The following is a 45,674-nucleotide window of genomic DNA, read 5'->3' on the forward strand; positions in this document are numbered from 1 at the left end:
TCTGCCCCCACTACTAATTTTGTCCTAATTTGTTGCTGTTCGCCTTCGACTTTTACTGATATTGTCGCGCCAGAGTGTTGATAATCGACTGCTATCACTTCTGCCGGACGCAACCAGCTAACGTTAGAACAGTTGGCGATAAATTCTTGCAAAGCTTTTAAGACAACGTGATGTTCGGCAACGTATCCTAGATATTCCGTCCCTAAATCGCTGGTGTGAAATTTGACTATGCCGGGATAATCGGCATCAGACAAGCGAATGTGACAAAATTTACCAATATAAGGAAATATCTCTTTCCAAACGCCGATTCCCTCAAAAACTCGACCAGAAAGCACGGAAAGCGCGTAAGCTTGTCTCCTTGCGGCTGCGACTTTAAAAGGTTGCGCTTCGATTAAGAGGATTTTGAGCTTAGAATCTTTTAAAGCGGCAGCTAGCGTTGCTCCGACAATTCCTCCGCCAACGATCGCCAAATCGCAATCAAAATTTAAATCGAGGCTCTCCCTTAAATGACTTTGCCGTTCTAACGTCATTTTTTAACGATTTTTTTAGAAAATAAACAAAAATTCATTCTTCTTTGATTGTAAGTTTCTTTGCCTACTTTTTTCAACAGGCAGCACCCAATGCTCAATTGAGACAGATATGTATTTGAGGCACTCTGGCAGCTACCAAGAACGATTGTAGACACCGAATTTAAGCATTGCGATCGCGTAGCGTGTCGAAGGCAATTTTGCAGATAATAAAGTTAATCTCCTGGTAGCAACCAGGGGATATATAAAAACTTTTGCACCTAACAGGAGTTTACCAAAATGTCGAATACACCGATACAAATCACGACCGACCTCAGTAAAGCGCTCGAACAAATTAATCAGAAACTAGATAAGATAGATGAAAAGTTCGAGGCGAAGTTTGACAAGATAGACGAACGTCTTAACAAGCTGGAAATAGGACAAACTCGTACAGAAGAAAAATTGTCTGGGCAAATTAATGCTGTAGACGAAAGATTGAGCGGGCAAATTAATGCTGTAGACGAAAAATTGAGCGGTCAAATTAATACGCTTGATGAAAAAGTTAGTGGGCTGAGCAAGCGGATTGATAGCGTAGATTTTATTAATCGTGGGGTATTTGTAGCTTTAATCATTGCTATCCTTGGCGGATTTGCAAAAATATTTGGATTTATTGGGAGACCTTAGACCGAGAAATCAATAACCAACTAGAACTCAAAAGTTGTTCTAACTGTTAAGACGACAAGATCGCTATTGACAAGATCGCTATTATTGTTATTGTGGTTAGGGGCTGTAATCCAAATTAAACCAGGAGTAATCGAAAGATTGTCTCTTATCTGATGTCGGTAAAAAGTTTCTACGTGCAGCGACGTGTCTGGATCGTTTCTTCTACCATTAATAAGAAAACCACTCGTACCAGTTAATTTGGGTTCTTGACCGACGATAACGCCGAGGAGATTTCCTTCTTTGCCGAGATCGGGGAAAACGAGAGTGAGAGCATAGTTCCAAACATCAGCTTTACCGAGATCGATCGCGGTTGCATTGGTCAATCCTACCCAACCTCCAATGGCAAATTTGGGAGCAAGTCGCCAAGACGCTTCTAAACTATAGGAGTTACCGACTACTGGGCGATCGAGATCGAGTTGAGACCTCAGACTACCCGTTCCTGTTTTTAGGTTTGAATCATTATAAGAGTGAATGTAAAGTAACCCTAGCTTGAAATTTTCGGTCGGTTCAAACTCTAGCTTGGCAGAAGCACTATAGTTACCATTAAATAAGCCCTCTCCCGCTTCGCTACTTTCTGCCTTCCCATTGTAATATCCCAAACTCAGGGTTAATTCATCGCTCAATTCATATTCCAGTCCGATCCCGCCACTTTCAACCAGTCTGTAGATGGGATTCTGGCAACCAAAACGAGAAATCGAACCCGTCCCCCTGTCACGAAAAAATGGATTGGTCGCACCGACATCATCGCCTTCAGGCGCAATCAAGAGGTTAACGCGATCGCTGATGGGAAATTGATAAGATAAATTACTTAGTTCAATCCGATTATCTGAGTCGGTATCGAATCCCAAGCGCCCTTCATTGGTAAGATTCTCTACGTAGGAAAATTGTTTGACGTTGCCACTTCTAAGCGTAATTCTCAATTTATCTTCGCCTGTGAAACTGGCTCTCAAGCTAAGCTGAGTGCGTTGTTGCAAAGCTAGGTTATTGTTTGTGCCACCTCCAAAATCATCGCTAATGGCAAGAATGACTTCACCCGTTAGATTGGCGGTGGGGGAAAATTGACGGTTTTCCAGTTGGGCAACGCGAGTTTCAAGGGAGTAGACACGAAGATTTAACATCCCTAGTTCTGCCGAAAATTCTGTTTGCAGTCTTTTGGCAATAACTAAATCTTCGCGATCGATTTTCTGTGTTTTTATATGTTGTTGGAGAGAAGTCAGAAAAGTATTCAACGTCGTAGCGAATTCGTAGCGAGATATTGCTCGATTTCCCTGAAATGTTTTACTGGGATAACCAGTGAGAATAGGGTAACGTTGAATTAAAGATTGCAGTTCTTGAAATGCCCAATCAGTCGGTTTTACGTCCGATAGTTGAGAAACAGACGGAACCCGATCCATTGGTTTGTCCACTAGGGAATCAATGGGAAGCGATCGCGTCTGTTGAGAAGAAAGTTCTGTTAAAATTGGCTCAGTTGTAAAGACTAAAGAATCGGCGAGCTGAAAAAGAGCTAGAAATAACATTTTTTCTTGAGTTAAATGAAATTAGTCTGGCGATAGCTATTAATAGCAAGCGAACTTGGCAAATTCTTATTAGAAACATATAAAAAAGGGACAGCTTTTGCAAAGTGTCCCCAGCAACTTAATATTTTAACCAGCTTTAAACTCTAGATGAATCTAAAGATATTACCATTGAATCATCTCATCCTTGAGACGATCCTCAATAAATTCTTTGTCTGTAAACTATCGTTTAATGCTTTAGCGAGGCTAAATCTTTTGGCCGTTCTGGGGTTGAAGATAGAGCGATCTGGGTTAAAACCTGATTTTTTGAAGGTTGAAGGTGCTTGCGAGCATAGCGATCGCACAGATAGCGATTCAGTACTTTTTCCCAAGAAAAGAGACGTTCTTTTAAGGATTGGTAGTCTAATCCAAATAGGTTACTGAGTCTTTTGCTAATGGGTTTGACAATGGTGTTTTTGCGTCGCCAACCTAACTTCTTATATTTATTTTTGAAGTAGCCATCTTCGGCTAAATTCCATTTTTCTTTCATGTAATTTAAACTTTTTAGTGTCCAATCATCGCTCCAACGCAACATAAAGAAGTGCATATCCGTCCACTCTAAAAACTTTCCAGGAACATAAGTGGCGATACTGGTTGGCTCAAAATAAATCTTACCGCCAGCTTGAGAGACTAGCATACAAAAATCTAAATGTTCTTTAGTGTTGAAAAATCCTTCGTCAAATTTGCCGACGCGATCGAAAATTTCTCTACGAACTAGCATCAAGTGAAACTCAGTTAATTCGGTTTCAGTTCGTTGCAATTGGTCGTAAACTTCAGGAACTTGTTGACCTTGGCGATACATTTTCTCGCGTATATGTCTTTTGCCGTAGATATCGGTGACGATGTGGGATTCTCCTCCGGCAAAGTGAATTCTCTGATGTAAGGGCAGCTTTTCGCACATTAAGGGACCAACGACGGCAGCATCAGTTTCTTCGGCACAATTCACTAAAGCTTCTAACCATCCTGGAGTGACGATGACATCATTATCGAAAAAGACGACATATTTGGTGTCAACGTAATTTAAACCGATATTGCGGGCGTGGTTGGGGGAGAGATAATAATCTGTCCTTATCAGTTGAAAATTCTTTTCCTGCGCCATTTTTTCGAGGTAGCGGCGGATTTTTGCAGGGGAATTCCCATCGACGTAAACTAATTTGAAGGGATATTGCGTCTGTTCGTAGATGCTTTCTAAGGATTGCTGGGTGTAGCTAAAGCGTTCGCGAGGGACGACAACGATAGTTACTTGGGGTTGTTGCATGGTTGATATCTCCTTTTGTTTGTAAAATTTGGTTTGTTTGATCTGACGCACAGGAGGCACTCTATATGCGCCCGCAGGTGGCGCATATAGAGTGCCGTCGCGCAAAGGCGCAGAGGGAGGAAGGGGAGAGGTTTTTGCTGAAGGCAAGAGGTTTTGATAGATTTGGACGAGTTCGTCGTTGAGTTTTTCCATGTCGTATTTTTCTTCGACGCGGCGACGACCTAAAGAACCCATTTGCTCCCAGAGTTGGGGGTGTTCGATGAGGTATGCTAGTTTTTGGGCGATCGCGTCTGCATCTTTTTCTGATACGAGGAAACCGGAAACGCCATCTTCTACGAGTTCGGGAATGCCGCCGTGGTAGGTGCTGATGACGGGCAACCCCATCGCCATTGCTTCTTTTAAGGTGTTGACGGGTGCATCTTGATTGCCATCGGCAGATGTGACGCTGGGGGCAAGGAAAATATGACAGGTGTCGAGAATTTCAATAATTTCTTGTTGTTGTTTCCAACCTAAGAGTTTAATTAGGTGAGTGAGGTTGAGTTGTTGAATTAGCTTCTCGAAATCCTGTTTTAAAGGGCCGTCGCCAATGATGTTAAATTCAATATCGGGATAAGTTTGAGCGAGTTTTGCGATCGCGCGAATGCAATATTCGATTCCTTTTTTTTCTACCAGGCGACCTGTCGTGGCGATGCGAATGCAACCGTCAGCAGGAAAATAACGAGGTTTGAAGGCAAATTTCCGACAGTCGATCCCCGAACCGTGGACGACAATTTTCTGGGGATTGCAGCCTAATTGAATCGCTTTTTGGCGGAAAAATTCGCAGTTTGCTAAGAAAAAGTCTCCTTCGGCAAAGAGTTGGTCGTAAACCTTTTCGCCCTTTTCTTGCACGTAGCGACTGATATCGATGCCGCGAAAGGTTACGATTAGTTTTCCTGGTAGAATTCCTAAGTCTCGAAATAGCAGCCCCATCGCGCTGAGAGTGCCAAACTGACAGTGAATAATGTCGTATTCCTCGCGTTCTAGGAAAAGCATGGCGCGATAAAGCCATTTTAAAGACAAAACTTCGTGGTTATATTTGAATAGTTTTGGGATTTGTAGAAGGGATAAAGATCCTCGATGCAGATTTTTTAGGAGTAACCTTAATCCTTTGAGATATCTGTGCAAAAGATTTTCAGGTCGAGTGGGAGGATAATAGGTGCGATCGAACAGGTTGTATTGTTCTACGAGGGGATGAATTTTCGATAGATTATCGGGTTTGCCATTGAGAGGGTAAATGTGAACTTCGTGTCCGCGATCGAGCAAACCGATAATTTGATTGAGGATAAAGGGTTCGGATACAACCGGAAAGCGCCAAACTAGGAATGCAATTTTCATTGTTAGTTAGTAGTTAGGAGTTGGGAAGTAGGGGCAGGTTTAACGGTAAAAACGACCTATCTTGTTATCTAGCAACTAGCATCGAACCTGCCCGTACAGAAATATCAATATTCATCGCCCGGAGAATGGGTGGGTGTTCTGAGTCAGGATAGTGTAAGATACTGATGGTTCCTGGATGTAGGTGCAAGCGCCAGAGTCGATCGCGATTCATTCCTAATACTTGCCCTAGAAAGCTTTGAATAACGCGATCGCGTGCTACGATCGATCCAGTCAGCGATCGACTGGAATTCATCTTATTTCTGACGTTAATTGCTTGTTGCCACAGTTGAGGAAAGTCTTCTCGCAATACCTGTAACTGTACGGTTGTGGGATGGTGTTGTAGAATCTGCTCGGTAATCAAATGGGAGTTATCGAGGTCGCCACTGATACTAAAGTCGATCGCGATGTCTTTGAGTAATTGGGCGAGTTGTTGAATTTGTTCGGGATTTTCGGTTTCGGCAGGTATCAATAACAGTCGCAAACCATTTTCGCTCTTCGGTAACTTTTCGCCAACATGAGTGGCGCGATTCATCGCTTCGAGTTGTCCTGACTCAAGACAACCGTCGGGAAAATTTAGAATACTTATAGCGCAGTTAGATTGCTCGATGCTGTGATAATGTGCGGGCGATACGCTGAGTGCGGTGCTAATTAAGGCGCGATTCGTGCCGCCGTGACTGACGATTAGGATGGTTTGACCGATATGGCGGGGTAATATTTCTTGCCAAAATTTTTGTATGCGATCGTATAAATCTAAAGCAGGAAAGCAATATTGCTTCGTTTTAAGTGTTTCGATTGGCAATTGAAAATTGGAATCATTTTGAATTGCCAAAGGAATTTCCATGCGAAACTCGTGGGGACGTTGCTTCCAGCAGCGATATTCTTCAGGAAATTGTTCTTTGACGAATTGGAAGGAAAGACCCTGCCATGCAGGAAGTTCGGTTTCTCGCAGATGTGGGACAATATGAATGGTAGGGTAGGCATCTTGCGTGCGCGATCGCACTACTGCTTTTGCGGTTTCTTTTGCCCGTTGTAGGGGACTCGCATAAATCGCATCGAAGGGTATTCCTTTGAGAAATTCACCCGTGAGTTGTGCCTGCTGACGACCGAGTTCGGTTAAATTGGGGCGATCGCTACTTCCTTGATACAATCCCAGTGCGTTGTAAGTACTCTGTCCGTGACGCAGCAGGATAACGCGAGTGTTGCGACCTTTAAGCTTGGATTGCATGACGCTCTTCTCCTTGGGTAACGGCGTTTTGGAGTTGGTAGAGTGCGGCATAGCGACCGCCAAAGCGGATCAGTTCGGGATGAGTGCCGCGTTCTAAAATTTGTCCGCCTTCTACATAGAGAATTAAATCTGCATCTTCGACCGATCTGAGATTGTGAGAGATGAGAAAGGTTGTCCGTCCTTGTGTGAGTCGATTGAGTGCTTTATTGACTGCCTGTTCGCTGGCATTATCTAACCCCGTAGTGGGTTCGTCGAGGATGACGATGGGTGCTTTGCGAATGGCAGCGCGCGCGATCGCAATTCGCTGTCTTTGTCCACCCGACAGTGTACATCCTCTCTCCCCTAAAACTGTCTCGTAACCATCGGGCAGGTTCATAATAAAGTCGTGAGCATTTGCTATTTTTGCTGCTTGCTCTATTTCTGCATCCGTTGCACCCAATTTCCCGTAGGCAATGTTTTCGCGGATGCTGGCGGCAAATAAGATACTCTCTTGCAGGACGACACCGATCTGCTGTCGCAGGGAGTCGAGAGTATATTCGCGCAAATCTTGTCCGTCGATGAGGATGCGACCAGAATTGGGATCGTAGAGGCGGAGAATGAGACTGATTAGGGTTGATTTGCCGCCTCCAGAAGCACCGACGACGGCAACTTTTTGACCGGGTTGTGCTTCAAAAGAGATGTTCTGTAAAATTGCCTTGCCAGATTCGTAAGCGAAGGTCACATTCTCGAAACGTACCGCACCGAAGAAGGAATGCGCGGGTTTGGCACGAGGCAAGTTGCGAACGTGGGGTTCGTAGTCGAGAACGTCGATAATTCTTTCTCCAGAAGCGGTTGCTTTGGCAATCTCGCTAAATTGATTGGACAGTTTGCGTATTGGTTCAAAAGCGTTTTTCAGGTAGGTGATAAAGACTAGCAAATCGCCAGGAGTTAAGGTTTTTTGGATGACTAGGTGCGATCCTCGCCACAAAACTAGGGCAATAGTCAGCGCAATCAAAATCTGTACGGTGCGTTGGAGAACTGCTGAGAGTTTGAGAGATTTTGCCCCATGATTGAGGGTTATAGTGTTTTGTTGCTCAAAGATGTCTTCGAGTTGGTTATGCAAAGAAAGTGCTTGTACGACTTCGATCGCACCAATGGTTTCGCTGGTGGTTGCTGCTAAGATCCCTTGAAACTTTCGATGTTCGCGGCTAACATGGCGAATGCGACCGATTAAGCGCATCATGGAAAAGTAAAATAGGGGAAATATTGTCAGCGCGATCGCAAATAATTCCCAATTCATCCAACTCATAACGACTAACATGCCGACTAAAGTGACAATATTCGTTACTAAAGGAAGAATGACTTTGACGATAGTAAGTTTGATGCGATCGATATCGGCAGTCACGCGGGTAATTAAATCCCCACTTTTGTGCTGCATGTGAAAGGTAAGCGATAAGCGCTGTAGATGACTGTAAAGATCGCTGCGAATGTCGGTTAATATCTGCACCGATGCTAGCGCCATGCCAAAAGTACTCAAATATGCAGCAAAACTACCCAGCACAGAAATGACTACGATTGATAGCGCTAGAAGCGCCAGCAGCAGCATCGGATCGATTCCGTGACCTACTATAACTTTTAAAGAATCGTTATTCGTTTCTGTTACTAGAACATGGTCAAAAACGAATTTCAGAGGCCAAGGTTCTAGTAATCGGAACCCAGTTTCGACGAGAAGGGCTAAAAATGAACCCGCAATTAATAATTTTCGCTTGCCAATGTAGGGCAAAAATCTGCGACCAATGCGCATCATTCCTGGCATAACTTTTTTCAAATCTTTTTCTTTGGTGCGATCGCTCATATTAGTTATCAGTGACCAGATCCCAGCTTTAGAGTGAAAAATTAGGTAATTGTAGACCGCCAATTAAGCAGCAGCAAAAACAGATTTTTCAAATAATTCTTCTTTCAAAAAGATAGTGGTTTTTTCTGCGCCTTGAAGATCGAAGAGATCATTTGCTTTTGGATCTGACTTTTTAGTCAAACAGTCCATAATTTTTTGGGCTAGATAAGCTGGCTCTAAATTTTCAGGCTCGATAACCTCAACAATTCCTAACTTTTCTAATTTCTTGGTTCTAATTACTTGCTCTTTGTCGTAACTGTAGTGACCGATAGGAACGACTAGCGAACGAACCCCAGTTCTGAGAATATTCATAGTTGTGTTATATCCGGTCAAACTAATGGAAAGGTCGGCTTTTCTCATGTAAGCTATCAGATTTGAGGTATATCTTTGTAAGGTCACATTACTTTTACTCAAAGCAGCTTGCTTGAGTTGTAAGAATTGCTCTTCTGGCATGAAAGGACCAGTGAATATTTGGATATGATGGGGCATTTTTTTTTGCAAAATAGAACTGGATTGAATAACAGATTTTAGTAGCTCATATCCAATTCTTCCGCCGCCAATACTAACTAATATCATTGGTTCTTTTCGGTTTAGATTAGCCAAATCAAACTCGCTCAAGTCATTATTTTCTGGTATTGATTGAGCTACAAATCCCGTGTATTTTACTTTGCAATTTAGTTCCTTAACTCTAGAAAAGCTTTCTTCTAGTTTCTGAAACTTAGGATCGGAATGGAATAAAATGCAATTAAAATATTTGCTGGTTAATTGACAGATAGTTTCTTCTTCTTTATCGAGATCGGTTCTGCCAACAATATCTCTGACACTACAGATAATTTTGGTTGAAGGGGCAACAGCTTTGATATGGTCTAAAAGAGGAATTAATTCAAAGAAAAGTTTGTGCCTACCGAATGGAAAGAATTCTGTAATTAAACAATCGGGTTTAAATCGATCGAACAAGTTAATTAATGCATTTCGCCTAGCTTCTTTCACCTCTTCAATATTAGCAAAACCATCAGTGACTTGAAGTTGTCCGTTTTCTATCCAAAGAGGCGGTAACGTAGCTATTTCTACTTGAGAAGGAATTTCAAATCCAGGTACAGTTGGACCTCCATTGATAAAACAAACTTGAAAGTCTTTAACCAATTGGCGCACAATTTCTGTACTCCGAACCAGATGACCCATTCCCGTTAGATATTGGCAGTAGAACAAAATCTTTTTCATCTTTCATCCCTCCTTAATTAACTGAAATTAAAGACTTTTTTGTCGGATTGAAGGAAAAAAAACGAGTGCGATCGCCTACAACTTTACCAAACACTAATTCCAAGATATATTCTTGAATTCTTGGCAAAGCATTTAGATCGATTCGAGCAACAGCGGGGAGATAATTACTATTGCGATTTAATTGTTCTAAAACTGAATTTATGAGATAATGAGGTGTTAGCTTGCTAGGATGAATGGTTTTAAATAGACCGAATTCTGCCATTTTTTGGGCGCGAATCCATTGTTCTTGTACGGGTTTAATTCGAGGAACCACAACCGCTCTTTTACTCAGAGAAAGAACCTCGCAGATGGTGTTGTATCCTCCCATACAAACCACAGCATCGGCAGCCTCCATGTAGCTAGCAATATCATCAGTAAACTCGGACATTTGTACGTGGGAAAACTGTTGGACGATCTGGGATAATTCCTGGGTTCGATCTTGTGGCATTTCGGGACCAGAAATAATCAGGCTTTTGATTTTATGCTTGGCGGAAAGCTGCCTTAATCCCTGTAGATAAGTCTCGACTAAGTAATAGCCATCGCCTCCGCCGCCCGGAGTAACTAAAACCAATTTTTCCTTGGATTTTACTTTCAGTTCTTGACGAACTAATTGAGCAGGTTTGCATCCGTATTCTCTACGAATATAGCCACAAAAATTTGTTTTCTTGGATAGAGAAATAGGAAATCGATATTCTTTTGTGACATCAAAAATTTCTGGCATTCCGACGACTAAAATTTGGTCGTAATAACTTTGAAGTGCATGATAATAATCGTTTTGATGCCAGTTCTTAATCGTTACTTCTGGTGCATCGAGGATATCGCGCAGAAGTAATACCAGTTTGGTTGCGGAAAAATGTTGTTTTAAATAAGTTAGAGTAGATTTTAATTCTCCTTGCAACCCGTAAGGTTTTTTATCGACAAGAATTAGATCGGGTTCAAAGTTGACAACTGCCGTTCTAATAATCTCAGAACGCAATTTTGTTACTTCTTGAGGATCTTTTCTCAGGTATTTGGCAGATAGTTCGCCAGTGTCACTGCGTCCCAGACAAGGTAGTTTCATGTAATCTAGTCCCTGTGGCATCCGAAAACTATGTAATACCGGAGAACCAGAGATTAGTAAGATCGAAAGTTCTGGTACGCTATCTAACAGGTACTTGCAAATAGCAAGCATTCTGCGAATATTACCAAGACCATAGGCATCGTGTGAGTAAACTATCAGCCTCATTGTTTCAAGTCCTTAGTTGCTTTCGGTATCTATACCGTTAATACTTATCTTCGGATTTCCTTATGAAGTGCTCGTCAAGTGTTTATGAAGCAATTTAAGAAAATCATGAGAGTTTTCTCATCGAATTTATAAGAAATTAAGTATGATTTTTTAACCTTTAAAATTAGGTAAAAAATTCAGATTGAGTTAATCATAAAAAGTTTTTCTATATTTGAGAGCAAGACCAATGGATTGCTATAAAAAAATTAGCTATCAGCTAGGGGTTAATGGTTGATAACTGTTAGCTAACAGCCAAACAATTTTTTTGAGAATTATGCTTATTTCATCAAACTCGAACTGAGATGATTGCGAACTCGCGCTAGCAAATCTTGAAAGCGAAAAGGCTTGGTTAAGTAGTCATTCGCCCCATATTGTAACCCTGCCTTTTTTTCTGCAACGTCATCGCGAGTGGTTACGATAATGATGGGAAGTTGTTTTCCTTGCTGGCGAAGTTCTGCTAGTACCGTCCACCCATCTTTGACGAGAAGCCCTAAATCCAACAAAAGCAGATCAAATTTATCGCTTTGAGCCATCAGCACTGCCTGTTCTCCATCTGTAGCGATCGTTGATGAAATTTAAGACATTAAATTTGGAGGCGATCTCATCCTCGCAATCGATAGCCCATACCTCTAACCGTCTCGATTGAGTCGCTGCCTAACTTTTTGCGCAAATAACCCACGTATACATCAACAATATTCGAGCCGGGATCGTAATCATAACCCCAAACGCGATCGAGCAGTTGCTCTCGACTCATCACTTGTCCTTGATGACGAAGCAAAGTTTCTAAAAGGCTAAACTCTCGCGCCGATAGTTCGACATCTTTTCCCGCAACCTGTACTTTGCGGGTACGCAAATTGAGAACGATTTCGCCAATCTTCAATTCCATTTCTTCTTTGATGGCGACTCGCTGCTGACTTCGCAGGCGCAAGCGAATGCGTGCCAGCAGTTCTTCAAAGCGAAATGGCTTGGTCATGTAGTCATCTGCGCCGCCTTCGAGTCCGGCTACTTTATCATTGATATCGTCGCGGGCGGTGAGGATAATAATCGGTATGGTTGCCCCTTGACCGCGCAATTCTTCGAGTACCGACAAACCATCTTTGCCAGGAAGTCCCAAGTCCAACAGCAGCAAATCGAAATTATCGCCCAATGCCATCGAGATAACTTCATCGGCATTAGTGGCAACTACGGTAGTAAATCCGTTGGCACGCAATCCTTTTTCAATAAAAGCAACGATGCGCGGTTCGTCTTCTGCAATGAGAATGCGATTCATATTCATTTTCTCCTGAATTTCTCTTGAGGAGGTTCTAGGGGCAACACGAGGGTAAAGGTCGAACCAATTCCTAGTTGGCTAACCAGTTCCACTCGACCGCCATGTGCCTGTGCGATCGCTTTTACAATAGATAATCCCAACCCCGAACCATCCGAACGTCGGCGGCTGTTGCTAGCGCGGGCAAAGCGTTCAAAAATTCGTTCTCGATCGCACTCAGCAATTCCGACTCCGGTATCGCGCACCCACAGGCGAACGTAGTTGGATCCGATCGCGGTTCCGATGGCAATGGTATCCGTTTCAGTCGTATACTGGACGGCATTTTCAGTCAAATTCATCACTGCTTGCGTCAGGCGCTGGCGATCGCCGACAATGAGACCTGTCGCTTGTGCGTCCAGTTGCCAGTTACGATCGGCTAGGGCAGTGGCTTTGGTGTAGAGTTCCTGCGTCAGCAAGCTAATGTCAATTGTCTCCAATTGGAGACAATCGGGGCGTTCTGACTTTGCCAATAAGATTAAGTCATCGACTATGCGGTTCATGCGATCCAACTCATCGATTACTAATTCGATGGTTTCCCGTTGTTCTTGGGGATCGTCGCCTATGAGTTCTAGATGACCTCGAACGATCGCGATCGGGGTTCGCAGTTCGTGTCCCGCATCATTAATAAAGGCTTTCTGAGTCGTCAAAGCAGCTTGAAGGCGATCGAGCATTTTATTAAAGGTTGTCGCTAGTTCCCCCATTTCTCCACTGCTTTGTACGGGAATTCTTTTATTGAGATTTGACTCGCTAATCAAACGGGCTGTAGAGGCGATCGATCGCAGGGGTACTAATATCTTTCCAGAAGCTGCCCACGCCAGAATTAAAGCCAAGACTAAACCCACCAGCAAGACATAACAGACAATAATAATGACTTCCGTAGCTTCTTGAATTTCTCCCGCTGTCGTATGGGCAATTACCAACGCGCCTCTTGCCTGTCCGTCAATTATGACAGGTGTAGCCAAATAGAGAATGTTGCCGAGTTCTGGATCTGAGGTTTTCTCTTCGCCTTGCTCTTTTTTGGTCAATTTTGCCCAACGTCGCATCAGTTCAGACTCTTCCTGCAACAGTTCGGGTCGTCCTCTAGGGCTGGATCGGTAGAATCGACCGTTGAGAAACGTAATCAAAAAGGTATCGTCTTCAGGAATCTGGCGGTAGAGAAATTCTTGGAAAATTTTCTTAAGATCTCCTTCGGTAAATGTGTCCGAGTCTGAAGATCGTTGTGCTACGAAACTCTCAAAGGTTTCTAGTTCCTCGACTAAATCTTCTCGAACTCGCGTATCTACTCTATTGAAGACCAACTCGGAAAAGATGGGGACTGAGATTCCGATAAAACCTGTCATGAGGATGCCATACCAGGCAAAAATGCGATTTCGCGTCTCCCAAAGAAATCCTCGCTCTCGGATCGTTCGCTTTTCTTTTGCTTTCTTTGTTAGAAAATCGCGCCTGTTAGCAGACTCGTTTGCCCCTACCGTCATGACTTTCCCTGTTTTTCGATGTCGTCGGGTTTTAGTCTATATGGTAAAGGCATGAATGGGGGATGTCAGTCCCATCGAACCATGCCGACAAGACTCGTATTGAGAATTTCACTTCGGCAATAAGGAAAATAGTAGAAATAAGTGGAATAAAATCACCGGATTGGCTTCGGAGTGCGAGAAGAACTCAATAATACTAGACCGCTATACAGTTGGAAGGTGTTATCCCAGTCGGTTTCTTCTCGACGAAATAGATCGATCTGCGGATCGATGAGTTTGAGCGTATCTGAAAAATCTCTTGCCATGTCTGCAAAAGCTTTAAAGTCTGACCAGACAGGAATGGTTGCAAGTTGCTGCTGCAAAAATTGCATTAGACGATCCCACTTTTGGATCAGCGTCGTTTGTCCGTCGACAGACTGTTGTCGATCGAAAACGATTATCCCTTCGTGAAACTGATATCCTCGATCCCATAGCCGCACAATGGTATTTTTCCCTGGTAAATGTAGGTCGCAGACTTTGACGTAATCCTGAATCTGCGTTTTGCGTATAAGTCTACCCCTGACATCGCGATCGACGCATTTTTCAAATAAGGGAAGTAATGCTTCTACTCGCTGACTCACTTGCGACCAATCGAAATCGATCGCTACCGAGCGACCATTTTTATCTTGACAAATAACCGTAGGTGTGGTATAGACGGATTGAAAGTATCGAGCCTTGTAGACTGCGATCGCGTTAATTCGGCTAATTGGCAGGCAGAAACAGGGAATTTCTGCGGCTGCGATTGCAGTACTATAAAATCGCAGTTCTCCCATAGAACCCGTGCGATATAACCGCCAAGAGCGAGTCGGCAGTTGTAAGCGAGCGATATAGGGGTCGAGATTCATAATTTTGGCAAATTTTTTGGCAGCGCTTTGCCTCAATTCGGGGTCGATCGCTTCTAGCACTAACACGCCTGGTTCTTGACTCCCCGGTTCTGCCATGGCGCGATCGCGTTCTTGCTGTCGTTGTTGCCGTTCGATTTGGACTAACCGCTCGATCCCCTGACGAGCTTGGGAGATAATTTTAGGGTTGGTAGCATTGCACAACACTTCCCGATATCCTTGCTCTGCGACCGCTAGATTGCCGCTAGCTTCCGCTAGGCGAGCGCTATAAAATGCAATCCAAGGATGATCCGGTTCCTGCTGTTTTAGGTCTTGTAGTAATCGGTCGGCACGTTCGCAATCTCGACGCTCGATCGCCTCGACAACTCGTTCAAGCATGGGGTTAGTCGTTAGTAGTTACTGGTTAGTTATGGGTTGCTCGACACTAGCAGCAACGACAGACACAGCCACAATCGGAGCGGTTATAGCTCTTAGGATCCGACGACCGAGAGAAACTGGAGCAAAACCAGCCGCGATCGCTCCTTTTACTTCTGCTTCCGTCCATCCGCCTTCGGGCCCGGTGGCAATGACGAGATTGTTTTTTGGCGGTTTCTCCCGAAGGTGGGTTAGTAAGTGGTTGGCTTCTATGCGAGTAACACAAATATAGCGATCGGTTTCTAAATCGTCCACTTCTATTAAAGCTTTGGCAAAGTCAATCGGATCTAAAACCACTGGAACGATTTGCCTCTCCGACTGTTCGGCGGCTTCGGTGGCGATTTTGCGCCAGCGTTCCAATTTATTCGTGCTGGGGTTGAGTAACGTGCGATCGCTAATAGTTGGCATAAAAGCCGTTGTCCCCAATTCGGTGCAGCAGCGCACGATCTCCTCAAATCCATTGCCTTTGGGCAAGGCTGTCATTAGAGTTACGGCAATGGGTAATTCTGTAGACTCGCTCAAAGGTTCGATAATCTGTGCCGACATTCCCACCAATCGAGCGATCCAAGATTTTCCCCGTCCGTCCATTGCCACAAAGCGATCGCCCTCCCGCAATCGCAAAACTCGACTGAGGTAATGTTGCTGTTGGGAAGTGAGATGAATTTGCTCGTTTTGTTGTTGTGCGGGGTCAATAACTAAGCGATAAACCATCGAAAATTCTGCTGCGCGAGTTCAAAAAATGTGGCTCGATCGCAATCTTGCGATCGAGCCACAAATACCATCTTAGTATCTATGTTTTGTTTTATCCCAAGACTTCCATCGCTACCTTAATGTTCTGGCGAACCGAGTCAGCCGAAGCGTGCAATGCCTTTTGTTCTTCATCAGTCAGCTTTACTTCTAAAATACTCTCAACCCCGCGACATCCCAGGCGACAGGGAACGCCGAGGAAAATATCGTCTAAACCATATTGTCCTTGGAGATAGGCAGCCGCCGGGAGAAGGCGAGACCGATCGCGCAAAATTGCCTCTACCATCAAGCAACCAGAAGAGGCAGGGGCATAGTAAGCCCCTCCAGTTTGCAATAACTTGACAACTTCTGCGCCGCCATGACGAGTTCGTTCTACTAACCGTTCGATCGTTTCTTCATCCATCAGTTCGGCAATAGGAACGCCTCTGACGGTACAGTAACGAGTCAAGGGTAGCATTAAATCCCCGTGTCCTCCCAGTACCATCGTACTGACATCGGCGGTACAGACTCCCAGTTCCATGGCAATAAAGGTTTGCAAGCGAGAAGAGTCGAGCACTCCTGCCATTCCCATCACTTGAGAAGCGGGAAGCCCAGTCGCTTTCCACGTCAGATAGGTCATCGCGTCTAAAGGATTGGTGATGACGATAAACTGAGCGTTGGGGGAATATTGAATGGCTTTTTTGGCTACGTCGGCTACGATCTTGGCATTGGTTTGGATGAGATCGTCCCGACTCATTCCTGGTTTGCGAGCAAGACCTGCGGTGATAACTACAATATCAGAACCGACAGTATCCTCATAGTTATTAGTGCCGATAATCTTACTGTCGTGTAATTCTATCCCTTGGGCTGCCATTAAATCTAGGGCTATTCCCTGGGGCAATCCTTCGACGATATCGATCAGGACGACATCTGCTAGATTTTTTTCGGCAATTCGCTGAGTTAAAGTTCTCCCCACGTTACCAGCACCGATAACGGTCACGAGAGGAGATTTGCAATGAGGTGGGGTGTATGAGGAAGAGGAAGCGTTCATAAGTCCGATTGATGATGAGTTAATACTCATTCAGTTAGTTCTAATTGATCGATGCGAAACCAAATGTTCGGTGTCGGTACGTAGAACTTAACCAGGGCATATTCTTCATTAAGATCGACAACTTCACCCTTACTTTCAAAAATGTATGAGGGAAAGCGCGTATCGCTTGCTTTTGCCTCTAGGCTATTTTCTAGTGTTTCCCGAACAACACGAACTAAAGCACCTTTTTTGATCTTACTTGCCATAGTTGTCATCGATTGGATGTTGCTAATTGTCTAATCTAAATTTTTGCATAAAAAAGTTAAGATATTCTACAAATAAATAATGGGAATTCCGATTTAACTGGAATTCGGCGATTGTAAATCTTAGTGACAACAAGTTTTTCTGAGAAAATTGCCGATAAAATTTAATAATTAATTGCAAAATTTAATCTTTATTTGAATTGATAGGATAGCGAACAATTTTCTTATGTAATACGAAGTCTAACCGATCGCATCCTTAATCATCAAACAGAAGCGATCGGGAAAAACAGTGTAATACTATTTCCCCCTAACAATTACGAATTAAGGGCGAACCTAGATAAATGTTCCCGCCGCCAAGAAAGTTGAGCGAGTGCGGTCTTGGGGGGTTTCCCATGAACAACTCGCGTCGCCCTCCAAGAATTGTTTCGATCGCCGATCAGCCGCCCGGTTTACAGACGTTATAATCTTCGTGAGAAACCACTGCTTCTGGTGCTAGAAAGTTGCCGCAATCTCGGCAGAGCAATCGGTAATTGCGAGTAACGGGGATACTGATAACAAAGCGATCGTGCCTCAATCGCTTGCCGCGAAAGTCCCGGTAATTTCTTTGATTGGCCAGCCCTTGCATAATTTCGCGGGCTTTAACGACCACATTTTTAGGTAACGCCCTCAAATCGATGGGATCGCCGTCGAAAGTTGCATCCCAAGCATTTTTTTGCTGTCTTTTTTGTTCCCGTTCGACTTGCTCTCTGGCACATCTATGGCAAACTTGACCGTAGCCTCGATGACCGCAGGGGAAGATCTTTTTTCGTCTTGACATAGAACTGCGTGCGAGTAGAATCCGGTATTTTTTCTAGCTCATTAGCTGTTTTAACGGCTGCATCAGTTTTGACTGACAGACGCAAGCAATTAGTTCGATTTTCGGCACAATGAATGCGATTTCGACATTGAGCGATCGCTCAATGTCCGATTCATCCCAGTTGAAAAAAGCTATATCTCTAGGATACAAGTTGCGATAGTCGATCGCTTGCGCAAAAATGCCAGATTGTAGATCGCAAAGCAATTCTCATTGTGAAATAACTTGATGAAAAGCTCGACAAACAGCTTTGAGCCTTCTAATGTTATGTTTAATTGGGTAGACAAACTCGAACGCTAAATTGACGCTATGTTACGCTCCTACTTCGATACGGAAGATAACGAACGCAGACCCTTCGAGTTACCGGGGGCAAAACCGCACTACAATCCAGATCGCCCCGGACAAGTCAACCATATTTTCCTAGATTTAGCCCTCGATATTCCCAACAAAAGCGTTGGGGGAACTTGTACCATCACCTTAATTCCCGTGAGAGAGGGAATTAACCAGCTAACCCTCGATGCAGTCGATTTACAAATTGACTCGGTATTGGTCGATAATGTCAGTCAACCCTTCGACTACGATAGACAACAGCTAACCATTCGCCTCCTCAATCCCACAGAGAATAAACCGATTCAAATTGCGATCGCCTACCGCGTCGAAAATCCCCGACGCGGACTCTATTTTATCTCCCCAGACGAACATTACCCCAACAAACCCATCCAAGTTTGGACGCAAGGGGAAGATGAAGACTCTCGTTTCTGGTTCCCCTGTTTCGATTATCCTGGTCAATTAGCCACCTCAGAAATTCGCGTTCGCGTCCCCAAACAATTCCTTGCCATTTCTAACGGAGGACTCGTTGGTGTAGAAGAAGTCGGGGAAGACAAAATTTATCACTGGTCGCAAAAACAAGTCCATCCTACCTATTTGATGACCCTGGCAGTAGGCGATTTTGCTCAAATAGAAGACAAATGGCACGGGATTCCCGTCACCTACTACGTAGAAAAAGGACGGGAAGCAGACGGTCTTCGCAGCATGGGAAAAACCCCTCGCGCGATCGAGTTTTTCTCTCAAAAATTTGGCTATCCCTATCCCTATCCCAAGTACGCCCAAGTCTGCGTGGATGACTTTATTTTTGGCGGGATGGAAAATACTTCTACGACTCTACTGACCGATCGCTGTTTGTTGGACGAACGCGCTGCGATCGACAACCGCAATACAGAAAGTTTAGTCGTTCACGAACTCGCCCATCAATGGTTTGGAGATTTGGTCGTCATCAAGCATTGGTCGCACGCTTGGATTAAAGAAGGAATGGCGACTTACTCGGAGGTTTTGTGGACGGAATCCGAATACGGGAAAGACGATGCCGCTTACTATCTGTTGGGAGAGGCGAGGAACTATATCGATGAAGATTCCTCTCGCTATCGTCGTCCTATCGTCACTCACGTCTATCGAGACGCGATCGAACTGTACGACCGCCATTTGTATGAAAAAGGGGCTTGCGTCTATCATATGATTCGCACGATTTTGGGCGATGAATTATTTGAGAAAGCCATTCATACGTTTGTGCGAGATAACGCCCACAAGACAGTAGAAACGGTCGATTTGTTGCGGGCGATCGAAAAGGCAACCGGATATAATTTAATGTTCCTTTTCGATCAATATGTCTTCCGAGGCGGTCATCCCGATTATAAAGTTGCCTATGCTTGGGATGGAGACAGTAATTTAGCCAAACTAACAGTAACTCAAACCCAAGCCAAAGAAAATAAAAATGCCAGCAAAAGCGAATTATTCGACCTAAAAATTCCCATTGGTTTTGGCTATATTAATAATCCAGTGCAATTGAAAACTTTTACCCTACGCATCCATGAGAAAGAACAAAGTTTTTATTTTCCGCTAGAGAAAAAACCCGATTTCGTTAGCTTTGATGCCGGAAATAACTTCCTCAAAACCGTCACTTTAGAGTATCCAATTCCTGAATTAAAAGCCCAACTCAAATACGATCCCGATCCGATTTCGCGGATTCATGCGGCGGCAGCTTTGGCAAAAAAAGGCGGATTAGAAGTGATTGAAGCCCTCTGTGATGCCTTGACTCAAGATCCTGTTTGGGGCGTTCGCGTAGAAGCGGCCAAACAGTTAGCTAAAGTCAAATTAGACCAAGCAGGAACGGCTTTAATGAAAGGATTGCAAGATGAAAATGCCAGGGTGCGTCGCGCGGTAGTCGAAGCATTAGGAGAAATTAAAACGCCCGAATGCTATGAAGCCTTAAAAAATGTATTAGAGAAAGGCGATGCCAGTTATTATGTTGAAGCGTCAGCCGCCCGCAGTTTAGGAGGAATAATATCGGGAACTTTCAAAGAAAAGGAAGGGGAAGTTATTGACTTACTCAAGAAAGTTTTAGAAGAACGTTCCGGTTGGAATCAAGTTGTAACTTCCGGTGCAATTGGTGGATTAAGTAATCTCAAAACTTCTTCTGCCGCTGTCGATATTATTCTCGACTATACCAAACTTGGAATTCCTCAACCTTTGCGATTGGCTTCTATTCGTGCGTTAGGCGCAATTTCTGTCGGTCAAACTCCCGATAAAGTCGAGGCAATTTTAGAACGATTAGAAGCGATTTCTAAGGAAAGTTTCTTCTTGACTCAAGTTGCGGTTACTTCTGCTTTGGGACAAATGGAAACGCCTAAAGCTATTGGGATCCTTCAATCTTTGGCAGAACAAACGTCTGATGGAAGAGTCCGTCGCCTGGCAGAAGAAGCTGTTGAAAAAGTGCAGAAAAACTTGGGTTCCGATAAAGCCATTAAAGAATTGCGGGAGGAATTAGAAAAAATTAAACAAGAAAATCAAGAACTCAAAAGTCGCGTCGCCGAATTAGAAGCAAAAGCAAAATAAGTTTCAAGTTTCACTCACCTCAAGCGGCTGCTATCTCGATCGCAATTCTTAATAACTTAATTAAAAACTAGCGCTTCGATCTTCTAAATGTCTATCTTTCCTAAGATAGATTAGTGCAGTTTGCCATAAATCTAATATCAATGTATCGTGTTAATTTGAGAATGGCTTAAGATTTATAGCGGCACATCTAGCTCATGAGTCAAATTTCTTCAACTACTACCAAAAATCTCTTACAAAATCCTATTTTGTGGCTACACAGTCTTTGGAAATTTTCTCGTCCTCATACCATTATTGGTACTAGCCTTAGCGTTCTTGCTTTATATATAATCGCGATCGCAAACCTTGAGAATTCTGTTAAATTAGAAAATTTATGGCAACTTTTAGGAACTTGGATTGCTTGTTTGTGCGGCAATGTCTATATTGTGGGATTAAATCAACTAGAAGATGTTGCTATTGACGAAATTAATAAACCTCACCTCCCGATTGCCGCAGGAGAATTTTCTCGAAAACAAGGACAGTTGATTGTGGGGATTACGGGGATATTGGCGTTAATTTTAGCGGTATGGTTGGGAAGTTGGTTATTAGCAACGGTTAGTATTAGTTTAGTTATTGGTACGGCTTATTCTTTAGCGCCAATTCGCTTAAAAAGATTTCCTTTTTGGGCAGCATTATGTATTTTTACCGTGCGAGGAGTAATCGTTAATTTAGGACTTTTTTTGCATTTTAGGAAAACTTTACAAGGGCAAGAATCGATCCTTCCTTCTGTGTGGGTATTGACGTTATTTATTTTGGTATTTACCGTAGCGATCGCAATCTTTAAAGATGTCCCAGACATGGAAGGAGATAAGCAATATAACATCACGACTTTTACATTACTTTTGGGCAAGCAAGCCGTATTTAACCTCGCTCGTTGGGTAATTACCCTATGTTATTTGGGAACGATCCTAGCTGGAATTGGACGAATTCCGGGCGTAAATCCAGGGTTTCTCGTTCTTAGTCATGGAGGCTTGTTAATATTGCTGTGGTGGCGGAGTTGGGAGGTAGACTTGGAAAATAAAAACGCGATCGCGCAATTTTATCAATTTATTTGGAAGCTATTTTTCCTGGAATACTTATTCTTTCCTATTGCTTGTCTTTTGCAATGAAAATTCAATACTATTGCTTAGCCATCTTAGCATCGATCGTTGGCGGTTCTAAAGCTCCTGCATCCAACGCGATCGATACAACGAAACTATCGGGAAATATTAGCTTAACCCTGGAAAAGGGATTATGGAAACCTTGGCAGGAAAAACCCACTTATCAGAATATAACCATAGATCTGGCTTGCGACAGAGGTCAGTGCGAATCGGAAGCTTGGGCATATGCCCCTCAATTCAATCAAGATGTGGATCATCAGGGAACGGTTGAAGTTACCCGTTTAGATAATGTTTGGCAACTGAAAGTCAAGCTGAAAATTCAATCTCATCCCTGGCAAAAAACTCCCTTTCAAGAAGCCGATTATATTATCGAACTAATTCCCCATCAAGGCAAACTCATCGGCAGTTACGCGGGCAAGTTCAACAATCGTTCTCTGGGCGGCAAAGTCAGCGGCACGACTGCTCCCCATTGGCCCAAACCCATTGCCAACTTTCAGCCAGTTCGTCCTCAAGAACATCCCCGATTAGTTTTCCGCAGCGACGAACTGCCAGCCCTGCGAGAGAAAGCAAAAACTCCTACAGGGCAAGCAATTCTGGCTCAACTAAAACGAACCCTCGCTCGACAAACAATTTATTATGAAGGTTACGTCCCCAATGGCGGGTATCACGCGGCAGGATACTGTTTCCTGTCTTTGTTAAATCAGGACAAACAAGCAGCGGAAAGCGCTTGGCAAATCGTGGAAAATTCCATGAAAACGCCGGGGAAGAGATTATTTGAACAGGGTCCCATCGTCGCGGGAGTCGCGATCGCCTACGACCTCTGTTACAATACTTGGAGTAAAGAACACCTCAAAAAAGTTACCCGTTGGCTAGCAGGTCAGTCAGTCTGGCTACTTGAGGGAGACACGCCCAAAAGGGGTTGGAACAGTAATGATTGGAGCAATTGGAGCGCTAGAGCGCGGAGTGCAGGCGGATTAGCCGCCTTAGCGATTCTCTACGAACCTGACGAATTTTTCTCTAGATTTCTCGACGTTCGACGACTATCAAAGATAGCAGAACGCCGGATCGCGCGTTATCTGACCATTGCCGTTGGCGATCGCGCCTTTGGAACCGAAGGCGATCACTATACAACGGAACCTTGGGTTTTAAGCCTTCTCCCCTACCTACAAGCTTACCGCAATGTCGTCGGCAAAGACCTAGTGAAAGGGTCGAATGCCGAATGGTTTTTGGCGCAATACATGATGCGGATAGTTGAAAGAGGGAACGAGTTAGCCGTCCCCACCTATGGGCGGAGTCGTCGCTATGCAGGCGAATCGATATTTGCTCTGGGAATGGGAACTGTCCCAGAACGATTTCTGCCGGGAGTGAAATGGATGTTCGGTCGCCACTTTGGCATGGAGGGGAATAAAACCTTCGGCATCAGCAGTCCCTGCGAAGCTGCTTTTGTTCTCAAAGGATATCGAGAAGATATTTCTGCTAAAAATCCTGGAGAAATTTTGGATCGCGTCTTGGCAGACGAACAAAAAGGCTTCTATGTCTTCCGCAACCAATGGCAAGACAGCAAGGATTTTGTTGCCAGTATCTATCTCAAGCGACAACCATTGAGGGGTTCTTGGTCGTTTCCCGATGTAGGAAGTTTTCGGATTTGGGGGTTAGGGGGACGTTGGGCAAATCCCGGCATTTCCGATAAGGACGGTCAATGGACGGATGAAAATGTGGTAGTCATGCCCGACACGAGACCGTGGAATTCTGCTCAACCGACTTTCTTTCTTTCTAGCGACAACGGTTCGGGAATCGTCAGCTTGAGAAGTGACGATAACGTGCTTGAAAATAGCAACCCTCCCGTAGGGATTGGCTTAGTGCGATCGTTTGCTGTCGATTATAGCGGTTCGTCGGGAGCGCCCGGACTATTTGCAGTAGTAGATAAGTTTGTCGGGTCGCCAGAAGCAAAGGAATTTCAGAATAAAATTTGGGTGATGCATACGGAAGGAAAGGCAAAGATTGAAGATCGCACCTTTACTATTGAGGCTGCCAATGGCGCGACCATGAAAGGAACTTTTGTTGCACCTTCGCAAGTAAAAATCTCCTATGAAAAAACCAAATCTGGCGGGAAAATTTTGGCGACGGGCGGCAATGAGTTCTTTGTCGTGATGACGGTTCGGAAAGGTCAAGCCCCGCCAGTAAAGATTTCTGGAGAGGGGTTAGATGCGATGGTTCGCATTGGCAAGCAAACCGTTCACTTCGGGCGCGATCGCATTTTTTTGGGAGTCTTTTAAGTTTCTCTGGAAAACTCCAATCCTGGTTGAGTTGTTCAGAGCAATCGAGTTTTATATGCAAGCGATCGCATTACTACGAATCATACCCTGATTCAGCAAGTCCTAAATTAGTAGTTATGGTGCAATGGGGCTGGAACTATTTCACTCGCGGACGCGGCGCTCGTCTGGTTACGGGAGAAGATACTTTACTAGCTCTAAAGCAGTGCATCCTACTCATCGAGTATCTTTTTAGAAAATCTAGAGGAAATGCTCAAGGAAGGTTTTGATGTGTTATGATATTAAGAATTATAAATAACTTATAGCATGACTTGACAAAAACGTCATGTTATACACCGACAAAATAAGAATGAGGTTCTATCTATCATGACATCCGTGCCGCTCGATCGATTATCCTTAGAATTATCAGTCGTTGAGTTTTTCGGGCAATCTGCTGGAAGATGGAAATCCCAACGACGGTACTATACCCTCAAGCAGGATGTCGAACCTCAAGAAGTCGTCAGTCTTCTAACCATTCGGTTTTTAGATCGAGGAGCGCCCGAACTGATCGAATTGGCGCAATTGCACGAACTAGAAGATGAAACCTCCCTGATTTGCGGAACCGAAGTAACTTGGGAAAGTAATTACACCAGAACCGTTCGCAAGCCATCGGTTGGGTCTACTATCTTCGGCGTAAAGGGAAATATTTTATATCGCGATCGCGGTTTTGCAACTACCGAACCCGTCATCGCTACCTATTCTTTTGTCAATCCTAAAACGCTGTGCTTGAGAACTGAATATGGCGGATCGGTCTTCGAGGAAGAGATCAAGCTGATTGGCAATAATTACAGAACTCGACAGACAATTATTTCGCGCTCCGGACAAGAACTCACCATCGGTCAATATCTGGAGAAACGAATCGCTTAAGCGTTTAAAAGTCTCAAAGCCAGTCTGAGCCTTCAAGATCCTAAAGATTACAGATTGTTACTTTGTTTTTAATAAATGAGACGAGAGGAACGCTCGTTGAGTATTTTCTAGATCGATTGGTCAACGACTGTTGCCCAAACCCAATAACAAAGTAACTTTTTCTAAGATTAAGGAGAGCTCAATGCTTGACGCTTTTTCCAGAGCAGTAATTAATGCTGATAGCAAAACCGCTTGTATTGGTGGCGAAGAATTAGCTTCTCTGAGAAGTTTTATTGCAGAGGGGAACAAACGCCTAGATGCAGTCAACGCGATCGCCAGCAATGCAAGCTGTTGCGTTTCTGATGCTATTGCTGGGATGATTTGCGAAAACACCGGACTGATTCAAGCGGGTGGAAACTGCTATCCCAACCGTCGCATGGCTGCTTGCCTGCGGGATGGAGAGATCATCCTCCGCTACGTGACCTACGCCTTGTTAGCTGGCGACGCTTCCGTACTCGACGATCGCTGCTTGAACGGTCTCAAAGAGACCTATGTGGCTTTAGGCGTACCTCTCCAGTCCGCCGCTCGCGCTGTTTCCATTATGAAGGCAATTTGCGTCGCTCACATCAACAACACCAATAAAATGTACGAAGGAACGAGTAAGTTCCGCAAGATGGATACCCCTCAAGGCGATTGCTCCGCTCTATCTGCCGAGTGCGCTAGCTACTTCGATCGCGTTATAGCTGCTCTGAGCTAAGTCAATGCTAATAGCGATCGACCAATTGAATTGAAACAAACTGTCAAAAATAACTATTCTGGAGAAATCGGAACATGAAATCAGTTGTGACGACTGTTATTAGCGCTGCTGATGCAGCAGGTCGGTTCCCCAGCGGCTCTGACCTAGAATCGGTTCAAGGGAGCATCCAGCGTGCAGCCGCTCGTTTGGAAGCTGCTGAAAAGCTAGCTGCTGGGATCGATGCCGTTACTAAAGAAGCGGGCGATTTAGTCTTTAAGAAGTTCCCTTACCTCAAAGAAGCAGGTCAAGCAGGCGAAAATCAAACCAAAGTTGACAAGTGCTATCGCGATATCAAGCACTATCTGCGCTTAATCAACTATTGCTTGGTCGTCGGCGGAACTGGCCCTCTCGATGAGTGGGGAATCGCCGGACAGCGCGAAGTTTATCGCGCTCTCAACCTGCCTACCGCTCCTTACGTAGCAGCATTTGAATACACCCGCGATCGCGCTTGCGCTCCTCGCGACATGTCTCCTCAGGCGTTGGTTGAGTTCCGCGCTTATCTCGACTACGTTATCAACTCCCTGTCCTAGGGAAGCGGCTCGATCGATCTAAATAGTCAGGTTTAATTCAGTACTTGAGGACTCTCAGTCGGTTGCTCTGCCTTAATCGGGTTGTGCGATCGACCAAGAGTCCTTTAATTGTGTTGTAACTTATAAGTTATGAGTCATCACTAATAACAAACAACAAATAACCAATGACAGATTCTCTATTTGAACAACTAAAACACCCCAACCCCCACATGCGAGAACGGGCAATGCGAGAACTTGCCGAAAACCGCGATGAAAATACAATTTCTCGCTTGATGGGCATTCTCGGCGATGAAGACGTGCCCTATCGACGAGCTGCGGTAGTGGCATTGGGCGCGATCGGCATGGATGCCGTACCTTCCCTGGTCGAGTCCTTGCTCAATAGCGACAATGCAACTATTCGGGGCAGTTGTGCCAAAGCTTTGGCACAAATCGCCGTCAACCATTCAGACGTTCCTTTCCCCAGCGAAGGCTTGCAGGGATTAAAAAAAGCTATTAATGACCCCAATCCAGTGGTTCATATCGCCTCCGTGATGGCTCTGGGCGAGATTGGTTCTCCTGCTTTCGATATTTTGGTTGAAGCCCTCAAAACTACAGATAACCCTGCGGTAGCGGTGACAATCGTCAACGCACTCGGTTCCATGGGAGACGAACGGGCAACAGAAGTCCTGGCGACCCTGAGCAAGGATGAATCTGCCGATTCCTACGTTCGCGAGTCAGCAACAAGCGCTTTATCCCGTTTGGAGATGGTAGGTAAATATCGGGGCGCGAATTAACACTTCCACGACAGCACTCACTAAGTATTCGCTTCGTCCGTTAAAGTCGCAACCAAGCGGTTACTCATCAGTTAATAATAACTGCTTCTATTTGCCTGGTGTAACCCTCTGGTGTATCTTGATGAACATCATCATGCGATCGGGCATCAAAAAAGACTTATGGAACGTCGAGAGTTATTAAAAACGGTAGCTTATGGAGCGCTTGGAGCTACGACAGCAGGAGTAGTTGCCGGATGCAATCGAGCAGCACAAACCAATGCGCCTACAACCACTGCGGATGCTTCCTTGCCTACTATCGAGTGGCAGATGGCAACAAGCTGGCCCGTATCCCTCGATACTATTTATGGTGGAGCCAAAACAATTGCCGATCGCGTCGCAGCAATGACAGGCGGTAAATTTAAGATCGTACCCCGTGCGGCTGGCGAATTGGCTCCTCCACTCGAAGTATTGAACGTAGTATCTCAGGGCGCAGTGCAATGCGGTCATACTGCCGCTTATTACTATGTCGGGAGAAGCCCGTTTACCGCCTTTGGTACATCTGTGCCATTTGGGTTGACCGCCCAGCAGCAAAACGCCTGGCTGTACGAAGGTGGCGGGCTGAAACTATTGCAGGAACTGTACGCTAAAAAGTTCGGTCTCATACAGTTTCCGGCAGGCAACAGCGGCACGCAGATGGGGGGATGGTTTCGCAAGGAGATCTCAACACCAAGCGACTTGCAAGGACTCAAAATGCGCATCCCCGGACTCGGCGGGCAGGTAATGGGCAGACTCGGCGTGACGGTGCAGAATTTACCTGGCGGCGAAATCTTCCAAGCGCTACAAACAGGAGCGATTGACGCGGCTGAGTGGGTAGGTCCCTACGATGACGAAAAGTTAGGATTGAACCGAGTTGCTAAGTTCTATTACTATCCGGGTTGGTGGGAACCCGGTTCCACTTTTGAGGTGCAAGTCAACCTCAATGAATGGAAAAAGCTGCCAGTGGTCTATCAAGAAATCTTCAAGTCAGCAGCTTATGAAGCCAACACGACCATGTTGGCTCGCTACGATGCTCTCAACAATGAAGCACTGCAACGGTTGCTAAAAAGCGGCGTTCAACTGCGCCCGTATAGCGACGAGATCATGGCAGCAGCAGAAAAAGCGGCGTTTGAGTTGTATGATGAATTCGCTGCCAAAGATGCCGATTTCAAGACGGTTTATGATGAGTGGAAAGCATTCCGCGATCGCATCTACGCATGGAATAATCGCAATCAATCGAGTTACGAGCGCTTTGTTTACTCTAAGCTCAAGTCGTGAGTTGTTCTCTGTTGCTCTAGTTTTCAGATTCTGTCGAACTCATGTTGTTTATCCTTCGCTTTTTGGAAACACCCCTCTTGGTTTTTGACTGAGAAGATTTGGGAGGATAAGCGAGAAGAAGTTGTTGAAGACAGGCGATTCCTTCAGAAGTCCAATAGTATCGCTTTCTGGCATCGATATAATAATGGCTTCCTTCGATAAATTGAGAGGAGTATTTCGCTTTGGTCTGAATAATCCACTCAGGAGTCACCTTCATGCGTCGGCTAACTTCTTTAGTTGGCAATGAAGATGGTGGGATAGGATCGGCTTTCTGCTCTGAATGCAAGCGGTGTAGTTGGCGAATGCCTGCCTTCGTCCAGCGAATTGCGCCTTCATCGTCTTTAAAATAATGAGTTCCTTGACAAAATCGGTCTGAGAACCGATAGCGTTGACGATGACACCAGGTTGCGGAACAACCGAGTTGAGAGGCGATTTCGTGAGTTGTCCAAGTTTTCGGTTCGAGCTGAGTTTTCAGTCTTTCGATCAGATCCTCAAGAGCATCAGTTAGCTTTAACTGGAACGCCTGAAACTGCTCAATCCCTCTCCGATATGCAAGGGTAGAAGTTTGCTGTAAATCTCCCCTAGTTTTCTCAACCCAACTTAGGAAGTTATCGGCTTTTTTCTCGATCGCAGTTTTGCTCTCAGTAGGCGGAGAATTTACTAAGATCTGAGTCTGAGGCGAGCTAGCTTTATAAGGACGAGGATCCCATCTTAGCGCCTTGTTTGATGAGGGAGTTGGCGAGCGAAGTTCGGGAGCTAATATTTCTTCGGTCTTCTCCTCAGACTTTTGCTCTGTATCAAGGGCAGAAATTAACCTTTCCTTACCAGTGTGATGAGAGGTATTCCGAGATAACCAATCTTTTCCTTTCTGCCAAAGAAGCAAGGGATTAATCGGGGAGGGCGAATTAAGATTTAGTTTCTCAGATAAGTCTTCTCTTCGATGCAAAACTATCGATTCGTCGTTCGATAAAACTCGTGCGAGAGAAGGAATTTTTCTAAACTCTTTTACCTGACAAATTGTTTTTAATTTCTTGGCTAAAGTAGGAAGCGGAGCAGAAAGATGGGACAGGGATTTAAAGATTTCTGCTTGCTGAGGATTTTGGAAATCCGAACGAGAAAATAGCAGCCCTTCTCGCTCGTCTAGTCGATACATTTCCCATAGTTTCTTATCTTCTGCCAAAGCCAAAATAGAAAGATAGATAACTAGCTGAGAGAAAAAATCAATTTCTAGACATCTTTTTTCTAGCGATTTTCTCAGAGGATGCTGATAATCAGAAAGCCCTTTAATATTGTCATCAGAAGTATCTCCCGAAAAGTAAAGGCTATCATAATCGATTAATTTAAGCGTCAAGCCATCAAAGCGATTAACTATTAGAATATTTCCGTGCTGCAAATCTCCATGAGCGATACCACTCTCTAAAAAGTCTTGAGATAGCTTTAACCAGCGATCGGCTAAAGATTTTAAAAGGTGCTTTTTACCCAGATTTGCTTTAAGAAATTTTTTGAGATTCTCGCCTTCTACCCATTCCATTTTAAGAATAGGATAGACATTGCCAAGAACTCTAATTCCCTCTTCTAAAAGAGAAAAATCGACAAAATAAGAGTGACAAGCGTTATTTTTTAGACGGCTCAGCGCTTTTTTGTAATGATTTATCGCATCAAAATTACTGCGATAGAAGCATCTAATTGCCCAGACTTTTCTAGGAGAAAAAGTTTCATATTTAAAGGCTATGGCAAAACTCCCAGAAGCCGACCAAATCTCTCTAGTTCCGTCGGGTTTAATTCTTTCTACTGCTTTTCCTGCTATTAAACTCGAATCCAGGTCTCGCTCGATTAGCGTTCTCGGATCTTTTTTGCGAAAGGCAAACTGAGGATTGCGAATCGAACTAAAGTAATCCGAACGACTTGGATATTTCATCCCTTTTAACCCCTCACGCGATCGCATTAACATCAAGATCGTTATTCAATCTTAATTAATCAGATTCCGCAGATGGCTCCAGGGTTGCAATGTCTTGCCAAATATCTATCTCTTGGCGAACCTCTTCAAGAATCTTAATTAATGCCATCGTTGTATCGTCGTTTTTAATCAGATTTTTTTGTCTGAGCTGAGCGATCGCCCTGATAAAATCATTTTGTTCTTTTAGCTCAAAACATTTTTTCCATGCTTCGCCTCGCTCTTCATAATCTGTCAGAAGCCACTGGGAAAATGCATCCGTCGCCAGCAAAAAAATATCTCCATTCTCATAGCTGCCTTCTTCAAATTGAGGAGGAAATGAAGAGTATTCGGGAAGGCTTTCAAAACATTGAGTCGTTCTCTTAAACGATTGAGAACTCTTGAGGGGAAAGGCGAGGAGATTATCCCCATTTCTATCTAGCTTAAATAAACAACTATCTCCCACAGCTACGGCTTGCCATTTTCCCCCGCCTGAAGCCTTCGATTTTTGCAGCCTTAACCCAATGAAAGTAGCAGAACCCCGATTTTTAATTTGCGATCCCCCTTGCCACCATGCCCGATTGGGAGACTTGAGTTTCGCCAAATAGTATTGTCGCCATTGCTCTTGGGCTGGTTTTAACCATTCCTGATAAGACTGCTGAATCTGTTCGATAGGATCGTCCTGACTTTGACAGAAAGATTTAACCAAAATTTCTGCCCACTGACTCGGATATAAAGAAGACCCAGCTCCATCTGAGAGGGCAATTAAACTCCCATCCGGGCTGGTTTCAAATCGATCTTGATTGGTTTTCTCAGCTTCCCCAATTTTCGGCAGAGAAAACGCTAAAATTTCATGGCTCATGAAATCTCATCCGCGAAACTCCGCTTTCGTCCCGATTTCTAACAATTGAATCAGGGTTTCTAGTTTAGCTTTATAGACGAAGCCTCTGGCATAGGGCGAAGGGTTCCATCCGGCAGCGGCAGCTCGTTCTAGCATCAGTGGAGGCAATTCGCTGGAAATCTCAAACAAAAAGCGGGCGTAGCTATCTCCCTTGGGTAACTGTTCGGGAGAGGCGGGGAGGATGACTTCCGCTTCTGCCCCGTCAGAAATATGGGCGTTGAGTAACAAGGTTTTTCCATCTTCTGTCTCTAGCTGAGCTAGGGCTTCGGCAGCCGCTTTCGCCTTGGGGAGAGAGTTAGCTTCTCCATCGGTAATGTTAATTACTACAGGAGGAAAGCTTGACGGATGACCGTTAATCCACTCGCGGACTAATGTGCCAGCCATGGCAAACGCTTCCGCCATCGGAGTTTCTCCAACTGCTGCTGGTTCGATCCAGATGGGAAATTGGTCGTCGATTTCTACTAATCCCCCAGCCCCATCCGAAACTTTCCGTTTGATAGTTTCTATTCGCAGACAGTGTTCGGTTAATTCTTGTATAGTTACCACTGGCTTAGTAGCTAGCGCTCCCGAAAACGCATTGACGACGGGTTCTTCCATCTGTCCGTAACCCAAAACGGAGATGTCGCAGCTATTTTTGATTTCTTCTCCGTCAGTACAAGCTAAGACGGTCTCTCGGAGGACGCGATTAACTGCTGTGGCACATTCTTTAGCTTTGGTTCCCGCCCCCGGTCCGAATGGGTAACACATGGAAAAAGAGCGATCGATGAGGATAACTAGGTATCCTGGCGTTGCTCGACTGATTTCTTGGATATAAGGCATGGCAGTAGCACGTCTTGTCTGTTACGCTTCTGGGAAGAGGTAAGTTATTATCTTCCTAGTAGTCAGAAATTGAGTCAAATTTACTACTTTTTGTTCCATTCCTATCAATCAGACCCCGATCGCGCCGAACGATTAATTGATAGAATCTAACAGCTAATTGCTCGCTCCTGCATTTACATTGAGTCAGTCTCCGTTTGCTCGATTTCAACCTATAGCCGCGATCGCAACTACTCCTAAAGCGGCTCAACTTCTACAAACTCTCTCTCAAAGCACGGGTGCAACCCTTTGGGTACCCGGATCTCTCGCTTCTATAGAAAACGCCCAGATTTATACGAGTTCGCTCAAAGACCAGATTGCCTCAATTTGGCACGAATATCGAGCTTTTGTCTTTTGTCTCGCGACTGGGGCAGTCGTGCGAGCGATCGCGTCTTTAGTTGAGGATAAATCCCGCGATCCGGCTGTTATCGTCATCGATCGAGACAGTCGTTTTGTCATCAGTTTGTGTAGCGGTCATCAAGGCGGTGCTGACGAACTCGCTCGATTAATTGCCCATCAGCTAGACGCAACTCCCGTTTTAACGGGCGCGTCGGCTAGTTTAAATTTGCCAGGAATCGATATTTTGGGATTGCCGTTTGGGTGGCGCCAAGGCAGTGGCGATTGGACAAAGGTAAGTGCCGCAATTTCTCGCCGGGAAACGGTACAAGTCATCCAGGAAGTCGGTTCGACCCTGTGGCAAGCGCATTTGCCACAGGGTCATTCTTTCTATTTCGGCTTTCCAGACGATCGCGAATCGATTTCGCCCAAAGCGCGCGTCTGGATTAGCGCCACGAAACGACAATTTTCTCCCGATGCAGACATTCCCAAAGTGCAATGGCATCCCAGAGTCTTATGGGTAGGGATAGGATGCGAGCGAGGAACGTCGAGACAACTGATTGAAGTGGCGATCGCGCAAGTCTGCCAGCACTATCATTTAGCCACCGAAGCGATCGCTGGAATTGCGACTATCGATCTCAAAGCCGACGAACCGGGAATATTAGAATACTGCCGCGATCGCAATTTGCCCTTAAAAACCTTTCCTGCCGATAGCCTCCGCCAGGTTAGCACTCCCAACCCTTCTAGTATAGTCGAGCGAGAAGTCGGAACTCCTAGCGTAGCCGAAGCCGCAGCCATTTTGGGAGGACTTGGGGAAGTCGGAAGTCGGAGGACGGAGGACAAGGGGACTAGGAGACGGGGAAACGGGGAGACGGGGAGACAATTAACTACTAACTACTCCAAAATCCAAAATCCTCTAATCGTTCCCAAGCAAATCGTTAAATTAGAGGGCGAACCGGGAGCAGTTACAGTCGCGATCGCGCTTTCGGAACTAGAATATACCGGGCGCACGGGGCAATTATTGCTGGTTGGGACTGGCCCGGGCAATTTAGAGCAAATGACGCCAGCCGCCAAAACAGCCGTAACTGGCGCAGATGCAGTCATTGGCTACTCTCTCTATCTCGAACTCATTCAACCGCTGCTGCGTCCCGGACAAATCGTCGAATCGCTTCCCATTACCCAAGAAAAACAGCGGGCACAACGGGCGATCGAATTGGCGCAGTGGGGATTAACGGTTGCCGTCGTCTCCTCTGGGGATTGCGGGATTTATGGGATGGCAGGATTGGTGATGGAAGAACTGCAAGCGCTAGGATGGAATGGTAAGATACCCAAAGTAGAAGTTTTTCCGGGAATTACGGCTGTCGTTGCCGCAGCAGCTAGGGTAGGCGCGCCGCTAATGCACGATTTTTGCACGATTAGCTTAAGCGACCTTTTGACTCCTTGGGATGTTATCGAAAAGCGCCTCGAAGCCGCTGCCGCAGGCGATTTTGTCACGGCGCTGTACAATCCGCGATCGCAAACTCGCACTCAACAAATTATTACCGCTCGAGGGATTTTCTTGAAACACCGCAATCCCAATACACCAGTCGCCCTAGTACGTTCGGTTTATCGTTCCGACGAACAGATCTCCCTGACAACCTTAGATAAAATGTTAGAGTTTCCAATCGACATGTTGACAACTGTTATTATTGGCAACCGCAGCACTCGCCGCCATGCCGATTGGATGATTACTCCGCGAGGCTATTCAGTCAGCTGATGGAATGACTAAGTCTACAATGAAATAAAAGCAACGATCGCAAGGATCGTCAGAGAACAAATATCGTTTATCAAGCTGGTAACTGGTAACTGTTAACTGGATGACCGAAACCTCTCAAATAATTCAATTGCCCAGTAGTGAAAGCGCAATCTCCTTAGCCGGAATTAAAGACGAAAATCTAAAATTTCTCTCTCGTCATACGGGAGCCAATTTAGTGTTGCGAGGTCAAGAATTGCTCGTTTATGGCGAAGAAAAACTGGTAGAACGCGCCCTGCAAATCGTGCGATCGCTCAAACCTTATTGGCAAGAAGCCAAAACCATCTCTCAACCCGATCTGATAACTGCCTTTCAAGCGCTGGATACGGGACGGACAGAAGAATATCAGGACTTACAACAAAATGTCCTCGCTCGCACGCGACGGGGAGAATTAATTCGAGCCAAAACCTTTCGCCAGCGCCAGTATATCAAAGCGATTCAAACCCACGATATCACGTTTTGCATCGGTCCGGCGGGGACGGGAAAAACTTTTCTAGCAGCCGTTTTAGCGGTACAAGCACTGCTGAACAATCAATGCGATCGCCTGATTCTCACTCGTCCGGCAGTAGAAGCGGGAGAAAAACTGGGTTTCCTGCCGGGAGATTTGCAACAGAAAGTCAATCCTTTTTTACGTCCTCTCTACGATGCGCTTTATGAATTCATCGATCCCGAAAAAATTCCCGATCTCATCGAAAGAGGCAAAATTGAGGTCGCACCGCTTGCCTACATGCGGGGACGCACATTAAGCAACGCTTTTGTCATCGTCGATGAAGCACAAAATACCACGCCAGCACAACTGAAAATGGTGCTAACTCGGCTGGGATTTGGTTCGCGGATGGTGGTGACGGGAGATATTACCCAAATCGATTTACCCAGCCATCAAGATTCGGGATTAGTTGTGGCAAGTAGAATTCTGCGATCGGTAGAAGGCATCGCTTTCTGTCAATTCACGCAAGCAGATGTGGTTCGCCATCCTTTGGTGCAAAGAATCGTCGAAGCTTACGAAAAATATGAAAAGTAAGAAGAAATAAAAACTATCAAGGCTTTCCTGAGATTCCTGGTTATGCCTTATGGTATTACTTTCAAACTAATAATGAATGCTCAATAAGAAGATTCAGCGATCGCTTATCGTAGAGTTGTGCTGACTTGAAGCGAATAGCACAGTCAGTCAGAGCGAAGGTTAAAAAAGCGATCGGCGAAATCAGTATCTTGAGAGTTGGATCGGCAACGAGATAAGTATGGGTACTAGATTCGCGATCGAAGAGTTGGCGGAATAGCATCATGAGTTGCCAGTTATCAGGAATTCTACCATTTTTCATTCATTAATGACACAGATAGTCGATCGCCCTCACCCCTAACCCCTCTCCCTATTTGGGAGAGGGGAGAAGAATGTAGATCGTGACTAATGAAAACTGGTATTAGTTGACTGGAGTAACAAGTTTTTTTCTTTATATCACTATATTGCTATATAGCAATAAGAAATAGATTTTGCCTACCTGAAAAAGACTTTACGGTTCTCCAGACAAGATGAGAGGATAAAACCGTGCATAACTCTCAAAGCTACTTGTACTCGATGATACCTGCCAAAACGTTTACAGTCGATGCCCTCTCGGTATGCGTTTATAATTCTGAATCCGAACTAGCCCAAGGGGCAGCCCGGATCGGAAAAGAATATTTGCAAGCAGTTTTAGGGCAAAAAGAAACGGCTGCCGTTATTTTAGCCACGGGAAATTCACAGATTCAGTTTTTGAAGGCATTAATTGCTTTGGGAGGAGTAGACTGGAGTCGCATTATCCTGTTTCATTTGGACGAATATTTAGGAATTGAAGCCGACTCGACTGGCAGTTTTCGTTATTACTTGCGCGAAAGGGTAGAAAAGCAAGTTAAACCCGCACAATTTCACTACATTCAAGGCGATGCGCTAGAACCGTTAGCCGAGTGCGATCGCTATGCGAAACTATTGATGGCACAACCGATCGACCTTTGTTTATTGGGAGTCGGACAAAACGGACACCTCGCTTTCAACGAACCAGAGGTCGCAGATTTTCACGATCCTCGCCGAGTCAAATTGGTTAAGTTAGCCCTCCAGACGCGCCTAGCGCAAGTAAAGCAAAGATACTTCCCCTATCTCGAAGCCGTACCGCAGTACGCTTTCACCGTGACTATTCCCATGTTGGCTTCGGCACAAAAAATTATCTGTCTTGCCCCTGGCTTGGACAAAGCTTCTATAATCAAGAAAATGCTCACAGAATCGATAAGTCCAGCTTGTCCCGCTTCAGTCCTTCGTCAACACGCCAACGCTAGCCTATTTCTAGAGAAGAATTTAGCCAGTTTACTTTGAATGTTGAGAGTTAGTGGTTAATGGTTATTAGTTAGTAGTTAATCGTTTTGTTAGCCTGTTATCCTGCCCAAATCTAAAATTCATAGTAAGGATTGTATGGAAGATCGGTATTTCCATAATCAATTCCCATTTTGTGTAGCTCTGAGGTTATTTGACTTCTATGATGTGTTTGATGGTTAAACATTTGCACGTAATAGAAGGCTCTGGATACTCTTCTATTTCTATTCAATCTCTCACTCCAAAACTCAAAGATCTCATCGAGCCAAGCCTGAGAACATCCTTGAGATTCTTTAACAAGTTTTTCGTCAAACTCAAAACGTGCAGATTTTAATTTACTATACTCAGGATATGGGATGAAGTTTGGATCGAATTTGGGAAGAGTTTTCGTATAAATGAAAGAATGAATAGTTTCATCTACATTAATAATGTGATTCAGAGTTTTAAAGATTGAATCGAAAAACATTTCCCTATTCAAACGGAGTCGATCGTCACTCAACTCATCACAAATTTTAAAAAGGCTTTCGTTCTGCCACTTGTTATATAGAGCCATTATTTCTAAGAAGTTTGAAGTAATCATGATTCTCAATCTACGAAGACCCCATAATGCTAATCTACATTTTCAACAAACAGCCTACTTCTCCGACTTCGTTAAATGACTCCCATAGATAATTTCCAGCCTACTGCCCTCGCCCAGAACCTAAAGGCTAACTAGCCACTAACCACTAACAAATAACCAAAAACATCGCTTCTTAAAAAAATGATCGACAATAACTCCCTCCGAATTATTTCATTGCTTCCCAGCGCGACGGAAATTGTGGCAGCTTTAGGTTTAGTGGATGCATTAGTCGGACGTTCCCACGAATGCGACCACCCCCCAGTAGTCCAAAATCTCCCCGTTTGTACGGAAGCTAGACTCAACTCTCACAAACCAAGCGCTCAAATCGATACAGACGTTCGCTCCCTCCTCAAGTCTGCTTTGAGTATCTATCAGCTTAAAATCGAAGTAATCGAACAACTTCAGCCTACGCATATCGTCACTCAAGACCAATGCGATGTCTGTGCCGTAAGCTTTCCAGAGGTAGAAAGAGCGATTGCTCAACTCATTTGCAGCCAACCTCAAGTCATTTCCTTACAACCCAATCGACTTGTAGAAGTTTGGGCAGACATAGAAAGAGTTGCGCAGGCTGTAGGCGTTGATGCCGAGCCAGTTTTAAGCGAGTTACAGGCGCGGGTTAACGCGATCGCCCAAAAAACCAAAACACTAGAACGCGATCGCGCCACCGCAGTTGCCCTAGAATGGACGGAACCCCTTATGGGAGCGGGGAATTGGATTCCAGAACTAATCGAAATTGCAGGCGGTCAGTCACTGCTGGGTAATTTTGGACGACACTCTCCTTATTTAAGATGGGAAGATTTACTCGCAGCCGACCCAGAATTTATTATTATCATGCCCTGTGGATTCGATCTCGATCGCACTCACAAAGAATCTCAAGTCCTAAAGCAGCACCCCACTTGGTCGCGCCTACAAGCGGTTAGAAACGGCAAGGTTTTCATTACTGACGGAAATGCCTATTTCAATCGTCCCGGTCCTCGCTTGGTCGATTCTCTAGAGATTCTGGCAGAAATTTTTCATCCCAAATGGTTTAACTTTGGTTATCGAGGCAGGGGTTGGGAATCATTTCAGTAATTCGTTATTTTTTGCACATAGCCGCGATCGATAGTCTTTATTCAATTCCAATTCCCAAAATATCTCGAAACCAGGCTTCGGTGCGATCGCCCATTGCCCAGAGCGAGTATTCTTCCTCGGCTTGTCGGCGACAGGAGTCGCGATCGATCTCATTGAGTCGTTTGATGGCTTCTACTAGCCCCGTGACGCTATCTGGCTCGACTAAAAACCCCGTTTCTCCATCTCGAACGATTTCGGCAGGACCGCCGCGACGGTAGGCAATGACGGGAACTCCGCAGGCTAAGGCTTCAATTGCCACGTTACCAAAAGCTTCTACCCAACGAGGAGTCATCACTAAGGCACGACATTGACGCAATTGTTGCTGCAATTCATGGGTCGGTAAAAAGCCAACATATTCCATCGGAGCATTGGGATAATCCCGACAAATTTTTTCCCAATAATCTCGATCTTGTAGCTTACCAAAAATTCGCAGAGAAATTCCTGATATTTGAGCGGCTGCCACTGCATCTTCTAGGGCTTTTTCTGGTGCGATGCGACCGATCCACGCTAGATTGGGCGTGGGATTTTTGCAGAATTGATACTCGCACAGATCGATCGCATTTCCCAAACACCGACAGGAGTCAGCCAAGCCAAAAGTAGCCGCTTGCGCCCGACTATGAAAAGCAACTTGCACTGGAAATCGAGCGATCGTCTGTTGGATAATCCGATCCATCGCCGCCGTCACCGATGCCATGCTGACTAAATGGGCGACGGGACGGCTAAAAAAGGGAGTGAGATAAAAAGGCAACCAATCGTAAGCAAAATTCAGAATTAAGTCATAATCGTTTTGAACTTGTCGCGCGTACTCCCACATATTTGCCAAGACAGAATTATCTGGCAGGCAAATCGGCGCTTTTCTGTTTTGGGTTTGGGCTGGAATTTGTAAATTTCCTGTGATTTCTGTAAGAGGAATACCTGCTAAAACCGATCCCGACGGGGCAACGACTCGAACTTGATGCCCTCGATGCATCATTGCCAAGGCGATATTTTTTAACGTCAGTTCGACTCCTCCCCCTAACCCAGAACCTAGAGATCCAACTGAAGTTGAAAGGAAAAGTAGTTTCATTATCTAATTTGCCTGCCCAGAGTAGCTAAGATAGCAGCTACAACAGAATATTTCATTTTTGCTTTTTTCCTTTTACCTTTTTTATGGCATTGTTTCGTTTTGCTTCATCGGCAGCAGATCCAACCTCGTAGGAGTCATCTGAAGATTTAACTGATTAAGCGCCCACTTGGCCGTTTCTTGAACTTCTACGTCCGAGTCATCCATCGCATGGCGTAACATCTGGCTAATCTGAGACATGAGGTCGTAAATTCTGGTTAGATCGCGAATCGCATTTTTGCGTACCTGGGGATTTTTATCTTGCAAGGAGAGAGCTAGGGCTTGATTCATTGGCTTGAGGGTGCGTATGCTGATTTGAGAGAGGGCTTCTAAAATCAGACTGCGCTCTTGGGAATCCGAGTCAATCATCAGATCGACTAGGGGTTTCATCGCACGCGAATCGCCTTTTTGTGCTAGTTCCCAAATAGCCTTCCGTCGCTTTTTCGGATCGGGTTCTTGGAGATCTTTAACCAATTCATTGATAATATCCAAATTGGGCAGGCGAGTAGGCGTTTGTAGTGGAATGGAACTATCGTCGTCGCCCGTCTTTGTTTTTGAATTAGCCTCGCCAAAAAGATTTTGGGATTTTTCTGAGGGAAGGGAATTCAGTGAAAATTTCTCCTCTGGTTCGTAGTCAGATTCTGATTCTGCAAGCTCGTGTTCTTCCCGTTCCCAGTCGGGACTTCTACGCAGCAGCCCAGAAAAGAAAAATACGCCTCCGCCAACGACGAAGGCAAGTCCTGCTCCTAATGATAGCCACCACCAATCCGATAAAGGATTATTTTTGGCCTGCTCGTTTTTGAGCAGGGTTTCGCTATTTTGGATGGCTTGGCGAGCATAAATATCGTTGGGACGTTCGGCTAAGGCTTTTTGAAAATTTTCTATCGCTGCTTGATAATTTTTATTGTCGAAGGCTTCGTACCCCGCCCTCATGTAGCGATCGTAGGTGGAGTTGCTGGCACTCGGAGATGCTGATTTTAGCTTCCCTGTTGTTGATGCTTGAGCTATCGATTTGGTAATGGTCGGATTGCTATGAGAATTTGAGAGAGCTAGCGCCAAATCTCGGCGATCGCGATTCCCAACCAACCCTAATAGACTAATAGTAACGATAGCAAAAAGTATAGGAAAACGATAGTACATCATCATTAAATACTTGGGGGAATGAGCTTCTAGTAAGGGGGACGAACTTTTAGCCAATTTAATTTTCTAACATTACTTTAATTTAAATTGCATCCTGCTCCTTCTGTTCTCAATGTTCCCCATTTAGATTGATTCGTTTGCTTCAGGCGAAACTAATTTTTTTTATAATTGACCTCTACGATCTAACATATTAATTGGCTATCTGCAAGACAAGATCTCGATCGGTTTTAGCATGGTAGCCAATCGACGGCTGGATGCATGACTATTTGTTCGATCCGACTGTCGATTCTTTAGCGTTTAATAGTGGCGCTGTTTGCCATGTTTCGCCTCGTACCAACGTATGAACTTGCCAGTCCTCTAAAGTCTGAGGATAGTCGGTGCGGTAGTGACCGCCTCGACTTTCAGTCCGAAAAGCGGCACTTTTAAGAATTAGATAGCCGATATCTAATAAATTTAAAGTTTCTGCACAAATTCGCAAGTGCTGCTCGGCTAAGGATGAAGCCAAAATGACGCGATCGCTAGGAGATAATTTGAGAATATGGCGAGCGATCGCGAAATTGGCTAGTTCTTGTCGCCAACGATTGACCTGTGCGATCGCAGCTTCCAAAACTTCTTGCGATCGACAAATCCCAGCACTCTGCCACATCAGAGACGGCAAAGTTTGTCGAACGAGGGTAATTTTTTCTATTTCCTCTTCCCAATCTCCCTCTTCCGTAACCACAGACAAAGCCTCTTCTGAAAACGGCTGGGTTTCTACTTCAATCTGAGATAATTGTGCCGCAAAAACGATACATTCCAACAGAGAATTACTCGCCAAACGATTCGCGCCGTGAACGCCAGTACTTGCCGTTTCGCCAATAGCATACAACCGGGCAATCGAAGTGCGACACATCAGATCGGTAGCGATTCCTCCCATCCAATAATGAGCCGCCGGAGCCACGGGGATCGGCTCGCAAAAAACATCGATCCCCCACTGTTGGCAGACTTTAATGATATTGGGAAAGCGATGGCGAATCCGTTCCGGTTCGATCGGTCGCAGATCTAAATAGACGTGAGCTTGGGCAGGATCGGAGGCAGTTTTTTGTAGATGGCTGAAAATTGCCCGACTAACAATATCTCTGGGGGCTAATTCGCCTGCCGGATGGTAATCGAAGGCAAAACGCCTGCCTCGGTCATCGATTAAATGTGCTCCTTCGCCGCGTACCGCTTCGCTAATCAGGAAACGAGGAGCGCCAGGGATGGTTAATGCCGTTGGATGAAATTGAACGAATTCTAGATCTCGCAAAACCGCGCCAGCACGCCAAGCGAGGGCCACGCCATCACCGGTACTGACGGCTGGATTGGTCGTTTGGGCAAAGACTTGACCGCCGCCTCCGGTGGCTAAAATAACCGCAGCAGCTTTAATCCAATTAATCTGACCTCCATAGAGGAGACTAATTCCCTGGCATCGTCCGGTTTGCGAGTCGATCCACAGACTCAAGGCTACCCCTTGAGAGATGACCTGAATGTTGGGGCGTTCTAACACTCTAGCCGCGATCGTGCCGACGATCGCTTTCCCCGTAGTATCCGCCGCGTGGAGAACGCGCGGACGAGAATGGGCGGCTTCCAGAGTCATTGCCAGACGATTTCCCTGGCGATCGAAAGCTACGCCCATCTCTAATAGCGATTGGATTGCCGAGGCAGCATGTTCGACGAGAAACTCGACGGCAGCGCGATCGCAAAGTCCGGCTCCTGCCTTTAAAGTATCTTCCAAATGCAACTTTGGCGAATCAGACGAATCGATCGCGGCAGCAATGCCTCCCTGCGCCCAGTCACTTGCCCCCGTTTTTAGAGTATCTTTGGTCACCAGACCAACTCGCAAATGGTTAGGAAGACACAAAGCCGCATAAAGCCCAGCCGCTCCTGAACCGACCACCAAAACGTCAAACTGGGAAGGAAGATTAGGGGACGATGCAGAATAACGAGAAAATGAAGTCAACGTCGCTCGAGCAATTTGTATGTAAATTCAATACATTCTAGCGTTTAGTTAGAATTTAGGAGTTAGGAGTCAGTTATTTGATGAAAGGATTTTAGATTTTGGATTGAGGAGTAGTTAGTAGGGGCGGGTTTATCTAAAAACGCTAGAGATTCACCTACAGTTACTGTCAAAAACCCGCCCGTACAGGAATTAGTAACTTCCCCTGCCTCCCCAGTCTCCCCATTTCCCCACACTCCCCACTTCCGACTTCCAAGTTCCGACTTCCGACTTCTTAAAGACTTCCTCCTTCTGCCTCAAACCTGCGAACTCTTTAACTCCTCCCTCAAAACCCTTTTATAAATCTGGGATAAGTAGGGACTCATGGAGTTGGATTCTATGCCGTATCCCAAACTCGTCCAAGTCCCGGATAGCAGGCGCAAAACTTCTTCTAATTCCCCCTCTCTCAGGCGCTGGGAAATATCGACTCCCCACGCCTGGGGATCGGACAGCCAAGCGTATACGACAGCATCTTGATATTTTGGCTCAAAACTGTAGGATTGCCACCACAAAAGATTTGACGGGTTGGGATGATAGCGTTCGGCTTTTTCGTACCAAGTGATATTGAGAAACTGATAACGTCCTGCGGCAGTCGAGCACTGACCGATATTCGGTCCCGTTACGATGGGGACGCAGCGATTGGGGTGGTCGCTCAAATCCGCCACGTATTTACCGCCATAGAGAACGTGGTAAGGTTGGGCGACATTAGCTTCGCTAGCGGTAATCGTGCGCATCAGGGCGCGAATATAAGGGTCGCCGCCTTTCATGACTAGCGGTTGAGTTTTGTAAATGTTTTGGGATCTGGGCAGTTGGCGACCGCCGCGTTCGTCACTCCTGAAATTAACCCACCAAATCGGCAGAGCGATCGCGCCGAACAGACCAAGAAGTTTCCAGCCAGCTAAGCGATTAGCCAATGCTTATTTCCTCTTTCTACTCAACATTTTTTCTACTTTACGTCGCATTTGAACTCAATTGCTACTCCTTCTCCGGTCAGAGCGCAAAAATCAGCCTATGTCCTAGAATAGACAAAGACATAGGTAATTTTTATATTTAGGCTTGTTATGTCAGTTTTGGCAGCGATCGCAGTCTTGGCGCTTTTAATTGTCGTTCACGAATTAGGTCATTTTGCAGCAGCACGGTTTCAAGGCATTCGCGTCAATCGTTTCTCCATCGGTTTCGGTCCGGTTCTCCTCAAATACCAAGGCCCCGAAACCGAATATGCCATCCGCGCCTTTCCTCTCGGCGGTTATGTCGGTTTTCCCGATGACGACCCCGATAGCGAAATCCCTGCCGATGACCCCAACTTGCTTCGCAATCGTCCGGTTCTCGATCGAGCGATCGTCATTAGCGCGGGAGTTATCGCCAATCTAGTCTTCGCTTATTTCCTCCTGGTCGGTCAAGTAGCCACCGTAGGCATACAAGACTTTCAAGCAGGCGTTGCCGTTCCCCAAGTCCTGCCAGAAACTGCCTCTGTGGCTGTCAAGGCTGGAATTCAAGCAGGCGACATCATTGTATCGGTTAACGGGCGAGATCTCGGTGCAACGCCGGATGCGATTACTTCCCTCAGAGAAACCATTCAGAATTCTCCTAATATACCGCTTAATCTAATAGTTCAAAGAGGTCAAGAAACCTTAGCCCTAACCGTAGAACCAGAACTCGGTAGCGACGGCAAAGGAAAAATTGGAGTAATGCTATCGCCAAATGTAGGGACTCGTCGTCCTCAAGGGATTGGTGAAGTGCTTGTCTTGAGTGCCGATGCTTATCAAAACCTTGCCAGTTTAACCGCTAAAGGATTTTGGCAGTTAATTAGTAACTTTAAGGAAAATGCCGAGCAAGTGGCAGGTCCCGTCAAAATTGTCGAATATGGTGCTAATATTGCTCGTAACGATGCAGGAAATCTTTTTCAATTTGCAGCGCTAATTAGTATTAACCTGGCAATTATCAATATCTTACCCCTACCCGCTCTCGACGGCGGTCAGTTGGTATTTTTGCTAGTTGAAGGATTACGCGGTAAACCTCTGCCAAGAACGATTCAGGAGGGAATTATGCAAACCGGATTGGTTCTCTTGTTGAGTTTGGGCGTTTTTCTCATCGTTCGGGATACTGCCAATTTAGCCTTTTTTCAGGAATTGTTTCAATAGGTAGCCGTGGCAAGTATTACGCGCAAATTTGCCTCGAAAAAACAACGGGCATTGGAGATTCTCGTTTTACTCAAACACCTCTATCCCGATGCTACCTGTAGCCTAACCTATGCAAGCCCAGTCCAATTGTTAGTGGCTACGATTCTGTCGGCTCAATGTACCGACGAACGAGTCAATCAAGTAACTCCAGCGCTATTTGCTCGCTTTCCCGATGCGGTTTCTTTGGCAAATGCCGATCGCGAAGAACTAGAAAACCTAATCCGTTCGACGGGATTTTATCGCAATAAAGCCAAAAACATCCAAGGAGCCTGTCAAAAAATTATCGATGAATTTGGCGGCGAAGTCCCGCAACAGATGGAAAAGCTACTATCGCTTCCCGGCGTTGCCAGAAAGACGGCAAATGTCGTCCTCGCTCATGCCTACGGGATTAAGCAAGGCGTAACCGTCGATACTCATGTCAAACGTTTGAGCAGGCGGCTAGGTTTGACGAAAGAAACCGACCCAGTCAAGATCGAACGAGATTTAATGAAGCTTTTGCCCCAACCCGATTGGGAAGATTTTTCCATTAGAATGATTTACCACGGTCGAGCAGTCTGTAAAGCGAGAAACCCTAATTGCAGGGCATGCAAATTGGCTCACTTATGTCCTTCCGCCGAGACGTTCGAGCCGACACTAACTCAGAAAGCACCTACACTGCTGGCAGATATCGGGTAAGGTTCGAGGGTCGCCCCTCTCCCCTCCCCTAAGAACGGAACGTGA

Annotated in this window: 39 protein-coding genes and 2 pseudogenes (1 of these 41 running past the window's edge); 15 read left to right on the top strand and 26 right to left on the bottom strand. The window is 45.2% G+C overall.

What is annotated here, in order from left to right; genetic code table 11:
• Window positions 1-530: the start of an FAD-dependent hydroxylase gene (locus NIES593_RS14490; RefSeq protein ID WP_073600256.1), read on the bottom strand. Its footprint begins 715 nt before the window's first position; the window shows 530 of its 1,245 coding nt (coding positions 1-530); the start codon lies at window positions 528-530; its stop codon lies off the left edge, out of view.
• 276 nt (window positions 531-806) lie between these two features.
• Between NIES593_RS14490 and NIES593_RS14495 the strand changes: the two genes are divergently transcribed.
• A complete protein-coding gene (locus tag NIES593_RS14495; RefSeq protein WP_073600257.1) occupies window positions 807-1,190 on the top strand; it encodes a hemolytic enterotoxin in 384 nt (127 codons plus the stop codon).
• A gap of 20 nt (window positions 1,191-1,210) precedes the next feature.
• On the opposite strand, the gene NIES593_RS14500 is transcribed toward NIES593_RS14495, so the two are convergent.
• From NIES593_RS14500 to NIES593_RS14575, 16 genes and pseudogenes are all read right to left on the bottom strand, one after another.
• Window positions 1,211-2,746, bottom strand: a complete 1,536-nt coding sequence (locus tag NIES593_RS14500; protein WP_073600258.1) for an iron uptake porin — start codon at window positions 2,744-2,746, stop codon at window positions 1,211-1,213.
• A 226-nt stretch (window positions 2,747-2,972) separates the two neighbouring features.
• Entirely contained in the window at window positions 2,973-4,040 is a 1,068-nt protein-coding gene (locus NIES593_RS25605) for a glycosyltransferase (protein ID WP_083602452.1), read from the bottom strand.
• 135 nt (window positions 4,041-4,175) lie between these two features.
• Window positions 4,176-5,414: pseudogene (locus tag NIES593_RS25610) on the bottom strand (glycosyltransferase); the annotation flags it as partial.
• Window positions 5,415-5,478: 64 nt separating this feature from the next.
• Window positions 5,479-6,678, bottom strand: coding sequence for a histidine phosphatase family protein (locus NIES593_RS14515; protein WP_073600259.1), 1,200 nt, complete (start codon window positions 6,676-6,678; stop codon window positions 5,479-5,481).
• Window positions 6,662-8,512, bottom strand: a complete 1,851-nt coding sequence (locus tag NIES593_RS14520; RefSeq protein ID WP_073600260.1) for an ABC transporter ATP-binding protein — start codon at window positions 8,510-8,512, stop codon at window positions 6,662-6,664. Before NIES593_RS14520 ends, NIES593_RS14515 begins: the two co-directional genes overlap by 17 nt.
• A 63-nt stretch (window positions 8,513-8,575) precedes the next feature.
• Window positions 8,576-9,703: a glycosyltransferase family protein gene (locus NIES593_RS14525; RefSeq protein WP_342747364.1), complete on the bottom strand. Its 1,128-nt coding sequence runs from the start codon at window positions 9,701-9,703 to the stop codon at window positions 8,576-8,578.
• A gap of 82 nt (window positions 9,704-9,785) precedes the next feature.
• Window positions 9,786-11,036: a glycosyltransferase family protein gene (locus tag NIES593_RS14530; protein WP_245817520.1), complete on the bottom strand. Its 1,251-nt coding sequence runs from the start codon at window positions 11,034-11,036 to the stop codon at window positions 9,786-9,788.
• Between the two features lie 317 nt (window positions 11,037-11,353).
• Window positions 11,354-11,650 (bottom strand): response regulator transcription factor, encoded by a 297-nt coding sequence (locus tag NIES593_RS14535; RefSeq protein ID WP_342747365.1) that lies wholly within the window; start codon window positions 11,648-11,650, stop codon window positions 11,354-11,356.
• 26 nt (window positions 11,651-11,676) lie between these two features.
• Complete coding sequence (locus NIES593_RS14540; RefSeq protein WP_073600262.1) at window positions 11,677-12,345, bottom strand: response regulator transcription factor; 669 nt, start codon at window positions 12,343-12,345, stop codon at window positions 11,677-11,679.
• A 2-nt stretch (window positions 12,346-12,347) separates the two neighbouring features.
• Window positions 12,348-13,856 (bottom strand): sensor histidine kinase, encoded by a 1,509-nt coding sequence (locus tag NIES593_RS14545; RefSeq protein ID WP_073600263.1) that lies wholly within the window; start codon window positions 13,854-13,856, stop codon window positions 12,348-12,350.
• A gap of 152 nt (window positions 13,857-14,008) precedes the next feature.
• Window positions 14,009-15,112: a tetratricopeptide repeat protein gene (locus NIES593_RS14550; RefSeq protein WP_073600264.1), complete on the bottom strand. Its 1,104-nt coding sequence runs from the start codon at window positions 15,110-15,112 to the stop codon at window positions 14,009-14,011.
• 18 nt (window positions 15,113-15,130) lie between these two features.
• Window positions 15,131-15,859 carry a 16S rRNA (uracil(1498)-N(3))-methyltransferase gene (locus tag NIES593_RS14555; protein WP_073600265.1) on the bottom strand — a complete coding sequence of 243 codons (729 nt, stop codon included), beginning with the start codon at window positions 15,857-15,859 and terminating at the stop codon, window positions 15,131-15,133.
• Between the two features lie 91 nt (window positions 15,860-15,950).
• Window positions 15,951-16,925 carry a malate dehydrogenase gene (mdh, locus tag NIES593_RS14560; protein WP_073600266.1) on the bottom strand — a complete coding sequence of 325 codons (975 nt, stop codon included), beginning with the start codon at window positions 16,923-16,925 and terminating at the stop codon, window positions 15,951-15,953.
• 26 nt (window positions 16,926-16,951) lie between these two features.
• Window positions 16,952-17,170, bottom strand: a complete 219-nt coding sequence (gene ndhO / locus NIES593_RS14565; RefSeq protein WP_041393063.1) for an NAD(P)H-quinone oxidoreductase subunit O — start codon at window positions 17,168-17,170, stop codon at window positions 16,952-16,954.
• 433 nt (window positions 17,171-17,603) lie between these two features.
• Complete coding sequence (locus NIES593_RS14570; RefSeq protein WP_015143584.1) at window positions 17,604-17,984, bottom strand: DUF7682 family zinc-binding protein; 381 nt, start codon at window positions 17,982-17,984, stop codon at window positions 17,604-17,606.
• A 33-nt stretch (window positions 17,985-18,017) separates the two neighbouring features.
• The gene (locus NIES593_RS14575; RefSeq protein ID WP_073600267.1) at window positions 18,018-18,227 is read right to left on the bottom strand and encodes a hypothetical protein; all 210 of its coding nucleotides are present in this window, start codon (window positions 18,225-18,227) and stop codon (window positions 18,018-18,020) included.
• 102 nt (window positions 18,228-18,329) lie between these two features.
• On the opposite strand from NIES593_RS14575, the gene NIES593_RS14580 reads away from it, so the two are divergent.
• The 8 genes from NIES593_RS14580 to NIES593_RS14620 all read left to right on the top strand — a co-directional run bounded on the left by NIES593_RS14580 (window position 18,330) and on the right by NIES593_RS14620 (window position 28,595).
• Window positions 18,330-20,909 (top strand): M1 family metallopeptidase, encoded by a 2,580-nt coding sequence (locus NIES593_RS14580; RefSeq protein WP_073600268.1) that lies wholly within the window; start codon window positions 18,330-18,332, stop codon window positions 20,907-20,909.
• Between the two features lie 194 nt (window positions 20,910-21,103).
• Entirely contained in the window at window positions 21,104-22,054 is a 951-nt protein-coding gene (locus NIES593_RS14585; protein WP_073600269.1) for a homogentisate phytyltransferase, read from the top strand.
• A complete protein-coding gene (locus NIES593_RS14590; RefSeq protein ID WP_073600270.1) occupies window positions 22,051-24,321 on the top strand; it encodes a hypothetical protein in 2,271 nt (756 codons plus the stop codon). Before NIES593_RS14585 ends, NIES593_RS14590 begins: the two co-directional genes overlap by 4 nt.
• A gap of 363 nt (window positions 24,322-24,684) precedes the next feature.
• Complete coding sequence (locus NIES593_RS14600; protein WP_073600272.1) at window positions 24,685-25,224, top strand: phycobiliprotein lyase; 540 nt, start codon at window positions 24,685-24,687, stop codon at window positions 25,222-25,224.
• Window positions 25,225-25,405: 181 nt separating this feature from the next.
• The gene (locus tag NIES593_RS14605) at window positions 25,406-25,960 is read left to right on the top strand and encodes a phycoerythrin subunit beta (protein ID WP_073600273.1); all 555 of its coding nucleotides are present in this window, start codon (window positions 25,406-25,408) and stop codon (window positions 25,958-25,960) included.
• 74 nt (window positions 25,961-26,034) lie between these two features.
• Window positions 26,035-26,529 (top strand): C-phycoerythrin subunit alpha, encoded by a 495-nt coding sequence (gene cpeA / locus NIES593_RS14610; RefSeq protein WP_073600274.1) that lies wholly within the window; start codon window positions 26,035-26,037, stop codon window positions 26,527-26,529.
• Window positions 26,530-26,693: 164 nt separating this feature from the next.
• Window positions 26,694-27,302 carry a HEAT repeat domain-containing protein gene (locus NIES593_RS14615; protein ID WP_073600275.1) on the top strand — a complete coding sequence of 203 codons (609 nt, stop codon included), beginning with the start codon at window positions 26,694-26,696 and terminating at the stop codon, window positions 27,300-27,302.
• Between the two features lie 159 nt (window positions 27,303-27,461).
• On the top strand, window positions 27,462-28,595 hold the full coding sequence (locus NIES593_RS14620; RefSeq protein WP_073600276.1) for a TRAP transporter substrate-binding protein: 1,134 nt from the start codon (window positions 27,462-27,464) through the stop codon (window positions 28,593-28,595).
• 16 nt (window positions 28,596-28,611) lie between these two features.
• Here NIES593_RS14620 and NIES593_RS14625 read toward each other — a convergent pair whose 3' ends face one another.
• Genes NIES593_RS14625 through NIES593_RS14635 form a run of 3 tightly spaced genes read right to left on the bottom strand, consistent with a single transcriptional unit; the run spans window position 28,612 to window position 32,287 of the window.
• Window positions 28,612-30,552: a protein kinase family protein gene (locus tag NIES593_RS14625; protein ID WP_073600277.1), complete on the bottom strand. Its 1,941-nt coding sequence runs from the start codon at window positions 30,550-30,552 to the stop codon at window positions 28,612-28,614.
• 55 nt (window positions 30,553-30,607) lie between these two features.
• Window positions 30,608-31,429 carry a protein phosphatase 2C domain-containing protein gene (locus NIES593_RS14630; protein ID WP_073600278.1) on the bottom strand — a complete coding sequence of 274 codons (822 nt, stop codon included), beginning with the start codon at window positions 31,427-31,429 and terminating at the stop codon, window positions 30,608-30,610.
• Between the two features lie 6 nt (window positions 31,430-31,435).
• Window positions 31,436-32,287, bottom strand: a complete 852-nt coding sequence (locus tag NIES593_RS14635; RefSeq protein WP_015143596.1) for a hypothetical protein — start codon at window positions 32,285-32,287, stop codon at window positions 31,436-31,438.
• Between the two features lie 178 nt (window positions 32,288-32,465).
• Here NIES593_RS14635 and cobJ point away from each other — a divergent pair, with 178 nt between their 5' ends.
• Window positions 32,466-34,415, top strand: a complete 1,950-nt coding sequence (cobJ, locus tag NIES593_RS14640) for a precorrin-3B C(17)-methyltransferase (RefSeq protein ID WP_073600296.1) — start codon at window positions 32,466-32,468, stop codon at window positions 34,413-34,415.
• Window positions 34,416-34,515: 100 nt separating this feature from the next.
• Window positions 34,516-35,472 (top strand): PhoH family protein, encoded by a 957-nt coding sequence (locus NIES593_RS14645; protein ID WP_073600279.1) that lies wholly within the window; start codon window positions 34,516-34,518, stop codon window positions 35,470-35,472.
• A 169-nt stretch (window positions 35,473-35,641) separates the two neighbouring features.
• Here NIES593_RS14645 and NIES593_RS25795 read toward each other — a convergent pair.
• Window positions 35,642-35,731 (bottom strand): annotated as a pseudogene (locus NIES593_RS25795) (MBL fold metallo-hydrolase); the annotation flags it as partial.
• 293 nt (window positions 35,732-36,024) lie between these two features.
• Here NIES593_RS25795 and NIES593_RS14655 point away from each other — a divergent pair.
• Entirely contained in the window at window positions 36,025-36,792 is a 768-nt protein-coding gene (locus tag NIES593_RS14655; protein ID WP_073600281.1) for a glucosamine-6-phosphate deaminase, read from the top strand.
• Between the two features lie 73 nt (window positions 36,793-36,865).
• Here NIES593_RS14655 and NIES593_RS14660 read toward each other — a convergent pair whose 3' ends face one another.
• The gene (locus NIES593_RS14660; RefSeq protein ID WP_073600282.1) at window positions 36,866-37,369 is read right to left on the bottom strand and encodes a DinB family protein; all 504 of its coding nucleotides are present in this window, start codon (window positions 37,367-37,369) and stop codon (window positions 36,866-36,868) included.
• 180 nt (window positions 37,370-37,549) lie between these two features.
• On the opposite strand from NIES593_RS14660, the gene NIES593_RS14665 reads away from it, so the two are divergent.
• Window positions 37,550-38,479: a cobalamin-binding protein gene (locus NIES593_RS14665; RefSeq protein WP_073600283.1), complete on the top strand. Its 930-nt coding sequence runs from the start codon at window positions 37,550-37,552 to the stop codon at window positions 38,477-38,479.
• A 37-nt stretch (window positions 38,480-38,516) separates the two neighbouring features.
• Here NIES593_RS14665 and NIES593_RS14670 read toward each other — a convergent pair whose 3' ends face one another.
• From NIES593_RS14670 to NIES593_RS14685, 4 genes are all read right to left on the bottom strand, one after another.
• Entirely contained in the window at window positions 38,517-39,584 is a 1,068-nt protein-coding gene (locus NIES593_RS14670) for a glycosyltransferase family 4 protein (RefSeq protein WP_073600284.1), read from the bottom strand.
• Window positions 39,585-39,665: 81 nt separating this feature from the next.
• On the bottom strand, window positions 39,666-40,817 hold the full coding sequence (locus NIES593_RS14675; protein WP_217651915.1) for a HEAT repeat domain-containing protein: 1,152 nt from the start codon (window positions 40,815-40,817) through the stop codon (window positions 39,666-39,668).
• Between the two features lie 205 nt (window positions 40,818-41,022).
• Window positions 41,023-42,738, bottom strand: coding sequence for an L-aspartate oxidase (gene nadB / locus NIES593_RS14680; protein WP_073600286.1), 1,716 nt, complete (start codon window positions 42,736-42,738; stop codon window positions 41,023-41,025).
• 293 nt (window positions 42,739-43,031) lie between these two features.
• A complete protein-coding gene (locus tag NIES593_RS14685) occupies window positions 43,032-43,688 on the bottom strand; it encodes a glycoside hydrolase family 24 protein (RefSeq protein ID WP_073600287.1) in 657 nt (218 codons plus the stop codon).
• Between the two features lie 147 nt (window positions 43,689-43,835).
• Between NIES593_RS14685 and rseP the strand changes: the two genes are divergently transcribed.
• Together rseP and nth are read left to right on the top strand one after the other, a co-directional pair.
• Window positions 43,836-44,915, top strand: a complete 1,080-nt coding sequence (gene rseP / locus NIES593_RS14690) for an RIP metalloprotease RseP (RefSeq protein WP_073600288.1) — start codon at window positions 43,836-43,838, stop codon at window positions 44,913-44,915.
• A 6-nt stretch (window positions 44,916-44,921) separates the two neighbouring features.
• Entirely contained in the window at window positions 44,922-45,629 is a 708-nt protein-coding gene (nth, locus tag NIES593_RS14695; RefSeq protein ID WP_073600289.1) for an endonuclease III, read from the top strand.
• The last annotated feature ends 45 nt before the right edge of the window (window positions 45,630-45,674 follow it).

Source organism: Hydrococcus rivularis NIES-593, from assembly GCF_001904635.1.
Lineage (GTDB): Bacteria > Cyanobacteriota > Cyanobacteriia > Cyanobacteriales > Microcystaceae > Hydrococcus > Hydrococcus rivularis.

Bases quoted from the DNA above. Each gene is read 5' to 3' on its own strand.
- NIES593_RS14495 (WP_073600257.1), top strand. From the start codon at position 807: ATGTCGAATACACCGATACAAATCACGACCGACCTCAGTAAAGCGCTC.
- mdh (WP_073600266.1), bottom strand. From the start codon at position 16,925: ATGAACGCTTCCTCTTCCTCATACACCCCACCTCATTGCAAATCTCCT.
- NIES593_RS14670 (WP_073600284.1), bottom strand. From the start codon at position 39,584: ATGAAACTACTTTTCCTTTCAACTTCAGTTGGATCTCTAGGTTCTGGG.
- NIES593_RS14635 (WP_015143596.1), bottom strand. From the start codon at position 32,287: ATGCCTTATATCCAAGAAATCAGTCGAGCAACGCCAGGATACCTAGTT.
- NIES593_RS14585 (WP_073600269.1), top strand. From the start codon at position 21,104: ATGAGTCAAATTTCTTCAACTACTACCAAAAATCTCTTACAAAATCCT.
- rseP (WP_073600288.1), top strand. From the start codon at position 43,836: ATGTCAGTTTTGGCAGCGATCGCAGTCTTGGCGCTTTTAATTGTCGTT.
- NIES593_RS14500 (WP_073600258.1), bottom strand. From the start codon at position 2,746: ATGTTATTTCTAGCTCTTTTTCAGCTCGCCGATTCTTTAGTCTTTACA.
- NIES593_RS14645 (WP_073600279.1), top strand. From the start codon at position 34,516: ATGACCGAAACCTCTCAAATAATTCAATTGCCCAGTAGTGAAAGCGCA.
- NIES593_RS14665 (WP_073600283.1), top strand. From the start codon at position 37,550: ATGATCGACAATAACTCCCTCCGAATTATTTCATTGCTTCCCAGCGCG.
- ndhO (WP_041393063.1), bottom strand. From the start codon at position 17,170: ATGGCAAGTAAGATCAAAAAAGGTGCTTTAGTTCGTGTTGTTCGGGAA.
- NIES593_RS14545 (WP_073600263.1), bottom strand. From the start codon at position 13,856: ATGACGGTAGGGGCAAACGAGTCTGCTAACAGGCGCGATTTTCTAACA.
- NIES593_RS14660 (WP_073600282.1), bottom strand. From the start codon at position 37,369: ATGATTACTTCAAACTTCTTAGAAATAATGGCTCTATATAACAAGTGG.
- NIES593_RS14630 (WP_073600278.1), bottom strand. From the start codon at position 31,429: ATGAGCCATGAAATTTTAGCGTTTTCTCTGCCGAAAATTGGGGAAGCT.
- NIES593_RS14515 (WP_073600259.1), bottom strand. From the start codon at position 6,678: ATGCAATCCAAGCTTAAAGGTCGCAACACTCGCGTTATCCTGCTGCGT.
- NIES593_RS14555 (WP_073600265.1), bottom strand. From the start codon at position 15,859: ATGGTTTATCGCTTAGTTATTGACCCCGCACAACAACAAAACGAGCAA.
- NIES593_RS14550 (WP_073600264.1), bottom strand. From the start codon at position 15,112: ATGCTTGAACGAGTTGTCGAGGCGATCGAGCGTCGAGATTGCGAACGT.
- NIES593_RS25605 (WP_083602452.1), bottom strand. From the start codon at position 4,040: ATGCAACAACCCCAAGTAACTATCGTTGTCGTCCCTCGCGAACGCTTT.
- NIES593_RS14540 (WP_073600262.1), bottom strand. From the start codon at position 12,345: ATGAATCGCATTCTCATTGCAGAAGACGAACCGCGCATCGTTGCTTTT.
- cpeA (WP_073600274.1), top strand. From the start codon at position 26,035: ATGAAATCAGTTGTGACGACTGTTATTAGCGCTGCTGATGCAGCAGGT.
- NIES593_RS14520 (WP_073600260.1), bottom strand. From the start codon at position 8,512: ATGAGCGATCGCACCAAAGAAAAAGATTTGAAAAAAGTTATGCCAGGA.
- NIES593_RS14625 (WP_073600277.1), bottom strand. From the start codon at position 30,552: ATGAAATATCCAAGTCGTTCGGATTACTTTAGTTCGATTCGCAATCCT.
- NIES593_RS14605 (WP_073600273.1), top strand. From the start codon at position 25,406: ATGCTTGACGCTTTTTCCAGAGCAGTAATTAATGCTGATAGCAAAACC.
- NIES593_RS14590 (WP_073600270.1), top strand. From the start codon at position 22,051: ATGAAAATTCAATACTATTGCTTAGCCATCTTAGCATCGATCGTTGGC.
- NIES593_RS14580 (WP_073600268.1), top strand. From the start codon at position 18,330: ATGTTACGCTCCTACTTCGATACGGAAGATAACGAACGCAGACCCTTC.
- NIES593_RS14620 (WP_073600276.1), top strand. From the start codon at position 27,462: ATGGAACGTCGAGAGTTATTAAAAACGGTAGCTTATGGAGCGCTTGGA.
- NIES593_RS14615 (WP_073600275.1), top strand. From the start codon at position 26,694: ATGACAGATTCTCTATTTGAACAACTAAAACACCCCAACCCCCACATG.
- NIES593_RS14570 (WP_015143584.1), bottom strand. From the start codon at position 17,984: ATGTCAAGACGAAAAAAGATCTTCCCCTGCGGTCATCGAGGCTACGGT.
- NIES593_RS14530 (WP_245817520.1), bottom strand. From the start codon at position 11,036: ATGAGGCTGATAGTTTACTCACACGATGCCTATGGTCTTGGTAATATT.
- NIES593_RS14600 (WP_073600272.1), top strand. From the start codon at position 24,685: ATGACATCCGTGCCGCTCGATCGATTATCCTTAGAATTATCAGTCGTT.
- NIES593_RS14655 (WP_073600281.1), top strand. From the start codon at position 36,025: ATGATACCTGCCAAAACGTTTACAGTCGATGCCCTCTCGGTATGCGTT.